Origin of the sequence: Mesorhizobium sp. M4B.F.Ca.ET.143.01.1.1 (genome assembly GCF_004792275.1) — a bacterium.
Taxonomy (GTDB): domain Bacteria; phylum Pseudomonadota; class Alphaproteobacteria; order Rhizobiales; family Rhizobiaceae; genus Mesorhizobium; species Mesorhizobium abyssinicae.
Map to the genome: position 1 here is coordinate 53,786 of NZ_SRSR01000004.1, position 54,521 is coordinate 108,306.

At 64.3% G+C, this 54,521-nt stretch carries 59 protein-coding genes and 1 pseudogene (2 of these 60 running past the window's edge); 17 read left to right on the forward strand and 43 right to left on the reverse strand.

The window, feature by feature from the left end:
- Both EN786_RS10880 and EN786_RS10885 read left to right on the forward strand, forming a co-directional pair.
- On the forward strand, positions 1–435 hold the 3' portion of the coding sequence (locus tag EN786_RS10880) for an MBL fold metallo-hydrolase (RefSeq protein WP_127284323.1). It extends 387 nt beyond the left edge of the window; the window shows 435 of its 822 coding nt (coding positions 388–822); its start codon lies beyond the left edge, outside the window; its stop codon occupies positions 433–435.
- Between the two features lie 63 nt (positions 436–498).
- A complete protein-coding gene (locus EN786_RS10885; RefSeq protein ID WP_127310506.1) occupies positions 499–786 on the forward strand; it encodes a DUF1330 domain-containing protein in 288 nt (95 codons plus the stop codon).
- Between the two features lie 118 nt (positions 787–904).
- Here the strand turns inward: EN786_RS10885 and EN786_RS10890 are convergent, their stop codons facing one another.
- Positions 905–1,723 (reverse strand): DUF3658 domain-containing protein, encoded by an 819-nt coding sequence (locus EN786_RS10890; RefSeq protein ID WP_127284320.1) that lies wholly within the window; start codon positions 1,721–1,723, stop codon positions 905–907.
- Positions 1,724–1,851: 128 nt separating this feature from the next.
- Here EN786_RS10890 and EN786_RS10895 point away from each other — a divergent pair, with 128 nt between their 5' ends.
- Complete coding sequence (locus EN786_RS10895) at positions 1,852–2,763, forward strand: agmatinase (RefSeq protein ID WP_135908345.1); 912 nt, start codon at positions 1,852–1,854, stop codon at positions 2,761–2,763.
- Between the two features lie 105 nt (positions 2,764–2,868).
- Positions 2,869–3,261: a GFA family protein gene (locus tag EN786_RS10900; RefSeq protein WP_127284318.1), complete on the forward strand. Its 393-nt coding sequence runs from the start codon at positions 2,869–2,871 to the stop codon at positions 3,259–3,261.
- 32 nt (positions 3,262–3,293) lie between these two features.
- On the opposite strand, the gene EN786_RS10905 is transcribed toward EN786_RS10900, so the two are convergent.
- Positions 3,294–4,811 carry a winged helix-turn-helix domain-containing tetratricopeptide repeat protein gene (locus EN786_RS10905; RefSeq protein WP_245494531.1) on the reverse strand — a complete coding sequence of 506 codons (1,518 nt, stop codon included), beginning with the start codon at positions 4,809–4,811 and terminating at the stop codon, positions 3,294–3,296.
- A 181-nt stretch (positions 4,812–4,992) separates the two neighbouring features.
- On the opposite strand from EN786_RS10905, the gene EN786_RS10910 reads away from it, so the two are divergent.
- Positions 4,993–5,166 (forward strand): DUF1127 domain-containing protein, encoded by a 174-nt coding sequence (locus EN786_RS10910; protein WP_189340541.1) that lies wholly within the window; start codon positions 4,993–4,995, stop codon positions 5,164–5,166.
- Between the two features lie 58 nt (positions 5,167–5,224).
- Here the strand turns inward: EN786_RS10910 and EN786_RS10915 are convergent.
- The 6 genes and pseudogenes from EN786_RS10915 to EN786_RS10940 form a co-directional block, all read right to left on the reverse strand.
- A pseudogene (locus tag EN786_RS10915) lies at positions 5,225–5,329 on the reverse strand (glutathione S-transferase family protein); the annotation flags it as partial.
- Positions 5,326–6,102 carry a pyrroline-5-carboxylate reductase gene (locus EN786_RS10920; protein ID WP_127284315.1) on the reverse strand — a complete coding sequence of 259 codons (777 nt, stop codon included), beginning with the start codon at positions 6,100–6,102 and terminating at the stop codon, positions 5,326–5,328. The gene EN786_RS10920 and the pseudogene EN786_RS10915, both read right to left, overlap by 4 nt.
- 33 nt (positions 6,103–6,135) lie before the next feature.
- Entirely contained in the window at positions 6,136–7,008 is an 873-nt protein-coding gene (locus EN786_RS10925) for an aldose 1-epimerase family protein (RefSeq protein WP_127284314.1), read from the reverse strand.
- A 293-nt stretch (positions 7,009–7,301) separates the two neighbouring features.
- Positions 7,302–8,018, reverse strand: coding sequence for a Bax inhibitor-1/YccA family protein (locus EN786_RS10930; RefSeq protein WP_127310505.1), 717 nt, complete (start codon positions 8,016–8,018; stop codon positions 7,302–7,304).
- Between the two features lie 21 nt (positions 8,019–8,039).
- Positions 8,040–8,810 (reverse strand): anti-sigma factor, encoded by a 771-nt coding sequence (locus EN786_RS10935; RefSeq protein WP_127284312.1) that lies wholly within the window; start codon positions 8,808–8,810, stop codon positions 8,040–8,042.
- The gene (locus EN786_RS10940) at positions 8,807–9,325 is read right to left on the reverse strand and encodes a sigma-70 family RNA polymerase sigma factor (protein ID WP_189340757.1); all 519 of its coding nucleotides are present in this window, start codon (positions 9,323–9,325) and stop codon (positions 8,807–8,809) included. The genes EN786_RS10935 and EN786_RS10940 overlap by 4 nt, the downstream gene beginning before the upstream one ends.
- Positions 9,326–9,518: 193 nt before the next feature.
- On the opposite strand from EN786_RS10940, the gene EN786_RS10945 reads away from it, so the two are divergent.
- On the forward strand, positions 9,519–10,703 hold the full coding sequence (locus EN786_RS10945) for an amino acid aminotransferase (RefSeq protein WP_135908347.1): 1,185 nt from the start codon (positions 9,519–9,521) through the stop codon (positions 10,701–10,703).
- An 84-nt stretch (positions 10,704–10,787) separates the two neighbouring features.
- Entirely contained in the window at positions 10,788–11,612 is an 825-nt protein-coding gene (gene mazG, locus EN786_RS10950) for a nucleoside triphosphate pyrophosphohydrolase (protein WP_127286360.1), read from the forward strand.
- 6 nt (positions 11,613–11,618) lie between these two features.
- Here the strand turns inward: mazG and hflX are convergent, their stop codons facing one another.
- The 8 genes from hflX to dusB all read right to left on the reverse strand — a co-directional run bounded on the left by hflX (position 11,619) and on the right by dusB (position 21,748).
- Positions 11,619–13,007, reverse strand: coding sequence for a GTPase HflX (hflX, locus tag EN786_RS10955; RefSeq protein WP_127286359.1), 1,389 nt, complete (start codon positions 13,005–13,007; stop codon positions 11,619–11,621).
- Positions 13,008–13,253 carry an RNA chaperone Hfq gene (gene hfq / locus EN786_RS10960; protein ID WP_006202172.1) on the reverse strand — a complete coding sequence of 82 codons (246 nt, stop codon included), beginning with the start codon at positions 13,251–13,253 and terminating at the stop codon, positions 13,008–13,010.
- Positions 13,254–13,396: 143 nt separating this feature from the next.
- A complete protein-coding gene (locus EN786_RS10965; RefSeq protein WP_127286358.1) occupies positions 13,397–14,260 on the reverse strand; it encodes a D-amino-acid transaminase in 864 nt (287 codons plus the stop codon).
- A gap of 100 nt (positions 14,261–14,360) precedes the next feature.
- Positions 14,361–15,722, reverse strand: a complete 1,362-nt coding sequence (locus EN786_RS10970; RefSeq protein ID WP_127286357.1) for a sigma-54 dependent transcriptional regulator — start codon at positions 15,720–15,722, stop codon at positions 14,361–14,363.
- Positions 15,712–18,003 (reverse strand): PAS domain-containing sensor histidine kinase, encoded by a 2,292-nt coding sequence (locus EN786_RS10975; protein ID WP_127310267.1) that lies wholly within the window; start codon positions 18,001–18,003, stop codon positions 15,712–15,714. Before EN786_RS10975 ends, EN786_RS10970 begins: the two co-directional genes overlap by 11 nt.
- A gap of 117 nt (positions 18,004–18,120) precedes the next feature.
- Positions 18,121–19,581 carry a nitrogen regulation protein NR(I) gene (gene ntrC / locus EN786_RS10980; protein WP_127310266.1) on the reverse strand — a complete coding sequence of 487 codons (1,461 nt, stop codon included), beginning with the start codon at positions 19,579–19,581 and terminating at the stop codon, positions 18,121–18,123.
- Positions 19,578–20,720 (reverse strand): nitrogen regulation protein NR(II), encoded by a 1,143-nt coding sequence (locus EN786_RS10985; protein ID WP_127310265.1) that lies wholly within the window; start codon positions 20,718–20,720, stop codon positions 19,578–19,580. Before EN786_RS10985 ends, ntrC begins: the two co-directional genes overlap by 4 nt.
- Positions 20,717–21,748: a tRNA dihydrouridine synthase DusB gene (dusB, locus tag EN786_RS10990; protein ID WP_127310264.1), complete on the reverse strand. Its 1,032-nt coding sequence runs from the start codon at positions 21,746–21,748 to the stop codon at positions 20,717–20,719. The genes EN786_RS10985 and dusB overlap by 4 nt, the downstream gene beginning before the upstream one ends.
- A 243-nt stretch (positions 21,749–21,991) precedes the next feature.
- Between dusB and EN786_RS10995 the strand changes: the two genes are divergently transcribed.
- A complete protein-coding gene (locus EN786_RS10995; protein WP_127310263.1) occupies positions 21,992–23,215 on the forward strand; it encodes a bifunctional 2-C-methyl-D-erythritol 4-phosphate cytidylyltransferase/2-C-methyl-D-erythritol 2,4-cyclodiphosphate synthase in 1,224 nt (407 codons plus the stop codon).
- Entirely contained in the window at positions 23,212–23,694 is a 483-nt protein-coding gene (locus EN786_RS11000; protein WP_127310262.1) for a CinA family protein, read from the forward strand. The genes EN786_RS10995 and EN786_RS11000 overlap by 4 nt, the downstream gene beginning before the upstream one ends.
- Before the next feature lie 13 nt (positions 23,695–23,707).
- Here EN786_RS11000 and EN786_RS11005 read toward each other — a convergent pair whose 3' ends face one another.
- From EN786_RS11005 to eno, 11 genes are all read right to left on the reverse strand, one after another.
- Entirely contained in the window at positions 23,708–24,163 is a 456-nt protein-coding gene (locus EN786_RS11005; protein WP_127310261.1) for a type II toxin-antitoxin system RatA family toxin, read from the reverse strand.
- A 7-nt stretch (positions 24,164–24,170) separates the two neighbouring features.
- Positions 24,171–25,136, reverse strand: a complete 966-nt coding sequence (lipA, locus tag EN786_RS11010) for a lipoyl synthase (protein ID WP_127284097.1) — start codon at positions 25,134–25,136, stop codon at positions 24,171–24,173.
- A 135-nt stretch (positions 25,137–25,271) separates the two neighbouring features.
- A complete protein-coding gene (locus EN786_RS11015; RefSeq protein WP_127309196.1) occupies positions 25,272–25,529 on the reverse strand; it encodes a GlsB/YeaQ/YmgE family stress response membrane protein in 258 nt (85 codons plus the stop codon).
- A gap of 102 nt (positions 25,530–25,631) precedes the next feature.
- Entirely contained in the window at positions 25,632–27,080 is a 1,449-nt protein-coding gene (gene lpdA / locus EN786_RS11020; RefSeq protein WP_127309197.1) for a dihydrolipoyl dehydrogenase, read from the reverse strand.
- Between the two features lie 17 nt (positions 27,081–27,097).
- The gene (locus EN786_RS11025; RefSeq protein ID WP_127309198.1) at positions 27,098–27,736 is read right to left on the reverse strand and encodes an SGNH/GDSL hydrolase family protein; all 639 of its coding nucleotides are present in this window, start codon (positions 27,734–27,736) and stop codon (positions 27,098–27,100) included.
- Positions 27,733–28,158 (reverse strand): hypothetical protein, encoded by a 426-nt coding sequence (locus EN786_RS11030; protein WP_127309199.1) that lies wholly within the window; start codon positions 28,156–28,158, stop codon positions 27,733–27,735. Before EN786_RS11030 ends, EN786_RS11025 begins: the two co-directional genes overlap by 4 nt.
- Positions 28,159–28,173: 15 nt before the next feature.
- A complete protein-coding gene (locus EN786_RS11035) occupies positions 28,174–29,538 on the reverse strand; it encodes a pyruvate dehydrogenase complex dihydrolipoamide acetyltransferase (RefSeq protein WP_135908349.1) in 1,365 nt (454 codons plus the stop codon).
- An 18-nt stretch (positions 29,539–29,556) separates the two neighbouring features.
- Positions 29,557–30,942 (reverse strand): pyruvate dehydrogenase complex E1 component subunit beta, encoded by a 1,386-nt coding sequence (locus EN786_RS11040; protein ID WP_127311552.1) that lies wholly within the window; start codon positions 30,940–30,942, stop codon positions 29,557–29,559.
- Positions 30,943–30,957: 15 nt separating this feature from the next.
- Positions 30,958–31,998 carry a pyruvate dehydrogenase (acetyl-transferring) E1 component subunit alpha gene (gene pdhA / locus EN786_RS11045; protein WP_127286906.1) on the reverse strand — a complete coding sequence of 347 codons (1,041 nt, stop codon included), beginning with the start codon at positions 31,996–31,998 and terminating at the stop codon, positions 30,958–30,960.
- A 195-nt stretch (positions 31,999–32,193) separates the two neighbouring features.
- A complete protein-coding gene (locus tag EN786_RS11050; protein ID WP_127311553.1) occupies positions 32,194–32,517 on the reverse strand; it encodes a septum formation initiator family protein in 324 nt (107 codons plus the stop codon).
- Positions 32,518–32,673: 156 nt separating this feature from the next.
- On the reverse strand, positions 32,674–33,948 hold the full coding sequence (gene eno, locus EN786_RS11055; RefSeq protein ID WP_127311554.1) for a phosphopyruvate hydratase: 1,275 nt from the start codon (positions 33,946–33,948) through the stop codon (positions 32,674–32,676).
- A gap of 199 nt (positions 33,949–34,147) precedes the next feature.
- On the opposite strand from eno, the gene EN786_RS39270 reads away from it, so the two are divergent.
- Positions 34,148–34,270 carry a hypothetical protein gene (locus tag EN786_RS39270; RefSeq protein WP_274608485.1) on the forward strand — a complete coding sequence of 41 codons (123 nt, stop codon included), beginning with the start codon at positions 34,148–34,150 and terminating at the stop codon, positions 34,268–34,270.
- A gap of 71 nt (positions 34,271–34,341) precedes the next feature.
- Here the strand turns inward: EN786_RS39270 and EN786_RS11060 are convergent, their stop codons facing one another.
- From EN786_RS11060 to EN786_RS11075, 4 genes are all read right to left on the reverse strand, one after another.
- Positions 34,342–34,707: a PRC-barrel domain-containing protein gene (locus tag EN786_RS11060; protein WP_127311471.1), complete on the reverse strand. Its 366-nt coding sequence runs from the start codon at positions 34,705–34,707 to the stop codon at positions 34,342–34,344.
- 119 nt (positions 34,708–34,826) lie between these two features.
- Positions 34,827–35,033, reverse strand: coding sequence for a dodecin family protein (locus EN786_RS11065; RefSeq protein WP_127286801.1), 207 nt, complete (start codon positions 35,031–35,033; stop codon positions 34,827–34,829).
- Between the two features lie 86 nt (positions 35,034–35,119).
- Complete coding sequence (kdsA, locus tag EN786_RS11070; protein ID WP_127311472.1) at positions 35,120–35,965, reverse strand: 3-deoxy-8-phosphooctulonate synthase; 846 nt, start codon at positions 35,963–35,965, stop codon at positions 35,120–35,122.
- Positions 35,962–36,840 carry a VOC family protein gene (locus EN786_RS11075; protein WP_127311473.1) on the reverse strand — a complete coding sequence of 293 codons (879 nt, stop codon included), beginning with the start codon at positions 36,838–36,840 and terminating at the stop codon, positions 35,962–35,964. The genes kdsA and EN786_RS11075 overlap by 4 nt, the downstream gene beginning before the upstream one ends.
- Positions 36,841–37,304: 464 nt before the next feature.
- On the opposite strand from EN786_RS11075, the gene EN786_RS11080 reads away from it, so the two are divergent.
- Positions 37,305–38,261, forward strand: a complete 957-nt coding sequence (locus EN786_RS11080) for a glycosyltransferase family 2 protein (RefSeq protein ID WP_189340642.1) — start codon at positions 37,305–37,307, stop codon at positions 38,259–38,261.
- Here EN786_RS11080 and EN786_RS11085 read toward each other — a convergent pair.
- Together EN786_RS11085 and EN786_RS39275 are read right to left on the reverse strand one after the other, a co-directional pair.
- Positions 38,234–38,521 carry a Dabb family protein gene (locus EN786_RS11085; protein ID WP_127311475.1) on the reverse strand — a complete coding sequence of 96 codons (288 nt, stop codon included), beginning with the start codon at positions 38,519–38,521 and terminating at the stop codon, positions 38,234–38,236. The genes EN786_RS11080 and EN786_RS11085 overlap by 28 nt on opposite strands.
- A gap of 92 nt (positions 38,522–38,613) precedes the next feature.
- Positions 38,614–38,748: a hypothetical protein gene (locus EN786_RS39275; protein WP_281033931.1), complete on the reverse strand. Its 135-nt coding sequence runs from the start codon at positions 38,746–38,748 to the stop codon at positions 38,614–38,616.
- Between the two features lie 247 nt (positions 38,749–38,995).
- Between EN786_RS39275 and EN786_RS11090 the strand changes: the two genes are divergently transcribed.
- Positions 38,996–40,252 carry a cyclopropane-fatty-acyl-phospholipid synthase family protein gene (locus EN786_RS11090; RefSeq protein WP_127311476.1) on the forward strand — a complete coding sequence of 419 codons (1,257 nt, stop codon included), beginning with the start codon at positions 38,996–38,998 and terminating at the stop codon, positions 40,250–40,252.
- A 43-nt stretch (positions 40,253–40,295) separates the two neighbouring features.
- On the opposite strand, the gene EN786_RS11095 is transcribed toward EN786_RS11090, so the two are convergent.
- Together EN786_RS11095 and EN786_RS11100 are read right to left on the reverse strand one after the other, a co-directional pair.
- The gene (locus EN786_RS11095; protein ID WP_135908351.1) at positions 40,296–42,266 is read right to left on the reverse strand and encodes a bifunctional 2',3'-cyclic-nucleotide 2'-phosphodiesterase/3'-nucleotidase; all 1,971 of its coding nucleotides are present in this window, start codon (positions 42,264–42,266) and stop codon (positions 40,296–40,298) included.
- 144 nt (positions 42,267–42,410) lie between these two features.
- Entirely contained in the window at positions 42,411–43,676 is a 1,266-nt protein-coding gene (locus EN786_RS11100) for an NAD(P)/FAD-dependent oxidoreductase (RefSeq protein WP_127312214.1), read from the reverse strand.
- A 173-nt stretch (positions 43,677–43,849) separates the two neighbouring features.
- Here EN786_RS11100 and EN786_RS11105 point away from each other — a divergent pair, with 173 nt between their 5' ends.
- Positions 43,850–44,509 carry a 5-formyltetrahydrofolate cyclo-ligase gene (locus EN786_RS11105; protein WP_135908353.1) on the forward strand — a complete coding sequence of 220 codons (660 nt, stop codon included), beginning with the start codon at positions 43,850–43,852 and terminating at the stop codon, positions 44,507–44,509.
- Positions 44,510–44,515: 6 nt separating this feature from the next.
- Here the strand turns inward: EN786_RS11105 and EN786_RS11110 are convergent, their stop codons facing one another.
- Complete coding sequence (locus EN786_RS11110; RefSeq protein WP_126054644.1) at positions 44,516–44,989, reverse strand: Lrp/AsnC family transcriptional regulator; 474 nt, start codon at positions 44,987–44,989, stop codon at positions 44,516–44,518.
- 158 nt (positions 44,990–45,147) lie between these two features.
- Here EN786_RS11110 and ald point away from each other — a divergent pair, with 158 nt between their 5' ends.
- A complete protein-coding gene (ald, locus tag EN786_RS11115) occupies positions 45,148–46,263 on the forward strand; it encodes an alanine dehydrogenase (protein ID WP_127311806.1) in 1,116 nt (371 codons plus the stop codon).
- Positions 46,264–46,630: 367 nt separating this feature from the next.
- Here the strand turns inward: ald and EN786_RS11120 are convergent, their stop codons facing one another.
- Entirely contained in the window at positions 46,631–47,098 is a 468-nt protein-coding gene (locus EN786_RS11120; protein WP_135908355.1) for a DUF1203 domain-containing protein, read from the reverse strand.
- Between the two features lie 281 nt (positions 47,099–47,379).
- Positions 47,380–47,937: an OmpA family protein gene (locus EN786_RS11125; protein WP_127311808.1), complete on the reverse strand. Its 558-nt coding sequence runs from the start codon at positions 47,935–47,937 to the stop codon at positions 47,380–47,382.
- A gap of 185 nt (positions 47,938–48,122) precedes the next feature.
- Between EN786_RS11125 and EN786_RS11130 the strand changes: the two genes are divergently transcribed.
- Positions 48,123–48,533, forward strand: a complete 411-nt coding sequence (locus EN786_RS11130) for a GFA family protein (RefSeq protein WP_127393533.1) — start codon at positions 48,123–48,125, stop codon at positions 48,531–48,533.
- Positions 48,534–48,545: 12 nt separating this feature from the next.
- Here the strand turns inward: EN786_RS11130 and EN786_RS11135 are convergent, their stop codons facing one another.
- From EN786_RS11135 to EN786_RS11150, 4 genes are read right to left on the reverse strand one after another with little or no spacing between them, the layout of a single operon-like run.
- Positions 48,546–49,109: a GNAT family N-acetyltransferase gene (locus EN786_RS11135; protein ID WP_127309988.1), complete on the reverse strand. Its 564-nt coding sequence runs from the start codon at positions 49,107–49,109 to the stop codon at positions 48,546–48,548.
- A gap of 5 nt (positions 49,110–49,114) precedes the next feature.
- A complete protein-coding gene (gene sseA, locus EN786_RS11140; protein WP_127309989.1) occupies positions 49,115–49,966 on the reverse strand; it encodes a 3-mercaptopyruvate sulfurtransferase in 852 nt (283 codons plus the stop codon).
- A gap of 34 nt (positions 49,967–50,000) precedes the next feature.
- Complete coding sequence (locus EN786_RS11145) at positions 50,001–50,744, reverse strand: alanyl-tRNA editing protein (protein WP_127309996.1); 744 nt, start codon at positions 50,742–50,744, stop codon at positions 50,001–50,003.
- A complete protein-coding gene (locus EN786_RS11150; RefSeq protein ID WP_127283776.1) occupies positions 50,744–51,778 on the reverse strand; it encodes a cysteine synthase A in 1,035 nt (344 codons plus the stop codon). Before EN786_RS11150 ends, EN786_RS11145 begins: the two co-directional genes overlap by 1 nt.
- 215 nt (positions 51,779–51,993) lie before the next feature.
- Here EN786_RS11150 and EN786_RS11155 point away from each other — a divergent pair, with 215 nt between their 5' ends.
- Together EN786_RS11155 and EN786_RS11160 are read left to right on the forward strand one after the other, a co-directional pair.
- A complete protein-coding gene (locus EN786_RS11155; RefSeq protein WP_127283775.1) occupies positions 51,994–52,842 on the forward strand; it encodes an SDR family oxidoreductase in 849 nt (282 codons plus the stop codon).
- Positions 52,843–52,910: 68 nt separating this feature from the next.
- Complete coding sequence (locus tag EN786_RS11160; RefSeq protein WP_127283774.1) at positions 52,911–53,888, forward strand: alpha/beta fold hydrolase; 978 nt, start codon at positions 52,911–52,913, stop codon at positions 53,886–53,888.
- Between the two features lie 97 nt (positions 53,889–53,985).
- Here the strand turns inward: EN786_RS11160 and EN786_RS11165 are convergent, their stop codons facing one another.
- A protein-coding gene (locus EN786_RS11165) for a DEAD/DEAH box helicase (protein ID WP_189340455.1) crosses the window boundary here: on the reverse strand, positions 53,986–54,521 show its final stretch. It continues 886 nt past the right edge of the window; 536 of the gene's 1,422 nt are visible here — the last part of the coding sequence; its start codon lies beyond the right edge, outside the window — the gene reads right to left on this strand; it ends in the stop codon at positions 53,986–53,988.

The following is a 54,521-nucleotide window of genomic DNA, read 5'->3' on the forward strand; positions in this document are numbered from 1 at the left end:
CCCGGCAGTTCCTATCCGCCCATCGTCAGGGCGCATCTCATCGACCACGCCAGGCCGATCGTGATCGAGGGAGAGGGGGGTGCCCTCACCCTTGAGCCGCTGCCACAGACCCATGGCGACATCATTTCCCTCGGCTTCCGCGCCGGCGGGCTTGCCTATTGCCCCGATATCAGCGACTTCCCCGACGCCACGGCGGAAAGGCTGCGCGATCTCGACACGCTGGTCATCGACGCGTTGCAGTACAATACCCATCCGAGCCATCTGTCGCTTGGCCAGGCACTGGGCTGGATCGAGAGACTGGCACCGAAAAACGCCGTGCTGACCCACATGCATGTGCCGCTGGATTACGCCGTCGTGATGGCCGAGACGCCCGACAATGTGGTGCCGGCCTATGATGGGATGGTGATCGAAATTCCTTATGAGTCAGCGAGATAGGACGAGCTGTTCAGAAGCGCGTTCCGCTGTGTTAACGTCGCGACTTTCAGAGGAGAAGGCACCATGGCAGCCTATCTGATTGCTGAGCACAAGATCGCGGATCCAGCGGCATACGAGGAATATCGCATAAAGGCCTTGGCTGCCGTCGATCGCTTCGGAGGCAAGTTGCTGTTGCGTGCTCGAAGCGTCGAGGCCCTTGCGGGCTCGTGGCAGCCGGACCGGCTCGTCGTGCTTGAGTTTGCCGATATGGCGTCTCTCAAGGCCATGCATGATTCACCTGACTACCAAGCCCTCATCGGAATCCGCAACGTTGCGGCCGCCAATGTGCTGCTTGCAATTGAAGCCGCTTAGATCCAGCCCCTCGGTCGCTGTGACGACGGCTGAGGGCGCTGAAATCGGCAGCAATTTCCGCCTTTTGGCCAACGCATAAGTTCCATAATCTATCTTATGCGACTTTCTGATGTGTAACTTATCCGGTCCCGCTCGCCAACCGTACGGAGCTGTTGCGCATCCGCACGCCGTCGCCCTTCATCTCAAAAACGCCCTCGTCGGCAAGTGCTCGGACGCGAGACCAGAGCACGAGATCTCCACAGTGAAGGCCATCGTCCCACAAAGCGACAAGGATTTTGGCGACGACAAGACTGCATTTCTCCCAATCGTCCGTCACATGTGACGTCACCGCTTTATCGAAATACCTGATGGGCTCTGAATGAAGGCCAAGGTCGGCTTTGACGCGAAAAGCTGCATTCTCGGCACGAAGCCTTTTCCATAAATCGCGGTAAACCTGCAACTCCCTTCCGGTCAAAGTCGTCTGACGTTCCAAGAGCCGTGCTCTGATAATGCTATCTGACGGCACTTGCCCGAACGATCCTGCCCGCCAGGTCGTAGATTCGGACCCATCGGACCTCCGAGTGAACTCGACCTCGGTTATGTCGACCACTCGAAATGGATGATCGCCAATCCGCGAAACAAATTCGAGGAAGCCAGCAAATTCCATAGCGCTTTGCCGACATACCCATACGACCGGCGCGATGTCCCTGCCCGTTGCGCGGCTCCAGAAAAGATCGGTCTCTTGTTCGAGGTCCGGCTGCCTTTCGAAGCCCAATATGTCTTCCATCCATCGGGCGCGAATATCTGCCGCGGGCGGGTCGATAGGGCCAAAGCTCAGGTCGTCCGGCAACCCGATGACGGTTGCGTTCAGGCCCATATGAGCGAGGGACCAACGCAGGCTGCCGGCGGCCGACGTATTGAAGACCACGTGAACAACAGGTTTTTGAGGCATTATCATCTACAGACGCCACTGCTCGTCGGAGTCATTAAGGCACGATCGCGTAAAGTATTTCAAAACTCCAGGGTGAAGTAACTACCTGCCCCAAGCCGCTGGCGCCCCAACTTACAACGAAGGTCCACAAAGAAATGACCGCTTCACCTTCCTTTCTCGGCTTTCCCGATCACCTCGCTGATGGCCATTTGCCACTCGCGGTCATCTTCGGAGCCGGTCACGGCAGTACCTATCCCGGCAAGGACAGCAGCGGCTATGCCTTGGCTGCCGATGCCATCCGCGCTGCGAGCCAGGATGACGCTCGTTTGGTCGAGCACTGGGATTTCGATCTCGGCGGCCCGCTGTTCGACGGCAAGCCGGTCTGCTGCGTCGACATTGGCAACATCTCGACCACCATGCATGACAATGCCGCAAACCGTACACGGATCGAGGCGAAGACGCGCGAGGTCCTGGCATTGCCGGCCGTGCCGATCCTGCTCGGTGGCGACGATTCCGTGCCTATTCCCTTCCTTGCCGGCTTTGCGGGTCACGGACCGGTCTGGATCCTGCAGATCGACGCGCATATCGACTGGCGCGACGAGGTTCATGGCGAACGCCATGGCTATTCGAACCCGATGCGCCGGGTGAGCGAGATGGCGCATGTCGCAGGCATGGTACAGGTCGGCATCCGTGGCGTCGGCAGCGCTCGCCTTGCCGAAATCGAGGCGGCCCGGCGCTTTGGCAGCCGTCTCGTGACGGCCCGCGAGGTCCACGCCCGGGGCGTCGAAGCCGCCCTCCAGCATATTCCTGAAGGAGCGCGGGTCGTCGTCACCCTCGACTGCGACGGCCTCGATCCCTCTATCATGCCCGGCGTGGCGGCGCGGTCGCCGGGCGGCCTCACCTATACGCAGGCGATCGACCTGATCGCGGGGCTCGGCCGGCGGGCCAGGATTGCTGGGTTCGATCTTGTCGAGCTCTATCCGCCCGCCGACATTGACGGTCTGTCAGCGCTCATCGCCGCACGCCTTCTCGTCAATATGGTCGGCACCATCGTCCGGCAGGTTTGAAATGCCGGCTCCCGACGATCCGGCGTCCCTGCCGCGGCGGCATTGCGACGACGGCGCCGTTCGTTGTAGCCATGCCGAGCGCTTGATTTTGGAGGAGACGGGAGCATGGACCTGTTCACCGGCGGCTGCCTGTGCGGGAGCGTTCGAATTGTGGCCTCGGGTGCCCCATACCGGGTCGGCGTCTGCCACTGTCTCGATTGCCGCAAGCATCACGGGGCGCTGTTTTACGCCGCCGCGGTGTTCCCTCAGGAGGCGGTGACGATCGACGGCGAAACACGCGACTACGCCGGACGCTACTTCTGTCCGCGCTGCGGCTCGTCTGTTTTCGCGCGCACCGCAGACGAGATCGAAGTGCATCTGGGGTCGCTGGACGCCCCGGACCAGCTGCTGCCGACCTACGAGCTGTGGACCGTCCGCCGCGAGTCCTGGCTGCCGCCGTTTCCGGTCAGGAAACGATACGACCGCGATCGTGACGCCAAGGATCGCCTCGAGGGGTAGATCGCAACCATCTGGGTGGTCGCGCCGGCGGCTCAGTCCGGAAGGCCGGCCTTGCGGAAGCCGTCGACGAAATGCTCAAGCGTGGCAGTGTCGCGAAACGGCTCGGTCCACACCCAGTGGCTGGTCGTGAAATGCGGGTTGGCGACCAGAAACATTTCGACCTCCGCTCGCGCCTCGTCGAGTCGGCCGAGCTGGGCAAGGCTTGCCGCCAGGAAACGGCGCGAGCTTGTGCGATAGGTCTCTTCCCGGCGCAGCGTCTCGATGGCGGCTTCGTAGCCGCCGGCCGCGTATTGCGCCTGGCCGAGCGTCAGATAGTACCAGCTTGCCGGAAACGGGTTCAGCCGGAACGCCTTGCGGATCTGCTCCAAGCCCTGCTCGACCTGCCCGGCCAAGGTCGTGATGTCGGACAGCGTCGCCCAGGCGTCGGCTTCGTTGGGGTCGAACTCGAACGCCTTGGCGAATTCCGTATCGGACTCGGCGAAGCGGCGCTCATAAGCCAGCAGGTTGGCGAGCACCCAGCGGCAGCCGGCATCGTTGGGATCGATCGCCACGGCCTTGCGCGCCAGTTCCAGAGCAACGCTACGGTTGGGCTCGATGGGTTCGCCCCAATGCACCCATCCCATCCAGTGGTTCATGGCAAGCCAGCGATAGGCCTCGGCGTAGTCCGGATCGAGCGCAACGGCGCGCGTGAGCATCAGATGCGCCTCCCGCGCCGCCTGCGGCGAACTATCGATCAGCTTGCGCGCCCGCACACAGAGGTCATAGGCCTCGAGATTCTTCGGCCGATTGCGCGGCAGCGGGGCGCGCAGCCGGCCGAGCAGCGCCTCGACGATCTTGGCCGTCACCTCGTCCTGAACGGCAAAGATATCTTCCAGGCTACGATCGAAGCGCTCCGCCCACAGATGCTCGCCGCTCAGCGCATCGACCAGTTGCGCGTTGATGCGCACGCGCCCGGCGGCGCGTCTCGCGCTGCCCTCCAGCAGGTAGCGCACGCCAAGATCCTCGGCGATTCCGCGCACGTCCATCGCCCTGCCCTTGTAGGCAAAGACCGAGTTGCGGGCGATGACGAACAGGCCGGCATTGCGGGACAGGTCGGTGATCAGGTCTTCAGTCAGCCCGTCAGCGAAGGATTCCTGCTCGGGATCGCTGCTGAAAGCGACGAAGGGCAGCACGGCTATCGAGGGTTTGTCGGGCAGCGGCAAAGGCTTCCGTTTCGCGCCGCCAAGCTGCTCGATGGCCCCAGTGAAGCGGTAGCCGACGCGCGGAACGGTGGAGATCCACTCGCCGCCATCGGCGGCCGGACCAAGCAGCTTGCGCAACTGCGCGATCTGGACGGTGAGATTGCCCTCCTCGACCGCCGTGCCCGGCCACGCCGCGTCCATCAACTCGGCCTTGCCAAGGATTTCGCCGGGCCGACCGACCAGTGCCGCAAGCAGCTTCAGCCCGCGGTAGCCGAGCGCAACGGGATCGTCGTCCCGAAGCAGCGTTCCCGCATCCGGATCAAGCACGAATGGACCAAAGGCAAAGCGCGATCCCTGCATAGGGCGCATCTATAGCCCGTTTGGAACTTTTGAGAACTATTTGGGAGGGCTTAATTACGCCGCCGTCCGCATGCTGCAGAATTCAACCTCTTTCAGGTCGAAGGCTCCCAACCGCATGGGGCCTCAAAACCATAGGAGGTTGCCATGAACGATACTCTTGCGACGATCCAGCATTGCGTAGTCCGCGCCGTTGCATCGCCAAACGACCCTGCGTGGCATGATCGCCACCTGGCGCGAGCGGGCGCGCTTTCGCTGGGACCTCAAGCGAATGGCGGAGACCAATCCGCATCTGATCGACGATATCGGCCTGACCAACAGGCAGGTCGAGGAAGAGATCGCCAAGCTGCCCTTCTGGCAGCGCTAGGGCGGATGCCGGTCGGATATCAGGCCGGATCGCCCTCGCCTCCTGGCGGCGGCGGTTCCGGTGCGAATGGCGCGGCGAATTCAAACTCGATCTTGGCGCCAAGGTAGCGAGCCACCGCGACCGCCAGCCGAGGATTGGGATTGCGGCTGAAGTAGAGTTTCATTTCGTGTCGCCCGTGATGCGCCGATGGATGCCGTCCAGGCTTTCGGCAAATGCTTCGAACATGTTATGGGCCGTGAGCTCGCGCAGAACCTGCTCGTTGATGCCGCCGCGCGTCGCATAGTCTTGCGCCAGATGTCTGAAATCCGCGTCGGGCGACGTCTCAGGAGCGGCGCCCAACGCCTTGAAAAGCGAGGCGATATAGTCGCGGGCTATCCCCTCCCCAACGCCGTGACGCGTGAGCCAGCTGTGGATGGTCTCGAGGTACTTGAAGTAGCTGGCATAGGTCGCGGTCGCGACGCTCAAGGCGTCGAACTCGCCGGCATCCGCGACCTCGATCACCTTCCCCAGCCTGCCGAACAATGCGCCCGCGCCTTGATCGGGCGGACAGATGATCGTCGCCCCCAGCCGGTGCGCGATCATCGGCATGGGAAGCGCCTTCGTCACGTTCCCGGCTGGCGCGGTCAATCTCTCTATGTCCTTGAGGGACAAAGTGGCGATCAGGCTGATCAGGCGATGGTCGCGCCGGAAGCGCAACGCCGACAGCACGTCGTGCGCAATCTGCGGGCGGACCGCGAGCATGACCGTTTCGCTATTGTCGAGAACGGCCTGATTGTCGCTGGCGATGCGAACATCCGGGTAGCGGGAGGCAAGGCTCGCGGCGATGTCTTCGTTCCGGGGCGAAAGCAGAATGGAAACAGGGTTCTCCGCGAGGGACTTGAGCCCGGTGACGATGGCGGCCGTGAGCGCGCCTGTGCCGATGAAGCCGAGTTCCATGGGATGCCCCCCAAAATTGGTTCCGTGATCATATCAGTCCAGATGGATCTGATAGCTCAGAACACGCGTCGCGGCTGGCGGGATCAGCATCACGCCCGGCTTTTCGGTGAATTCGCCGTCGAAATCGACGGGGCTGGCAAGACCATGCCAGGGCTCGATGCAAAGGAACGGCGCTCCGCCCGGCCTGGACCAGATGCCGAGCTCCCGAAACCCCTGCCAGGATATCTCAAGCGCCGGTCCGTGCCCGGCGGCGTAGCGCACATTGGCGCTGGCTGGCCGATCGATGATCACGGCGTCCTCCTCGAACAGGCTTTCGGAGAGCGCCAGTATCTTGCCTTTCACTGGCGTCGGCTGTGGCGTTGGCAGCAGCAGGCCGTCTTTGAGGCGGCGGATCGGGGCGCTTTCGTCATTGGCGAATCTAAGCTGATAGGCTGTCTTGGGCAGATCAGGCAGAAGCGGCCAGTTGAACGCCGGATGCCCGCCGATCGATGCCGGCAGCGTCTCGCCGCCGGTGTTGGTAATCGTGAAGCTGACGTCGAGTTGCCGAAGCCGCAGGCTGTAGCTTATGGCCAGATGAAAGGCGAAGGGATATTGCTCGCGGGTCCCCGCATCGTCGGTCAGAAGCAACGTGCAGGACCGGGGCCCCTGCTCCGTCCATGCAAAGCGCCTGTCGCGGGCAAAGCCATGCTGCGCCATCGGATAGGATCGGCCGCGGTGCCGCAGTTGGTCGCCCTTCAGCCGGCCGACGATCGGGAACAGGATCGGGGAATGGCGCTTCCAGGCCGGACCGGCCTGCCACAGAAGCTCGGTTCCTTCACTGTCGCGCAGGGAGACCAGTTCGGCACCCTGCCTGACGATGGTCGCCGAGATGCCGTCGCCGTGAAGCGTAAGGCTGTCCTGTTCCATGCGCCCTCGCTTAAGCAATTCCAGGAAAGTGTGTAACGGTTTTCCGTCCGGAATTGCGCAGAAACAAATGGTTGGAGCGGTTCGGCGATCCCATGAAGCGCCGAACCGCTCTGGTGTGACCGGCAGGCTAGCAAAAGGCCGCGCGTGAACTCAAGAGCAGCGGAGTGCACGGCAGTTCGCCAAGCGGCGACGAACGATGCACGGACCCGAGCGCCAGTTTGCCCTCAAAGAAATGGCCGGAGATTGCCCTCCGGCCCCGGCAAGGTGAGACCTGTTGCCTGCTACGGTTCGGCCTACTCGCGCTCGCCGGTGAAGTTCAGCAACAGCTGGAAGATGTTGACGAAGTTCAAATAGAGCGAGAAGGCGCCGAAGACGGCGAGCTTCTGCTGCGATTCCGCGTCGAAATTCTCCGCATACTGCTCCTTGATCGTCTGCGTGTCCCAGGCGGTGAGGCCGATGAACACGGCGATACCGATCACCGAGATGGCGAACTGCAGCGCGGTCGAACCGAGGAACAGGTTGACGAGGCTGGCGATGACCACACCGATCAGGCCCATGATCAGGAACGACGAGAACTGCGTCAGGTCGCGCCTGGTCGTGTAGCCGTAGAGGCTGGTGGCGCCGAACATGGTGGCGGCGATGAAGAACGTGCGCGCGATGCTGGTGCCGGTGAAGACCAGGAACACCGAGGCCAGCGACAGGCCCATCACCGCGCAGAAGGCCCAGAACATGGCCTGCGCGCTCGCCGCCGACATGGTCTGCATGCGGAACGAGAACAAAAGCACGAAGGCGAGCGGCGCCAGCATCACCACCCATTTCAAGGGGCTGGAGAAGATCGGCACGTAGAGCGCGGGCGTCGACGCCACGGCGAAGGCGATGGCGCCGGTGACGACCAGGCCAAGGCCCATATAGTTGTAGACGCGCAGCATGTGGCGGCGCAGGCTCTCGTCGTAGAGGGCGCCCGTTTGGGCGCCGCTGCCCACGCGATATCCCAGGTTGGGGGTGTTCATGTTCGGTCTCCTTGGTTGATCTCAGTAAAGCGTGCGGGCCAGCGTCTCGGCGGCCCGGTCGAGGTCGCGCGCATCGCTTCGCGCGACGACGGCGTAGGCCACCTCGCCGATCTGGAAATAGGCCGAGGAAATGTCGCCCGAGGGCGCGAGGGCCGGCTTCACCACGTCGAAAGTCCCTGGCCTGATCGCGAACAGCGAGACCAGTCCGAGATCCCTGGTTTCGAGCGCCATCTCGACGCTTGGGCCGAAGCGCGACGGATAGATCTGCACATCGCGCACCTTCCAGTCGCCGGGCAGCGACGGCATGACGATCGCGGTCGCGGCGCGGATCTCGCCTGGATTGTAGTCCGGCGCTTCCCGCTGGGAGGTCATCGCCTCGCGCACCAGCGTCGTCCGGTGCGCCCTCACCGCTTCCTCGACATAGGCGGGCGGCTGCGTGGAAGCGACGACCTTCGTCACCGCGACCGGTCCGAAAATGCCATTCGCCAGCCAGCCGGCCGCGATCAGGATCGCCGCCGCCGCGGCGCGCTGCAGCACCCCGAAGATGCGGTCGCGGCCAAGCCCGCGCTCCAGCCGTCGTGCCGCCTCGGTCGTTGCCGGCCGCGCCATTCCCTTGGCGGCGAGCGCCACACGCAGCTCGTCGCGCGTCCTGAGATCGGACATCACGCGCGCGGCGGCTTCCGGTCGGGTGGACAGGAACGCCTCGACCTCGATACGGCGGGCCACCTCCAGCTGGTCGTCGACATAGGCATCGAGATCAGCATCGGTCACGGGATCGAGCATTGCGTTCATCGCTCACCTCTCACGATCCTGAGATGGTTCCTGCCCGCGGGCGCCGCGTCTTCCATCTCGCGCAGCGCGGCGCGGGCCCGGCCGATGCGCGACATCAGTGTTCCCAGCGGCACGCCGCTGACCTCCGCCGCCTGGGCGTAGCTCAGCCCCTCGATGGCGACGAGATGCAGCGCCGAACGCTGCTCCTCCGGCAAAGATAAAAAGGCCGCCCGCACCTGCGCCAGACGGACGGAGTGGTCCTGTGGCGCTGGGGAGGTGCTGTCGGCAAGATATCCGGCCTGCTCGATGCGCGCGGCTTCCGACCGGCGCGAGCGGACACCGTCGATGAAAGCGTTGTGGACGATCGAGAGCAGCCAGGCGCGCAGGTTGCTGCCGGCGCGAAAGGTGCCGCGCCGCTCATAGGCGCGCACCAGCGCGTCATGCACCAGGTCCTCGGCCTCCGTGGTGTCGCGCGTCAGCGAGCGCGCGTAACGCCTCAGCGAACCCAGCTGTCCGACTATATCGAAGCGTGGCATCGACCGTTTCATGCCCTGTTTACGGAGCAGGGCAAGGTTTTAATCCCCAACGGCGCATTATTTTGTCCCAGGCAGCAGCCGTTTCATCGCCCCGCGGGCCGCGCTGCCCGCCGTCTTCAGTGTGGCGCAGAGGAAAAGCGCTGGCGAAGCGGGGCCAATTTGCGTATCACTCCGCCGCCATTGGAGCCTTGCGATGTTCGAAACCCTGCAGCCCGCCCCCGCCGACAAGATCCTTGCCCTCATCGGCCTCTACCGCGCCGATCCGCGTCCGGGCAAAGTCGACCTTGGCGTCGGCGTCTACAAGGATCGCGACGGCAAGACGCCGGTGATGCGCGCCCTGCGCGAGGCCGAGAAGCGGCTGCTGCAGAGCCAGGACACCAAGACCTATCTCGGCCTTGCCGGCGACACCGGCTTCAATGCCGCCATGGCCAAGCTCACCTTCGGCGACAAGGCCGACCTTTCGCGCGTCCGTACCGCGCAGGCGCCGGGTGGTTCCGGCGCGCTCAGGCTGGTGGCCGAGTTGCTGAAGCGGACCCGCGCCGACGCCACTGTCTGGCTGTCCGACCCGACCTGGCCGAACCACATGCCGGTGATGCGCGCGGCCGGCCTGCAAATCCGCGACTACCCCTATTTCGACGCCGCTTCCGGCGCCGTGCGTTTCAGGGACATGCTGGCGGCGCTGCGGACGGCCGAGCGCGGCGACGTGGTGCTGCTGCATGGCTGCTGCCACAACCCGACCGGCGCCAATCTCGACGCCGCGCAATGGGCGGAAGTGGCGGACCTGGTCGTCGAGCGCGGCCTGCTGCCCTTTGTCGACATCGCCTATCAGGGCTTTGGCGAGGGCCTCGACGCCGACGCCGCGGGCCTGCGCCTGCTGGCCGCCAGGGTGCCGGAAATGCTCGTTGCGTCGAGTTGCTCGAAGAACTTCGCCGTTTACCGCGACCGCGTCGGCGCGGCGATGATCCTGGCCAGGGACGGCGCTGAGGCCGATGTGGCGATGAGCCAGATGCTGTCGGCGGCGCGTGCCATGTATTCGATGCCGCCGGACCATGGCGCTGCAGCGGTGCGCATCGTGCTGGAAGACGACGGCCTGCGCGCCGACTGGCAGGCGGAGCTCGAGGAGATGCGGTTGCGCATGCTGCGCCTGCGCGTCGCCTTCGCCGAGGCGCTGCGCCGGCAGTCCAATTCCGACCGCTTCGACTTCGTCGCCAGCCATCGCGGCATGTTCTCGCGCCTCGGCCTTTCGGAAGCACAGGTCGAGCGGCTGCGCACCGAGCACGCCGTCTATATGGTCGGCGACAGCCGCATCAACGTGGCCGGCCTGCCCGAGGACGGGATGGACGCGCTCGCCAAGGCGATTGTCTCGGTGCTCGACTGACGAGGTCCGCGCAGCTGTGGACAAACAGCGTTCGTCAGGCGACAGCATTGGTCGCCCGCCCGGCGTCGCGATAGGGTTTGCCGCATGAAGCCCTCCAAAGACATCGCACGGCTGATCGAGATCATGGCGGCGTTGCGCGCGCCGAAGACCGGTTGTCCCTGGGATATCGAGCAGAATTTCTCGACCATCGCGCCCTACACGATCGAGGAAGCCTACGAGGTGGCCGACGCCATCGCGCGCGGCGATCTCGACGATCTGCGCGAGGAGCTCGGCGACCTGCTGCTGCAGGTTGTCTACCACGCGCAAATGGCTGAAGAGGCTGATGAATTCGCCTTTGGCGATGTCGTTGAGGCCATCACCACCAAGATGATCCGCCGCCATCCGCATGTCTTCGGCGACGAGGAGGCGCGCAGCGCCGGCATGGCCAAGGGCATGTGGGAAAAGATCAAGGCGGTGGAGAAGGCGGAGAAGCGAAGCGCGCGCCTGGCGCGCGGGCTTGACCCGGAAGACAACGGCAAAGGGTTCCTCGACAGCGTGCCGGTCGCCCTGCCCGCGTTGACCCGAGCGCTGAAGCTGCAGGAAAAAGCCGCTCGCGTCGGCTTCGACTGGAGCGAGGCGGCCCCCATTCTCGATAAGATCGAGGAGGAGATCGGCGAACTGCGCGAGGCTTTGGCCAAGGGCGACGCAGCACCGATCAAGGACGAGTTCGGCGACATGCTGTTTGCCATCGTCAATCTCGGCCGCCACCTCAAGCTCGATGCCGAGGCAGCACTCAGCGGCACCAATGAGAAATTCCGCACCCGCTTCCACTATGTCGAGCGAGCGCTGGAAGCCTCCGGCAACACGTTGGAAAAGGCGACGCTGGATGAGATGGAAGCGCTCTGGCAGCAGGCCAAGGGCGCGAAATAACCAGGCTTAACCGTTGTTCTTACGGTGCAATCGGCTCTCGATCTCTTGCCGTGCGCTGTGCGTGGCATTGAGCGAAATGGTGACGCTGCCATCCTCATTGTCGACCCGCGAAACGACGTCGCCGTTGCGGTAGATCCAGTCGACAAGGCCAAACTGGGCCGGCGTCAGCGTCAGCGTTGTCGTTTCCAGCTCACCCGACATCCTGGTTTCGATAAGCGCCTTCAGTGCATCGATGCCCTCGCCGGTGACCGCCGATATGGCGACTGGTGGCGCCTTGGTGGCGGCGCCATCGGCCAGCAGCCGCTCCTGGTTGCCCTCGTCGAGCAGGTCGATCTTGTTCCAGACCTCGATCACGCGCTTGGCGTCACTGGCATCGACGCCAAGATCGGCAAGGATGCGCTCGACATCCTCGGCCTGCGCCGCCGTATCGGGGTCTGAGATGTCGCGCAGGTGGATGACGAGGTCGGCTTCGACCACCTCTTCCAGCGTCGCCCGGAAGGCGGCAACCAAATGCGTCGGCAGGTCCGAGATGAAGCCGACCGTATCGGACAGGATGACCGGCGTGCCATGCGGCAGGCGCACGCGGCGCAGCGTCGGGTCGAGCGTGGCGAACAGCATGTCCTCGGCCAGCACCCCAGCTCCGGTCAGCTTGTTGAACAGCGTCGACTTTCCGGCATTGGTGTAGCCGACGATCGCCACCACCGGGAATGGCACCTTCTTGCGCTTGGCGCGGTGCAGGTCGCGGGTGCGGCGCACCGTCTCCAGCTCATGCTTGAGCTTGATGATCTTTTCCTGCAACTGCCGCCGGTCGGATTCGATCTGCGTTTCGCCGGGACCGCCAAGGAAGCCGGCGCCGCCGCGCTGACGCTCGAGGTGGGTCCAGCTCCGCACAAGGCGGCCCTTCTGGTAGTTGAGATGCGCAAGCTCGACCTGCAGCGTGCCTTCCTTGGTGCGGGCGCGCTCGCCGAAAATCTCCAGGATCAGCCCGGTGCGGTCGAGCACCTTGGCGTTGAATTCCTTCTCGAGATTGCGTTGCTGCACCGGCGTCAGCGGATGGTCTACGATGACCAGTTCCGCGTGGCGCTCCTTCACGATATCGGCGAATTCCGCCACCTTGCCACTGCCGAGCAAGGTCGCCGGGCGCGGATCGGTGACGGTGACCACGGCCGTGTGAACCGGATCGAGGTCGATGGCGCCGGCGAGGCCGACCGCTTCGTCGTGGCGGGCCTCGGCGGAGCGCGTCAGGCGCGGCCGGTTGGTTTCGTCCTCGCCGCGCGGCTGGCGAGCGAGCACGGGCACAATGACGACTGCCCGGGTCGGAGCTTTGTCTTCCGGCCTCAGCTGGTGCGCTGGTTTTCCGCGGACGCTGCGGTCCGCGTCTTTCTCACGTGCCAATCAGGCGCCCTGGCTTTCCTCGCCATCGAACATCTGAACCGGCTGGCTCGGCATGATCGTGGAAATGGCGTGCTTGTAGACAAGCTGGGAATGCCCGTCACGCCGCAACAACACACAAAAATTGTCGAACGAGGTGACCACGCCGGTCAGCTTGACGCCGTTGATGAGGAAGATGGTGAGTGGATTTTTGCTCTTGCGAACTGAATTCAGGAACAGGTCCTGAAGGTTTTGCGATCGTTCCGCCATTGTTTTTGTCTTTCGCCGATCCCCTTCGGTTTGCAGCCAATGCGCCAATTTATCCGGCACATGTCAAGCGCGCAAACACCCTCTTGCCGTCAAATAACGACAAGCAGAACGAGATATTGATTTTCATTCCATCTGTGCGGTTATCAGGCCGGACTTTTTTCCGCAACGTCAAAAAATGCCTGACGCAACGAAAGTGTTACGGAACCGGGGTGGCCATTGGCCACCGGAGCGCCGTCGATTGCCACGATCGGCATGGCGATCGTGGTCGCGGAGCTGATGAAGGCCTCGCGCGCCGCCTTGGCCTCGGTGACCGAAAATTTGCGCTCTTCGATCTTCACGCCGAGCTTGGCGGCAACATCGAACAGCGTCGTACGGGTAATGCCGCGCAGGATCCCGTGCTCGGCCGGCCGCGTCACCAGAACGCCATCGCCGGTGACGATCCAGGCGTTGGAGGAGCCGCCCTCGGTGACCATGCCGTCGCCGTCGACGAACCAGGCTTCCTGGGCGTCGGCCTCCTTGGCCTTCTGCTTGGCCAGCACATTGGGCAGCAGCCCGGTGCTCTTGATGTCGACCCGATCCCAGCGGTTCTCCGGCACGGTGATGACCTTGATGCCGGTCTCGGCTCGCTTGATCGCGGCGGCAGGATCGGCCTTCCTGGCGGTCACCACCAGCGACGGCCTTGTGCCGGGCGCCGGAAAGACGAAGTCACGGCTGGCGACGCCGCGCGTCACCTGGACATAGACCAGGCCGTTGACGACGTGGTTGCGGCGCACCACCTCGCGCAGAATGAGAGGCAGCACGGCCTGCGTCACCGGCCAATCGATCGACAGTTCGCTCAGCGAGCGGTTCAGGCGGCCGAGATGGCGCGGCATGTCGACGATGAAGCCGCGCGCCACCTCGCAGACCTCATAGACGCCGTCGGCGAACTGATAGCCGCGATCCTCGATATGCACGGAAGCGTCGGCATGGGCGACATAGCGCCCGTTCACATAGGCAATGCGCGGCATGGATCACCCCTGGGGACTTTCGGTTTGTTTAAGCGATTCCGCCGCGGCCGTAACCGGCAATCGGCCGGCCGGGAGCCGCTGGACCAACAACAGGCCGTTGTCAGACGCCCAGCGACTTCAGCTTGCGGTGCAGAGCGGAGCGCTCCATGCCAATGAATTCGGCGGTTTTCGAGATGTTGCCGCCGAAGCGGTTGATCTGGGCGATCAGATAGTCCTTCTCGAACTGTTCGCGCGCCTCGCGCAGCGGCAGCGCCATGATGTGCTGGTCCGACTGGTTGGGCGTGCGCGGCATGACGTCGCCGATCTCCGACGGCAGCAGATCGGCGGTGATCGGCGCGTCGACATCCTCGCCCCGGGCCAGGATCATCAGCCGTTCGACATTGTTGCGCAACTGCCGGACATTGCCGGGCCAGTTGTGGGCCTGCAGCACCGCCAGCGCATCGTCGCCGATGCGGCGCGGCTTGATGCCGGCCTGGCGGGCGATCTGCTTCATGAAATTGTCGACCAGATAGGGGATGTCCTCGCGCCGCTCGGCCAAGCCCGGTACCGCGACCGGAACCACCGCCAGGCGGTGGTAGAGGTCTTCGCGGAAACGGCCGTCGGCGATCATTGCCTCCAGGTTCTGCGAGGTGGACGAGATGATGCGGACGTCGACCTTGACCCTCTTGGTGCCCCCTACCCGCTCGAACTGCTGCTCGACCAGCACGCGCAGGATCTTGTTCTGCGTCTCGCGCGGCATGTCGGCGACTTCGTCGATGTAGAGGATGCCGCGATGCGCCTCCTCCAGCGCGCCGACCTTGCGCTCGGTGCCGTTCGATTCTGTGCCGAACAGCTCGATCTCCATACGCTCCGGCGTGATGGTGGCCGCGCTCAAGGTGACGAACGGAGCGGCTTTGCGCGTCGACAGCGCGTGGATGGCGCGCGCGGCCAGTTCCTTGCCGGAACCGGACGGGCCGATGATCATGATGCGGCTGTTGGTCGGCGCGACGCGCTCGATGGTCTGGCGCAACTGGCTCATCGCCGACGACATGCCGATCAGATCGAAGGTCTCGCCGCTGCGTTGCTTGAGGTCCGACACCTCGCGTCTCAGTTTCGAGGTTTCGAGCGCGCGCTCGGCGATAAGGATCAGACGGTCGGCCTTGAACGGCTTCTCGATGAAGTCATAGGCGCCGCGGCGGATGGCCGAAACCGCCGTTTCAATATTGCCGTGGCCGGAAATCATCACCACCGGCAGGTTCGGATGCATCGTCTTGATCTCGTCCAGCAGGGCCAGACCGTCGAGACGCGAGCCCTGCAGCCAGATGTCGAGGAAGATCAGCCTCGGCGCGCGATCGGCAATCGCCGCCAGCGCGCTGTCGGCGTCGAACGCCGTGCGGGTTTCGTGACCTTCGTCGCTCAGGATGCCTGCGACGAGTTCGCGGATGTCTTCCTCGTCATCGACGATGAGAATATCAGACGCCATTACCGACCTTTTCAGTTTCTCTTTGGTGTTCCGTTCGGCCTTCGTCGCGTGGCGGCGCGGCGGCGACCGTCGCCGGCGGCAGGATGATCGAGATCATCGCGCCTCGGCCGCCGTGGAAATCCGCCGGCGCATCATGCAGTTCAAGCCGGCCGCCATGGTCCTCCACGATCTTCTTGACGATAGCGAGGCCAAGACCGGTGCCTTTTTCCCGCGTCGTCATGTAGGGCTCGAGCAGCCTTTGGCGATTTTCGCGCGGCAGCCCTCTGCCATTGTCGATGACATCGATTCTGATGGCGCCATTCTGGCGCCCGGCTTGAATCCGGATTGTGCCGTCCGAACGATCTTTTGCATCAAGTCCGTCAATGGCCTCGGCGGCGTTCTTGATGACGTTGCCGAACGCCTGCGCCATCAGCCGGCTGTCGAAAGTGCCCTTCAGCGGTTCGCCGCCGAAATCGCGCTCGAAGGCGATGTCGGAGCGACTGACCTCGACGAGGAACGATGCCTCGCGCAGCGATTCGCGCAGGTCGATGGCCTTCATTTCCGGCTTCGGCATGCGCGCGAAGGCGGAGAATTCGTCGACCATGCGGCCGATATCCTCGACCTGCCGGATGATCGTGTCGGTGCACTGGTCGAAGACCTCGCGATCCTCGGTGATGACTTTGCCGTAGCGGCGCTTTATGCGCTCAGCCGAAAGCTGGATCGGCGTCAGCGGGTTCTTGATCTCGTGGGCGATACGCCTCGCCACATCGGCCCAGGCCGACGAGCGCTGCGCCTGGACCAGGTCGGTGATGTCGTCGACCGTCACGACGTAGGATTTCTCCTCCGAACCGTCGTCGCCGGCCTCGATGGTGATCTGGACGTTGAAAGTCCGCTCGGCGCCGGTGCGGTAGAAGGTCACCTGCTCGCGATAGACCGGCTTGCCCGACTTGCGACCGATTTCGAAGACGCGGCCGACATGCGGCAGCACGGCGGACAGGTTCTGCCCGAGTGCGGCGCTGGCCGAGATCGCCAGCATGGTCTCGGCCGAGCGGTTGACGATGGTGACGATGCCGTAGGGATCGACGCCGATGACGCCGGCGGTGACGCCCGCCAGCACCGCTTCCGAGAAGCGGCGGCGCTCGTCGATCAGGTCCTTGGCGGAGAGAAGCTCGTTGCGCTGCGATTTGAGCTCGAGGATCATGTTGTTGAAGGTGTCGCCGAGCGAGGCGACGTCGCCGTCGGAGAGCCTGACCGGCACGGCGACATCGAGATTGCCGGTAGCGACCTCGTCGGCGGCGCCGATCAGCTGGCGGATCGGCCGCACCAGCCGGTCGGCAACGGCGATGCCGGTCCAGATCGCCGACAGGATGACGATCAGCGTCAGCGACAGATAGGGCAGCGCGAAAGCGACCTGCGAGGTGCGGCGGTTGTCCTGCAGGTTGCGGTATTCGTCGGTGTTCGACCTGACGATCTGGCGCGCCTTGATCACATCGGGATCGACCAGGCGGATTGTGTAGAGGTAAAGCCCGTCGATCTCGCGCAGCTTGACGATAGCGCCCATGATGTTGCGGGTGCGCGGCTCGATCAGCACCGGCTTGCCGTCGGCGGCGGTCTCCACAGCGCCGGGTGGGGGCTCCGGCATGGCGAAGTCGGCGTCGGTCTTGGCGCTCATCACGAAGGAGCCGTCGGGCTTGATCAGCGCCGCATGCGCGAGCGAACGGCCAACCGCTTCCTTGTTCATCAGATCGAGGAAGCCTGTGCGGTCGAGGCCATAGAGCGTGCGCGAGGCATCGAGGTCATAGGCCATCGACAGCGTCGTGCCCTGCAGGTTGCGCGCGTTCTCCTGGACATAGGCATCGGCGATCGACAGTGACGAATTGACGATCGTCTTGGTGCGGATCTCGAACCAGCGGTCGAGGCCGATGTCGAGCGTGATCGAGGCGATGATGGCCACCATGATGGCGGGAATGGCGGCGACCAGCGCGAACATCGCCACGATGCGCACATGCAGCCGCGACGCCGCCTTGCCGTGCTTGCGCGCCATCACAATACGGTGAACCTCGCGGCCGATAAGCGCGATCAGGAACAGGACGAAGACGGCATTGAGCGCAATCAGCGCCAGCGTGGCCCTTGCGTCGGGCGTGATCGGCGTGGCGCCGACGAGAATCGCAAAGGAGATCGCCGCCGTGATCAACGCGCCGGCAATCGCCGTCACGCCAGGCAGCGCCAGCAGCCGGCGCCTGTCCTCTGCGCCGGGCTTGCTGAAAAGCGGTTCGTTCAGTGTCGGGGCCTGGGAAGCCATATCGCCGTCTAAGAGTCAGTGATTGCGTCGGATGTATGCAACGCATTGTGGCGATTATGCAACAAGTGTGGCCGAGACGGAAATCTTTCCCCGGCTCATTGCCCTTTCAGGGCGATTTTAGACCTGCCTGGAGGACTTGTAGACGTTGACGCCGAGCTCGCGGATCTTCTTGCGCAGCGTGTTGCGGTTGAGCCCGAGCAGCTCCGCCGCCTTGATCTGGTTGCCGCGCGTCGCCGTCATCGAGGCCAGCACCAGTGGATACTCGACCTCGGCGAGGATGCGCTGGTAGAGGCCGGCCGGCGGCAGGTCGCCGGCGAAGGAAGCAAAATAGCGCTGCAGGAAATGCTCCACCGCCTGGCCGATGGAGAGATCGTCGGGAATGAGCGCGCCGCCGCCGGGGACGACCGGCCGCTCTCCTGTCTTGAGTTCGGCCTCAATGATCTCGGCCGAAATCTCATCCTGCGAATAGAGCGCGGCCAGTCTGCGCACCAGGTTTTCCAGCTCGCGCACATTGCCGGGCCACGGGTAACGCTTCATCAGCTCGATGCCGCCGGAGGAAATGCGCTTTGTCTGCAGCCCCTCGCTGGCGCCCTGCTTGAAGAAATGCCGCACCAGGTCCGGAATATCCTCGGAGCGTTCGCGCAGCGCCGGCAACCGCAGCGGCACGACATTGAGGCGATAGAACAGGTCCTCGCGGAACAGCCCCTGGTTGATCAGTGCGCGCAGATCCTTGTTGGTGGCGGCGACGATGCGCACGTCGGTCTTGATCGGCGTGCGGCCGCCAACGGTCGTATATTCGCCCTGCTGCAGCACGCGCAGCAGGCGCGTCTGCGCCTCCATCGGCATGTCGCCGATCTCGTCCAGGAACAGCGTGCCGCCCTCGGCCTGCTCGAAGCGGCCGGTGGAGCGGTTCTGCGCGCCGGTGAAGGCGCCCTTCTCATGGCCGAACAGTTCCGATTCGATCAGGTCGCGCGGGATCGCCGCCATGTTGATGGCCACGAACGGGCCGCCGCGACGGCGGCCATATTCGTGCAGCGCGCGGGCCACCAGCTCCTTGCCGGTGCCGGACTCGCCACTGATCATCACCGTCAGGTCGGTCTGCATCATCCGCGCCAGCATGCGGTAGATGTCCTGCATGGCGGCCGAGCGGCCGACCAGCGGCATCGTCTCCGGCTGGTCGTCGGCGCGCGCGTCGAGCTTCGGCCGTCGCGGCTCGGCCAGCGCTCGGTTGACGATGTTGAGCAGCTCGGTCAGGTCGAACGGCTTCGGCAGATATTCATAAGCGCCGGTCTCGGAGGCGCGGATGGCGGTCATGAACGTGTTTTGCGCGCTCATCACGATGACCGGCAGCTCGGGCCGCGCCTTCTTGATGCGCGGCAGCATGTCGAAGGCGTTCTCGTCGGGCATCACGACATCGGTGATGACCAGGTCGCCCTCGCCCGCCGCCACCCAGCGCCACAGCGTCGAGGCGTTCGAGGTGACGCGCACCTCATGGCCGACGCGCGACAGCGCCTGGTTGAGCACGGTGCGGATGGCCGCATCGTCGTCGGCGACCAGAATATTGCCGCGTGCGGTCATGTGCGGTCCCCTTCAGCTTCTTCTTCGACGCCGTGCGCGGTTTCCTTCCAGGCCGGCATCAGGATGCGGAAGGTGGTTCCGCGCGGCGTCGAATCGCATTCGATGATGCCGCCATGCTCGCCGACGATCTTGGCCACCAGCGCCAGACCAAGGCCCGAGCCGTTCGGTTTGGTGGTGATGAAAGGGTCGAACAGGATCGGCAGTATGTCCTCCGAAACGCCGGGGCCATTGTCGCGCACGCAAAATTCCAGCGGCAGGGAGACGCGGTCCTGCGTTCCCGGCACCGAGACACGGATGCCCGGCCGGAAAGCGGTCGACAGCGAGATCTCGCCCTGCGGGTCCGAGCCGATCGCCTCGGCGGCGTTCTTGACCAGGTTAAGGAATACCTGGATCAGCTGGTCGCGGTTGGCGAAGACCGGAGGCAACGATGGATCGTATTCCTCCAAGATCTTGATCCGCTTGGCAAAACCGTTCTTGGAAATTGCCTTCACGTGGTCGAGCACGACATGGATGTTGACAGGGTAGCGGTCGATCGGCCGCTCGTCCGAAAACACCTCCATGCGATCGACGAGGGAGACGATGCGATCGGTCTCGTCGGTGATCAGCCGGGTCAGCGCACGGTCCTCGTCGGAGGCCGAGAGCTCGAGGAGCTGAGCGGCGCCACGGATACCGGATAGCGGGTTCTTGATCTCATGCGCCAGCATGGCGGCAAGGCCGGTGACCGAGCGGGCAGCCCCGCGATGCGTCATCTGCCGGTCGATCTTGTCGGCCATCGACCGTTCCTGGAACATCACCACCACGGAACCGGGGAACTCCGGCACCGGCGCGACATAGAGGTCGACCATCTTTTCGATGCCGAGGCGCGGCGACGAGACATCGACCCGGTATTCGTTGACCGGCGCCAGCCGCTCGCGGACCTGGTCGACAAGCGTCAGCAGCGGGCTGCCGAAGGGCACCAGCTTCGGCAGCGTGTTGCGGGCAAGCATGGTGGCGCTGGAGCGGAAGAAATCCTCCGCGTCGGCATTGGCGAAGGTGATGAAGCCTTGGGGATCGACCATGATCACCGGCCGGCGGATGGTGTTGAGCACGATGTTTGCGGCGTCCGCCATGTCGGGGCTCTTCGGGGCGGTCGCCTTCATGCCGCGCTCCGCAGATCCGTTGCTGCCTCTGGGATATCGGCAAATGCCTGGCGCAGTCCGCCAACCACCTCGTCCGGCACGAAAGACGTGAGGATGCGCTTGCGAAGCTCCGGCGAAACACCGGCCGCGTGACGGTCGAGATACCAGCCGAGATGCTTGCGCGCCTGGCGCAGTCCGCTTTCGACCCCGTAGAGCGACAGCATGTCCGCGTGGTGGGCGTTGATGTAGTCGGCCAAAGCCTGCGGGCTTGCGGGAAGGCCGGACATAGTTTGGCCAGCGGCCGAGGCAGCGATGCTGCCCGCGATCCACGGCGCGCCATAATGCGCACGTCCGATCATCACCGCGTCGGCGCCCGATTGCTCGAGGATGGCCGCGGCCTCCGCCGAAGAGCCGACATCGCCATTGGCGACGACCGGGATCGAGACGGCTTCCTTGACGCGCGCAATGGCGCGCCAGTCGGCCTTGCCCTGGTAGAACTGGCAGCGCGTACGGCCATGCACCGTCACCATCCTCACGCCGGCCTGTTCGGCGCGGCGCGCCAGCATCGGCGCGTTGAGGGCGCTCTCGTCCCAGCCGAGACGCATCTTCACCGTCACCGGCACCTCAACGGCGCCGACCACCGCCTCGATCAGCGACAGTGCGTGGTCGAGATCGCGCATCAATGCCGAGCCGGCATAACCGCCCGTCACCTTCTTGGCCGGGCAGCCCATGTTGATGTCGATGATGTCGGCGCCCTCGCCCGCGGCGATCCGCGCGCCTTCGGCCATGTGCGCAGCCTCGCGGCCGGCAAGCTGGACCATGTGTACCGGCAGACCGGAATGGCGGATGCGCAGGTCGCAGCCAGCCCTGCCCTTCGCCAGCTCACCGCTCGCCACCATCTCCGACACGACCAGTCCGGCGCCATGCCGATGCGCGCGCTGGCGGAACGGCTCGTCGGTTATCCCCGACATCGGCGCCAGGAAGACGCGATTGCGGATACTCACGCCGCCAATATCGAGCGGTAAGGCCAATTTGGTCAATTCGGGCATGCACAAAAACCAAGCATATCGGATTTCTGCACATTCTCTAGCCAGAAGCAAGACGATGTGCAACGCGCAATGACGTCACATTAAGGCGCATTTGGGAAAAAGCCGGGCTTCGGCTTGTCCTCCGGCCAAAGCGCCGCGCGTCCTGCGGGACGCGCAAAGGACGCCCTGGAATTCATATTTGAAGCACGATCTTTTCCGAAAACCGATTACACTTTTCGGGATCGTGCGCTAAGCCAAATCGCAATGACGGACGCAAGTAAAAATCAGAGTTTAGACGACAAGGTCGCGGTGGTAATCGTCGCGGCCGGCCGCGGCGCGCGCGCCGGGCAGGCCAATGGACCGAAGCAGTATCAGCGGATCGGTGGCCGCGCCGTCATCGCCCGCACGCTGGAGACGTTCCTGGCGCATCCGAGGACCGGTCCGGTCGTCGTCGCCATCCACGCCGACGACGGCGAGCTCTTCCGCAACGCCGCCGGCGCCAGCGCCGATCGCGTCCTTGCGGTCACGGGCGGCGATTCGCGCCAGGCCTCGGTGCGGCTCGGCCTGCTGGCGCTCAGGGACAGCGCGCCGGGCCGGGTGCTCGTTCATGACGCCGTGCGTCCCTTCGTCGACGCGACCCTGATCGACCGCACGATCGACGCCATCGGCGAGCGGCAGGGCGCGCTGCCCGCTTTGCCCGTCGCCGACACGCTGAAGCGCGAATCGGCAGCCGGCATGATCGAGGAGACCGTATCGAGGAACGGGCTGCATGCCGCGCAGACGCCGCAGGGCTTTCCGTTCTGGCCGCTTCTTGCCGCGCATGAGAAGGCCCACCACCTCGGCAAGGCCGATTTCACCGACGATGCGGCGATCGCCGAATGGGCGCACATACCGGTGAAACTTGTCCCGGGATCGCCGGACAACATCAAACTCACCTGGGCAAGGGATATTGCAATGGCCGACCAGCGGCTTTCCGGTGAACGGCCGCGCTTTCCGGATATCCGCACCGGCAACGGCTACGACGTGCACGCCTTCGAACCGGGCGATCATGTCACGCTGTGCGGCGTCGCCATTCCGCACGACAGAAAGCTGTCTGGCCATTCGGATGCCGATGTCGGCCTCCACGCCCTTACCGACGCGCTGCTCGCCACCTGCGGCGCAGGCGATATCGGCACGCATTTCCCGCCGTCGGATCCGCAGTGGAAAGGGGCCGCCTCGAAGATCTTCGTCGAACATGCGGCCAGGCTGGTGCGCGGGCGCGGCGGACGCATCGCCAATGCCGACATCACGCTGATCTGCGAGGCGCCGCGCGTCGGCCCGCACCGCGAGGCGATGACGGCTGCCCTCGCCGCAATGCTCGGCATTTCCGGCGAGCGGATCTCGATCAAGGCAACCACCAATGAGAAGCTTGGCTTCGTGGGCCGCCAGGAAGGCATAGCCGCGATCGCTACCGCCAGCGTCGTCTTTCCAGGTGAGGTCCCCGAATGAGCAACGCCGAACTCGCGAACGCCCTGCTCCTGGCCTGCCAGCAGCGCGGCATCATGCTGGCGACGGCGGAAAGCTGCACCGGCGGCCTGATCATCGCCGCACTCACCGACATTGCCGGTTCCTCCGCCGTGGTCGACCGCGGCTTCATCACCTATTCCAACGAGTCCAAGATGGACATGCTCGGCGTTTCCGCCGCAACGCTCGACGCGCATGGCGCCGTCTCACGCGAGACGGTGCTTGAAATGGCGGCCGGCGCGCTGGCGCATTCGCGGGCGAGCCTGTCGCTTGCCGTTACCGGCATTGCCGGCCCGAGCGGCGGTTCGGCCGACAAGCCGGTCGGCCTCGTCTGGTTCGGGCTTGCGCTGGCCGGCCAGCCGATCGTCGCCGAGCACCAACTGTTCGCCCACAAGGGGCGCGAGTTCATCCGCCACGAGACGGTGCGGCACGCGCTCGAACTCGGGCTGCGGGCGCTGGGCTAGACCCTCGTTCCGGTCAGGCCGTTCTTGCGCCGTAGATCTGGTCGGCGCGTTTTTCGAAGGCTTCGGCAAACATGCGGAAGGCGCGGTCGAACATCGTGCCCATCAGCGCGCCAAGAATGCGGCTCTTGAACTCGTAGTCGATGAAGAAGTGCACCTCGCAGCCGCTATCGGCCGGATCGAAGCGCCAGATATTGCTGAGATATTTGAACGGGCCGTCGATGTATTTGACGTCGATGGCCTTCTCGTCGGGCTTCAGCAGCACCTGGGTGGTAAAGGTCTCGCGGATAGCCTTGTAACCGATGCTCATGTCGGCAAGGAGGACGGTGCGGCCGTCGCGCTCCTTACGCGAGCGCACGCTGAGCGCTTCGCACAGCGGCAGGAATTGCGGATAGGCCTCGACGTCGGCGACCAGCGCGAACATCTCCTGCGGCGTATGGGCGACGCGGCGGGTGGCTTCGAATTTCGGCATTCGGGGATTAGCTGGTCTTTTTGAGCTGCGCTTCACGCGCCGCGCGCAGCCTGGCGAAATCCTCGCCGGCATGATGCGAGGAGCGCGTCAGCGGACTCGACGCCATCAACAGGAAGCCCTTGGTCTTGCCGATCGTCTCGAAGGACTTGAATTCCTCCGGAGTGACGAAGCGGATGACCGGATGGTGCTTCTTCGACGGCTGCAGATACTGGCCGATGGTCATGAAGTCGACATTGGCCGAGCGCAGATCGTCCATCAACTGCAGAATCTCGTTCCGCTCCTCGCCGAGACCGACCATGATGCCGGACTTGGTGAAGATCGACGGGTCGAGTTCCTTGACGCGCTGCAACAGCCGGATCGAGTGGAAATAGCGGGCGCCCGGCCGCACCGTCAGGTAGTTCGACGGCACAGTCTCCAGATTGTGGTTGAAGACGTCGGGCTTCGCCGCCACGACGATCTCCAGCGCGCCGTCTTTGCGCAGGAAGTCCGGCGTCAGGATCTCGATCGTGGTCGAGGGCGCGGCGGCGCGGATGGCGCGGATGACCTCGGCGAAATGCTGCGCGCCGCCGTCGGCAAGATCGTCGCGGTCGACCGAGGTGATGACGACGTGGCTGAGGCCCATCTGCTTGACGGCATGCGCGACGCGCGCCGGCTCATCGGCATCCAGCGCGGTCGGGATGCCGGTGGCGACGTTGCAGAAGGCGCAGGCGCGGGTGCAGATCTCGCCCATGATCATGAAGGTGGCGTGCTTCTTGTCCCAGCACTCGCCGATGTTCGGGCAGCCGGCTTCCTCGCACACAGTCACCAGCTTGTGCGACTTCACGATCTCGCGTGTCTCGGCGTAGCCCTTCGAGACCGGTGCCTTGACGCGGATCCAGTCGGGCTTGCGCAGCACCTCCTGGTCCGGCTTGTGCGCCTTTTCGGGATGCCGCACGCGCGGCGCATTGGCGATCGTGTCGAGGACAGTGACCATCTCAAACCCGGTTGCTGCGCGATCGCCTGCCCGGCGCTCGCATTCCAACGTCACTTAGGACTTTTCGGCGCAAAGAAAAAGGCCATGCTGGCGCATGCCGCCACGGCCTTTTTCGCATAGCGGTATCGATGCCGGCTAACGGCGCACCAGCCGGCCAACAAAGATCAGCAGGCAGGCGCCGATGAAGCCGGTGACCAGATAGGCGAACCAGCCGACGCCGAAAGACTGGAAATTGAGGGCTTGCAGGACTGCGTTCAGCACGACCGCGCCGACGATGCCCATAATGATGTTCATGAAGATGCCGGTGTTGCTCTTCATCACCATCTCGGCGAACCAGCCCGCCAGACCGCCGATGATGATGGCTGCCAGCCAGCCCACGCCATTCACGTCCATATGCCAACTCCTCCTGTGACGGGTGAAAATGCATCCGGAAACGAACTGCCTTGCCGCCGAGTTCCCCAGGCTTTCGCAGGTGAGTCTCGGGCGGCCAATTTATCATGCGTTCAACGCGCGGCCATAGGCGTCGAGCACGCTTTCCTTCATCATCTCCGACAGGGTCGGGTGCGGGAAGATGGTGTGCATCAGCTCTTCCTCGGTGGTTTCGAGGTTCATCGCCACGACGAAACCCTGGATCAGCTCGGTCACTTCGGCGCCGACCATGTGCGCGCCGAGCAACTGGCCGGTCTTCTTGTCGAAGATCGTCTTGATGAAGCCCTGGTCCTCGCCGAGCGCGATCGCCTTGCCGTTGGCGCCGAACTGGAAGCGGCCGACGCGGACGTCCTTGCCTTCGGCCTTGGCCTTGGCTTCGGTCAGGCCGACCGAGGCGACCTGCGGGTTGCAATAGGTGCAGCCGGGGATCTTCTGCTTGTCGGTGGCATGAACGCCCGGGACATTGGCGATCTTCTCGATGCAGACGACGCCTTCATGCTCGGCCTTGTGGGCGAGCATGGGCGGTCCGGCGACGTCACCGATGGCGTAGATGCCGGGCACGTTGGTCTTGCCGTAACCGTCGACGACGACGCAGCCGCGGTCGGTCTTCACACCCAGCGCCTCAAGGCCAAGATTTTCGATGTTGCCCTGCACGCCGACGGCCGAGATCATGCGGTCGGCGGTGATCTTCTCGACCTTGCCGTCCTTCATCTCGACATGCGCCGTCACCGAGTTGGCGCCCTTCTCGACCTTGGTCACCTTGGCCTCGAGGATGATCTTCATGCCTTGCTTCTCGAACTGTTTCTGCGCGAATTTCGAGACCTCGGCATCCTCGACGGGCATCACCGCCGGCAGCAGCTCGACCACCGTCACCTCGGCGCCCATGGTGCGGTAGAAGGAGGCGAACTCGATGCCGATGGCGCCGGAACCCATCACCAGCAACGACTTCGGCATTTCCTTCGGCACCATGGCTTCGAAATAGGTCCAGATCAGCTTGCCGTCCGGCTCGATGCCGGGCAGCGCGCGCGGCCGCGCGCCGGTGGCAAGGATGATGTGCTTGGCGGTGTAGGTGCCCTCGCCCTTGACGCCTTTCGGCGCCGGCGGCTGCGGCTCCATCGGCTTCTTGGCCGTCTTGGAGACGACGATCTCGCCCGGCTTCGAAAGCTTGGCCTCGCCCCAGATGACGTCAACCTTGTTCTTTTTCATCAGGAAGGCGACGCCGCCATTCAGCCTAAGCGAGACCTTGCGCGAGCGGTCGACGACCGCGGCGGTGTCGGCGCTGACCTTGCCGCCTTCGAGCTTCAGCCCGTAGTCCTTGAGGTGGTCCGAATAGTGCATGATCTCGGCCGAGCGCAGCAGCGCCTTGGTCGGGATGCAGCCCCAGTTGAGGCAGATGCCGCCGAGATGCTCGCGCTCGACGATCGCCGTCTTGAACCCGAGCTGCGCGGAACGCACCGCCGTGACATAGCCGCCGGGGCCGGAGCCGATGATGATGACGTCGTAGGATTCAGCCACGGATTTCTCCCTGATTTCTAGAGTTCCAGCATCACGCGCACCAATGGTGCCAGCGCCTTGCCGATGTTTCGGGTGTTTTCGGCGTCGAGATGGACGCCGTCGAGCGGGGTGGTGACGGCGACGCTGCCGGCGTCGAAGAAGCCGCAGCCGGCCTCGTCGGCAAGTGCGGAATATTGCGGCGCCAGCCGCTTCGAGGCCTCGTCGCCGCCGGCAAACATTTCCTTGAATTCGGCATTGTCGGTGCGGCTGACCGCCGGCGGCGCGACGATGAGGATCTGGGGTGCGGCCCAACCAAACGGGTAGTCGTGGCCGCGCACGATATCGATGAGGCGCTGCATGCCCTGCTTGGCGGCGACCGGATTGCCGTGGATCCACGGCTTCATGTCGTTGGCGCCAAGCATGATGACGATCAGGTCGATCGGCGCATGGCTCGTCAGCAGCGTGGGCAGCACGCGAGCGCCGTTGCGGTCGGCGCCGGCGAGATGATCGTCAAAAGCGGTGGTGCGGCCGTTCAGCCCTTCGGCGATGACCTCGATCCCTTCGCCCAGCGCCGCCTTGAGCACGCTCGGCCAGCGGTCTTCCAGCGCATGGCGGCCGAGGCTGGCGGCGTCATAGCCCCAAGTCAGCGAGTCGCCATAACAGAGAATTGTCTTCATGCGCTTGCCCCACCCCTGCCGAACGCTGCCGCCGAGCGCTTGAGCCGCCAGCGCACGAACAGCCATTGCACGATGATCGTCGCAACGCCGGGAAGGATCAGGCCAGCGACGATCGACAGGTCACTCGCCGTCGCCCGATTCTCGGCCGGCACGGAAAAAGTCCACCCTGCCAGCGCCAGCAGTGCGAGACCGTACACGGCGAGCAGCCACCACAAACTGCGGTCGACGGCTCGCACCGGCTCGGCGAAGAACTGCACGGCGAAGAAGACGATCGTCACGGCGATGACGACAAACACCGTCGCCGCGAACACAACTATGTACTCCTCGGTGGCACCGGTCATGACGGCGAGCTGCTGAGCCACCAGCCCGCCAGCCAGGCCGGAGAGGATGAAGGCGAAAAGGCTGGTGAAGAATTTCCGCACCGCCCTTTTCCTGTCCTAGACCAGCATGCCCATCGGGTTTTCGATCATGCGCTTGAAGGCGCCGAGCAGTTCGGCGCCGAGCGCGCCGTCGACGGCACGGTGGTCGGTCGACAGCGTCACCGACATGACGTTGGCGATCTTGATCTCGCCGTTCTTGACCACCGCCCGCTGCTCGCCGGCGCCGACCGCCAGGATCGTCGCATGCGGCGGGTTGATGACGGCGGCGAAATCCTTGATGCCGAACATGCCGAGATTGGACACAGCCGTGGTGCCGCCCTGGTATTCCTCCGGCTTCAGCTTGCGGCTGCGGGCGCGGCTGGCCAGGTCCTTCATCTCGTTGGAGATCGTCGACAGCGTCTTTTCGTCGGCGTGGCGGATGATCGGCGTGATCAGGCCGCCAGGGATCGACACCGCGACGCCGACATCGGCGTGCTTGTGCTTGACCATGGCGCTGTCGGTCCACGAGGCATTCGCATCCGGCACCGCCATCAGCGCCATCGCCATCGCTTTGATCACCATGTCGTTGACCGAGAGCTTGTAGGCGGGAACCTCGCCCTTCTCGGTCTTCTTCACCGGTGCGGCGGCATTGAGCTGCGTGCGCAGCGCCAACAGCGCGTCGAGCTCGCAGTCGAGCGTCAGGTAGAAATGCGGGATGGTGCTCTTGGCCTCGACCAGACGGCGCGCGATGGTCTTGCGCATATTGTCGTGCGGCACGAGTTCGTAGGAGCCTTCGGCAAACAGCTTCAGCACCTGGTCGTCCGACATCGCCTTCGGCGCTGCAGCCGGAGCTGCCGCCGGAGCACCGGCAGGCGCCTTGGCAGCGGGCGCGGCCTTGGCGCCGCCGCCGGCAATCGCCGCCTCGACATCAGCCTTGACGACACGGCCATGCGGCCCCGTTCCCGTGACATTAGCCACATCGACGCCGGCATCCTTGGCGATGCGGCGGGCAAGCGGCGAGGCGAAGGTGCGGTCGCCGCCAGCGTGGCCATTGGCGGCCGGAGCAGGCTCTGCCTTCGCCGGCGCGGGCGCCGCGGTGGCTGCCGGCTTCGGCGCTTCCGCCTTTGGCGCTTCGGCTTTCGGAGCCTCGGCCTTGGGCGCAGCATCGCCACCACCCTTTGCGGCAGCGCCGGCATCCTCGCCTTCGCCGGCCAGGATGGCTATCAGCGCGTTGACCTTGACGCCTTCGGTACCAGCCGGAACTACCAGCTTGGCGACCGTGCCTTCATCGACGGCCTCGACCTCCATCGTCGCCTTGTCGGTCTCGATCTCGGCGATCACGTCGCCCGGCGAAACCTTGTCGCCCTCTTTCACGAGCCACTTGGAAAGATTGCCTTCTTCCATCGTGGGCGAGAGTGCCGGCATGGTGATGTTGATTGGCATGTTTCCCTCCCGCCCGGCTCAGCGATACGTGACGGCTTTGACCGCCTCGACGACTTCGCCGACATTGGGCAATGCCAGCTTTTCGAGGTTGGCCGCGTAAGGCATCGGCACGTCCTTGCCGGCGATGGTGATGACCGGCGCATCGAGGAAGTCGAAAGCGCGCTGCGACACCTGGTTGGCGATATGGTCGCCGACCGAGCTCTGCGGGAAACCTTCCTCGACCACGACCAGGCGATTGGTCTTCTTGACCGAGGCGATGATGGTGTCGAAGTCGAGCGGACGGATGGACCTCAGATCGATGATTTCGGCGTCGATGCCCATGCCGCGCAACTCTGCTTCGGCCTTGACCGCGTAGGTCATGCCGATGCCGAAGGAGACGATGGTGACGTCCTTGCCCGGCTTATGAATGCGCGCCTTGCCGATCGGCAGCACGAAATCGTCGAGCTTCGGCACATCGAAGGACTGGCCGTAGAGAATTTCGTTCTCGAGGAAGATGACCGGGTTCGGATCGCGGATCGCGGCCTTGAGCAGGCCCTTGGCGTCGGCCGCCGTGTACGGCATCACTACCTTCAGCCCGGGAACATGGCTGTACCAGGCGGCGTAGCACTGCGAGTGCTGAGCGGCGACGCGGGCGGCGGCGCCGTTCGGTCCGCGAAAGACGATCGGCGCGCCCATCTGGCCGCCCGACATATAGAGCGTCTTGGCAGCCGAGTTGATGATCTGGTCGATCGCCTGCATGGCGAAGTTGAAGGTCATGAACTCGACGATCGGCTTCAGGCCAGCCATCGCGGCACCGACGCCGACGCCGGCAAAACCGTGCTCGGTGATCGGCGTGTCGACGACGCGGCGCGGTCCGAATTCCTGCAGCAGGCCTTGCGTGATCTTGTAGGCGCCCTGGTACTCGGCGACCTCCTCGCCCATGACGAAGACGTCGCCGTCGCGGCGCATTTCCTCGGCCATGGCGTCACGCAGCGCCTCGCGCACCGTGGTCGACACCATCTCGGTGCCGGCCGGAATGTCCGGATCGGCGGCGACTTCGGCTCTCGGCGCTGCGGCGACCGGTGCCGCAGCCTCGCTCTTGGCCGCAACAGGCGCAGGTGCTGCAGCCTCAGGCCTGGCGGGCTCCTCGCCGATGCCTTCGCCGGCCTTGTCGACGTCCTCGCCGTCAACTGCGATCACGGCGATCACAGCGTTGACCTTGACGCCTTCGGTACCGGCGGGAACCACGATCTTGGCGAGCGTGCCCTCGTCGACGGCTTCGACTTCCATCGTCGCCTTGTCGGTCTCGATCTCGGCGATGACGTCACCGGCGACGATCTTGTCGCCCTCGTTCTTCAGCCATTTGGAAAGATTGCCCTCTTCCATCGTCGGCGAGAGAGCGGGCATGAGAATTTCGATCGGCATGTCCTTGCCCTCCCTTTACAGTACGATGTCGGTCCAGAGCTCGGACGGATCCGGCTCGGCGTCGTTCTGGGCAAATTCTGCGGCGTCGGCGACGATGTCGCGGACCTCCTTGTCGATGGCCTTGAGCTCGTCCTCGCTGGCCCATTTCTTGTCGAGCAGCCGCGCCCTGACCTGCTCGATCGGGTCATGCTCGGAGCGCATCTTCTGCACTTCTTCCTTGGAGCGGTACTTCGCCGGATCGGACATCGAATGGCCGCGATAGCGGTAGGTCTGCATCTCCAGGATCAGCGGGCCGTTACCGGCGCGGCACCATTCGGTGGCGAGATCGGCGGCGGACTTGACGGCGCGCACGTCCATGCCGTCGACCTGGATGCCGGGGATCTTGAAGGATGCGCCGCGATGCGAGAAATCGGTCTCGGCCGAGGAGCGCGACACCGAGGTGCCCATGGCGTAGCGGTTGTTCTCGATGATGAAGATCACCGGCAGCTTCCACAGCGAGGCCATGTTGAAGCTTTCGTAGACCTGGCCCTGGTTGGCGGCGCCGTCGCCGAAATAGGTCAGCGAGACGTTCTTGTTCTCGCGATAGCGGTTGGCGAAGGCGAGACCGGTGCCGAGCGACACCTGCGCGCCGACGATGCCGTGGCCGCCATAGAAATGCTTCTCCTTGGAGAACATGTGCATGGAGCCGCCCTTGCCCTTGGACAGGCCGCCCCGGCGCCCGGTGAGCTCCGCCATGACGCCGCGCGGCGACAGGTCCATCGCCAGCATGTGGCCGTGGTCGCGATAGGCGGTGATCATCTGGTCGCCTTCGATCAGCGCCATCTTCATGCCGGTGACGACAGCTTCCTGGCCGATATAGAGGTGGCAGAAGCCGCCGATGAAGCCCATGCCGTAGAGCTGGCCGGCCTTTTCCTCGAAGCGGCGGATGAGCAGCATGTGCCGGTAGGCGGCGAGCTCATCGTCCTTGGTGAAGTCGGCAGGCTTCGGGGCGGAGAGCCCTTGTGATTTACCGTCGTTTTTGGATTTGGCAGGCGCTTTTCTGGCGGCGGTGGCCATGCATCACTCCCTGTTGGCGTCTCTTCGCGGACATTTAGAGCAGGATGAAATCCGCTCCGAGGGAGATCGTCTCTCCCACCGATTTATACGAGGCTAACACGCATAAAAGCATTGCGCCATGCCGAAAAATGCATGGCTGGCATGCGTCTAAGCGATTAAAATCATTGAAAATAAAGGCGATTAACTGGAATCGAGCTATTTCGCTGGAGCCGGCGGCATGATGGTGATTTCGTCAGCATGCGAGAGATTGAGCGCCTTGCGCGCCTGTTCGTCAAGCATGTCCTTTTCCAGCGTGCCCTCGTGCATCAGCTGGACACGCCGCTCGAGATCGACCCGGCGCGCCTTGACGGCATCGAGCTGCCCCTGCAGTTCGACCGCCCGGGCTTCGAGCTGGTATTTGGAATAGATGCCGAATTCGCCGTGATAGGCATGGAAGCCGAAATAGGCCAGGAACAGCACGCAGAGCGAGGGGACGATCAGCCGGCCGGTGTTTCGCTGCTTGTGCTGACGTGTCCACATGATCCAGATCCTCGCGGCCGCGAACCTGAACGGCCCAGGCTCTTTTTCGCTCCATTGTGCTTAATGGACGGTTACGGACGGGCGTACCCGGAGCCTCAAAACGAAAAAGGGCGGGGAACGCCCCGCCCTTCCTCGATATCCCGATTGGATGCCGGATCAGCCCTTGACCACCGACTTGCCGGCGTAGCGGGCCTGCTTGCCGAGCTCTTCCTCGATGCGGATCAGCTGGTTGTACTTGGCCATGCGGTCGGAGCGCGACAGCGAGCCGGTCTTTATCTGTCCGCAATTGGTGGCGACGGCGAGATCGGCAATGGTCGAATCCTCGGTCTCGCCCGAACGGTGCGACATGACCGCGGTGTAGCCGGCCTTGTGCGCGGTCTCGACCGCATCGAGCGTTTCGGTCAGCGAGCCGATCTGGTTGACCTTGACCAGGATCGAATTGGCGACGCCCATGCGGATGCCGTCGCGAAGCCTGGCCGTGTTGGTGACGAACAGATCGTCGCCGACCAGCTGGGTCTTCTTGCCGATCAGGTCGGTCAGGATCTTCCAGCCCTCCCAGTCGTCTTCGGCAAGGCCGTCCTCGATGGTGATGATCGGATAGTCGGATGCGAGCTTGGCGAGGTACTTGGCCTGCGCCTTCGGATCGCGGGTCTTCTTCTCGCCCTCATAGACGTAGTTGCCGTCCTTGAAGAACTCGGTCGCGGCGCAGTCGAGGCCGAGAGCGACGTCCTCGCCCGGCTTGAAGCCGGCCTTCTCGATCGAGTCCATGATGAAATCGAGCGCCGAGGGCGCGCTCTTCAGGTTGGGGGCGAAGCCGCCCTCGTCGCCGACATTGGTATTGTGGCCGGCGTCCTTGAGCTTCTTGCGCAGCGTGTGGAAGATTTCCGAGCCCCAGCGCACGCCGTCGCGCAGCGTCGCCGCGCCGATCGGCAGGATCATGAATTCCTGGAAGTCGATCGGATTGTCGGCATGCGCGCCGCCATTGATGATGTTCATCATCGGCACCGGCAGCACATGCGCCTTGGCACCACCGACGTAGCGGTAGAGCGGCAGGCCGGCCGCTTCAGCCGCCGCCTTGGCAACCGCCAGCGACACGCCGAGGATGGCGTTGGCGCCGAGCCGGCTCTTGTTCGGCGTGCCGTCGAGCTCGATCATCGTCTGGTCGATATGGATCTGGTTCTCGGCCTCCATGCCGCCGATCGCCTCGAACAGCTCGCCATTGACGGCCTCGACCGCCCGCTGCACGCCCTTGCCGAGATAGCGCGGGCCGCCGTCGCGCAGCTCGACCGCCTCATGCGCGCCGGTCGAGGCGCCTGACGGCACGGCGGCGCGGCCCATCGAGCCGTCTTCCAGCACCACGTCGACCTCGACGGTCGGATTTCCACGGCTGTCCAGGATTTCACGCCCGACTATGTCGACGATGGCGGTCATTGCAATGTCCCCGATTGATCGATTGAAGCGTCGCGCCCCTCTTAGCCAAAGTGCCGCAAAAGGCAATCGGGGCGCCCGCAAATATTGCCCGCCCGCCGATTCACGAAGCGCAAATTTCTGTCATCATAAGTCATGCGCGGCGCGCAACTTTCTGGTCTATGATTCTGTTTGCGCGGGGCGAAACAGGAGGAGTTTCGCCATGTCCCAGTTGAGCGGTATCGTGAGTTTGTTCCTGATCGCGGCTGCGTTCCTGACGTCGTGCGACAACCAGCAGCCCCAGCAAGGCGCCGCGCAACTGTCGACACTTCAAGCAGCGCAGTAGGATCTTGCAGAAGAAAGGCCCCCGCATGTGCGGGGGCCTTTTTTGATTCCGCTCCGGGCTGGCCGAACGCTTCAGTGCCAGTAGGGCTCGACCCGGTAGTAGCTGTACGACTCGTCGCGTGCCGCCTGGCCGTCGGCGCCCGCCAATTCGTTGATCGAATAGGCCGGCGCGGCCTGCAACTGCTCTTTGGAGAACGGCACGACATAGCCGCCCCTGTCCTCGTCATAGTCGAGGCTCGCCCACGGGATGGCGTGGTACTTCTCGCCAACGCCGAGGAATCCGCCAAAACCGATCACCGCGAACATGATGCCGTTCGAGGTCTTGTCGAGCATGATGTCTTCGACGCTGCCGATGCTCTTGCCTTCGGTGTTGTAGACCGATGTGCCGATGACGCGCGAGGCGGAAATGGCTTCGGTGTGCCCGGTCAGGGTGCTCATGGTGGAACTCCTCTCGATTGAATGCCTGCATGGACAATGAGAGGGGCGGACGAAGGTTCCCGACTTTGGTTTTAGGCAATTCCGGACGGAAAACCGCTACGCACTTTTCCTGAAATTGCTTAGTTGTCGGTGAGGATGAAGGTGACCTTCATGTTGACGCGGTAAGCGGCGATCTTGCCGCTCTCGACGACGATCTTCTGGTCCTGGATCCAGGCGCCCTCGACGTTCTTCAGGGTCTTTGCGGCGCGCGCGATGCCCTTTTCGATGGCATCCTGAAAGCTCTTCTTGGACGATGACGTGATCTCTGTGACGCGGGCGACGGACATTGCTTCCTCCTGCCAGGGCGCTCAGTTGCGGCAGGAGCCTACAGCCGGCGGTTGCCTGCGACAAGCCGATGGAACGGCGAGTCGGGTCAGCGTCCCTTGGCGATGCGATCGAAGGCCATCAGCCGTTCCAGCAAGGCTGGCATGTCCTTCAAGGGCACCATGTTCGGGCCATCGGAAGAGGTCGAGTTGTCCGGATCCTGATGCGTCTCGATGAACACGCCGGCGACGCCGACCGCGACCGCGGCGCGCGCCAGCGTCTCGACAAAGCGACGTTCGCCACCCGAGGAACCACCCTGCCCGCCCGGCTGCTGGACCGAATGCGTGGCATCGAAAATCACCGGGGCGCCGATCTCGGCCATGATCGGCAGCGCCCGCATGTCGGACACCAGCGTGTTGTAGCCGAAGGAGGCGCCACGCTCGGTGGTCAGCACATTGGCGTTGCCGGAACCGGTGATCTTGGCGACCACGTTCTTCATGTCCCAGGGGGCGAGGAACTGGCCTTTCTTCACGTTGATCACCTTGCCCGTCCTGGCCGCCGAGACCAGCATGTCGGTCTGGCGTGAAAGGAAGGCGGGGATCTGCAGGACATCGACATGCGGCGCGACGATCGCGCACTGCTCCTCGGTGTGGACGTCCGTCAGCACCGGAAGGGAAAACGTCTTCCGCAGATCGTCGAAGACCGGCAGCGCCGCTTCCAGCCCGGCGCCTCGCGTGGCCGACAGCGAGGTGCGGTTGGCCTTGTCGTAGCTGGTCTTGTAGACGAGCCCGATGCCGAGCCTGTCGGTGAGTTCCTTCAGCGCGCCGGCCATGTCGAAGGCGTGCTGGCGCGATTCCAGCTGGCAGGGGCCGGCGATCAGCGACAGCGGCGCGGCGTTCGAGAAGACGACGTTGCCGACGGTCACGGACGGATTGGGCGCCAGGGGTTTGTTCATTTTGTCTCCCGGAAGATGAAGGCGGCGCCCTGCCCGGGCGCCGGCCTGACGACAATATCATTGCCGCTCATGTGATGTGCGATGGCGTTGGCCGCAAGCAGGCGCGCCGCGATGGCGCCGCTGCGGACCGAGAAAACGATGGCGGCAAAGCGCAGATGCGGCGACGCTCCGGTCGGAAGGTTGCAGCGCGAGGCGAAGGCCGCCGGCTCCAGGACGGTCAGGTTTGCGTTCGGCAATACGATCGCATCACCTTGCGCAGCTTGCTTGGCGGCAGCCGTCGAGAGCAGCCCGATCTGGCCAGAAGGCCTGTCGCTGACAGCGACGACTTCGACGATGCCTGTCACGCCGTTGGCATGGGCTTGCAATGCGGTACGGTCAATCTTCGGTGCATTGATGCGCTCACAAGCGAAAAGGAAAGCCTCATCGGCATCCTTGCTGGCGCAGAAGGCCAGCTTGAAGGACGCCAGGTCGCTCTTGCCGCTCGTATCGGTGAAAGCGCGCGAAAAACTCAGCATCTCCCCCGCCGACATACCGGCCCCGACGTAACGAACGTGGTCGGCATCGGCATCGCCGGTTCCGAGCACGACAGCGGAAAAGCCCTCGTCGCCGAGGTTCTGCCGGTAGAGACGATCGCGCGCGACGAACACGTTGCCTTCGCCTATCGCCCGGTCCGCGTCCTGGTCGTTGCCAACCGCCAGCGGCTCCAGATAGGTGCCATCGGCGAAAAAGACACAGCAGTTTTCGGTGCCGAAAGGGTGGATGCCGGTCGGCGCGACGACGAAGCCGAGTGAAACCAGCCGCGCCCGCGCGGCATCGAGGCGCGCTGTCGGCAGCACCAGATGGTCGAGCGGATGAGCCTGCGTCGCTTTGGTCATGCCGGCGCGGTGTGCATCATTCCGGAAGTCGGTTCAAGAGGGCTCGGCCAACCGCGCGGCGGGCTTTGCCGGTCTCGAGCTCGGAGGCGTGTCCTTGTCGTCGAACGAAGCCACCCTAACTTACAACCATGGGAAGAACTGTGTTCATCGCAATGACGATTGCGGCGATTGCAATTGTCGCCGCGCTTGTGCTGGTCGCGCCAAAACGAGGCGGCGTCGACCCGGCCGAAACTTCGGCCGTTCAAACAGAGTAAGGCCGCCTGGCGCGCCTGCGTTTCTTGCGAATACAGCGATATTGCTGATATACGAACTTCGCTTCAGTTTGATGTCTGGCAACGTTTCGTCACCTACCGTATGGGCTAACGGCTGATCGCGCTTCGCAACATGGTCGACTTTCGCTGGGTGGCAAAGGCCGGCTTCTGCCGCACTCGACCCGCCACGCACGAGTTCCGACGGTGACAGTCTTGCCGAATTCTTTTCCAGCCGCGCAGGGAGCAGTCGTCACCCCCCGGCTCGCCGTCGTCATTCCGGCCAGGAACCGCCGCGGCAGCCTGCCCCGCACGCTGGCATCGGTCCTGTCCGATCCGCGGCCCGATATCGAACTGGTGGTCGTCGACGACGGCTCCGAGGACGATACCGAAGCCTATCTTGCTTCGCTCGCCGATCCGCGCCTGGCGTGGCGCCGCCTCCCGGTGCCCTCCGGCGCTAACCGGGCGCGCAACGAAGGCGCGGCGCTGACCAGCGCGCCGCTTATTGCGTTTCTCGATTCCGACGATGCCTTCTGTCCCGGGCGCATCGAACGGCTGATCGCCTTCTTCGATGCCAATTCGGATGTCGCATGCACGATCGACGGCTTCATGGATGTCGCCGACAGGCGCCAGCGCCTGCATCGATTGCCCGACCCGACGCCTGACGCGGAGAGACTGCGCCGGCTCCTGCTTTGCCACTGCGTGCCGCTGACCAATTCGACCGTTACCGTGCGCCGTTCGGCCTTCGCGTCGATCGGCGGCTACGATGACGGTTTGTACCGCCATCAGGACCGTGAGTTCCTGGTCAGGCTGGGACGGCAGCACCGCATCGCCTTCGGCAAGGCCGTCGACGTCCTCAAATACCGCGAAGCCAATTCGATGTCGCGCAGCCATGCCGGCTACATCGCCGGGCTGAGCGATTTCGTCGCCCGCTGCGAGGACTATCAGACGCAGGATTACGCCACGATCCTCAGCTACCTGACGCTGCGCGGCATCCTGAAGGCTCTGGCGCAAGGCAGCTTCGGCGTGGCGCTGGCGGAAATCATGGCGTGGCGCAGGGCGAGCAACCTGCCCGGCGGCTTTGGCGTGGTGACTGGCTATTTCGCCGGGCGCCGGCAAAGGCGCCAGCTCGAACAGTCGCTCGCTCAGGCGGCCACGACGTCGGCCGAATAACGCAGTTCACGCAACGGTTTGACCCGGCTGGTCGTCTCGGCATAGAGCGGATGCGCCTTGTAGGCGGCGAGCGCGGCGTCATCCTCGAATTCGGCGTAGACGACGACGTCGATCGCGTTGGAGAACAGATCGACCTTGGTGTTGAGCGTAACTTCGAAATGCGTCGAATACGGGATCCTGCCCAATTCCAGCAGGCCCGATCGAACGGCCTCCACATCCTCCTTGCGTCGCACGCTGAAGAAAACGATGTGCCGGATCAACCCAGCCTCCCTGATCGTCAATTCAGGCGTGTTTTGTGGGAGCAAGGGCGCAGCGTCAACCGGCAACGATGTCGCGCCTGCCATGCGCGGCGTCAGACCGCGCCGGTGACGTAGCGCACGATGCGCGATACCTCCCTGACCGTCGTGTCGAGGTAGCGGCCCTGATTGTAGAGGCCGTCCCAGATCAGGGCGAAGGTGAGGGTGATGATGACGATGACATAACGCATGACTAAAGTTATCGCATGCGGGTGGCGGCAACCATAGAGATTCCAAGGGCCGAGGACATTCTCCTCTGGATTTGTTGGCTCCAGAACCGTCTTCGCCTGCCTCTTGAAGTTGACCCTGATGCCGTGGAAGATTGTGTCGGGAATTCAACGGAAAATGTAGCCGCTGCATTTGTGCCGGATGAATGAACCTCAAGAGGGGTGCGGGGTCGGCCATGTGTGCTGGCCTCCTGAAAGTCGGGGGCAGGAAATGGCTTTCAAGCAAGACTTGGGTGTTGCGCCCGGCGACGCGGTGCTGCTTGACGAATTGAACTTCGCCGAGATCGTCAAGGGCTTGCCGGCCAAGGCGCGCCTGGTGCTTTCGGCCGCCATGGGCCTGCCGCGCGGCTCGCTCAAGGTGCGGATGCCCGACGGCCGCGCCGTCCTCGTCGGCGGCAAGGCACCCGGCCCCGACGCCGAACTGGTGCTGAAGAATTGGCGCCTGCCGGGGCGCGCCTTTTCCGGCGGCACCATCGGCCTCGCGGAATCCTACATGGACGGCGATTGGGACAGCCCGGACGTCACCAGCTTCCTCGAACTGTTCGTGGTCAATTCCGCCCTCGGCGAGAAGGTCGCCGGCGGCGCCAACTGGCTCATCAACACCGTCCAGCGCATCCGCCATTGGTTCAACGAAAACACGCATACCGGATCGCGACGCAACATCTCGGCGCATTACGATCTCGGCAACGCCTTCTATGAGAAATGGCTGGATCCGAGCATGACCTATTCGTCGGCGCTGTATGCGACGGGCGCCAACGATCTCGAAAGCGCGCAGGCCGCCAAATATCGTGCACTGGCAAAAGATACCGGCATCGGCAGGAAGGACCATGTGCTGGAGATCGGCTGCGGCTGGGGCGGCTTTGCCGAATTCGCCGCGCGCGAGATCGGTTGCCGCGTCACCGGATTGACCATCAGCCGCGAACAGCATGATTTCGCGAAAGCGCGTATCCAGAAAGCCGGGCTTGCCGACAAGGTCGACATCAAGCTGCAGGATTATCGAGACGAGACAGGCACTTACGACCGGATCGCATCGATCGAGATGTTCGAGGCGGTCGGCGAGAAATACTGGCCGGTGTTCTTCGGCAAGATGAAGACCTGCCTGAAGCCCGGCGGCACGGCCGGCCTGCAGATCATCACCATCAACGAGGCCGCCTACGAGGCGTATCGCGCGCGCCCCGATTTCATCCAGCGCTATGTCTTCCCTGGCGGCATGCTGCCGACACCCTCGATCCTCAAGGCTCTCGGCAAGGATCATGGCCTCGCGCATCTGCGCGAGCGCGTCTTCCCGCAGGACTATGCCCGCACCCTCGCCGAGTGGCGCCAGCGCTTCTGGGGCTCGTGGGAAAAGATCGTCCCGCTCGGCTTCGACGAGCGCTTCAAGAAGCTCTGGGAGTTCTATCTGCACTATTGCGAAGCCGGCTTCCGCGCCAGCTACATTGATGTCCGCCAGGTGGTCTACAAGGCCTGAGTGTCTGGCCGGCAGAGCCGGCCCGACACAGACATGACCCGCGTCAGAGGAGGATGCGGTATCTGGCGAAGCCCGCATCGCCCTCACCCGCCGGCTCGATCTTCAGCGACTTCACCTCCGCGATGAAATCCTTTGCCCTCGGGCCGGTGTCGAACACCACGCTGGCTCCGGGCAGCGGCGCGAACGACCAGTTGCCGTCCGCCGACGGATTGATCGTGCCCTCGCTGATGACGTAGCGCACGATCACGTCGCGGTTGGTGTCCGGTGCCTCGTAGATGATCTTGGAAGCGTTTATGTCCGGGAAATTGCCGCCGCCGCCGGCGCGGTAGTTGTTGGTCGCGACGATGAATTTCTGCGCGGGATCAATTGGTTTGCCGTCGAACATCAGATCGACGATGCGGCTGGAGGCATTCGCCGGCCCGCCCTTGGCATCGTATTTCGGCGGTTGCGAAAGGTCGATCTTGTAGGTGACGCCGTCGATCACGTCGAAATTGTAGGACGGGAAGTCGGTGTTGATGAGCGGCTGGTCGGCCTTGCCGGGCTCGATCCGGTTGAAGATGCCGACCGACATCTCCAGCCATTCCTTGACCTGCGCGCCGGTGATTTCGACGGCTCGCACAGTGTTGGGATAGAGATAGAGGTCGGCGACGTTTTTGATGGCGATGTCGCCCACCGGGACGTCGGTGTAGTAGTCGGCGCCGCTGCGCCCGCCCGCCTTGAAGGGTGCGGCCGCCGACAAAAGCGGCACGTCCTTCCACTGCGTGCTCTTCAGTATGTCCTTCAGGTACCAGCTCTGCGCCTGGTTGACGATCTGCACCGACGGATCATCGGCCACCAGCGCGAAATAGGAATAGAGCGGCGCGGAGGTCTTGCCGACGGGACGGCGCACATAGGCGAGCGTCGCCTCATGGTCCTGCTCGAGCGCGGCGATGATGCGCCTGTCGTCGCCGACGGTCGCCTTGTTCTTGTTGTCGACCCGCTCGTAGATCGGCCGCGCCTCGGACGTCGCGGAAACGACCCGCCACTTCGAGCCGTCGCGCTCCAGAAGCAGATCGATAAGGCCCATATGCGAGCCCCAGAAGCCGCCCATCACCGCCGGCTTGCCTTGCAGCATGCCCTTGCCGGTATCTACGCCATCGAGCGCCTGGAAATCCTTCTTGCCGGGGAAGACGAGATGCTGATGACCGGTGAAGACGGCATCGATGCCCTCGACGCCGGCGACGAAGAAGGAGGCGTTCTCCATCATGTCGCCCTGCTTGATGTCGATGCCGGAATGCGAGAGCGCGATGACGATGTCGGCGCCCGCCTCCTTGATCTCAGGCACCCAGGCCTTTGCCGCCTCGACGATGTCGCGCGTCTTCACGTTGCCTTCGAGGTTCTTCAGGTCCCAGACCATGATCTGCGGCGGCACGAAGCCGATGATGCCGATCCTGATCGGCTGCTCGGCGCCCGACCCGTCCTTGATCTTCCTGTCGAGGATGACATACGGCTTGAGGTAGAGTTTGTCGTCGCGCGGGTTGGCGGCAAGCGCGGTGCCGCGGATGAGATTCGCGCAGACGAAGGGGAAATTGGCGCCGGCCAGCACCTTGTCAAGGAACGACAGGCCGTAATTGAACTCGTGGTTGCCGAGCGTCGAGCACTCGTAGCCGAGCAGGTTCATGCCCTTCATGATCGGATGCAGGTCGCCGTCCTTCAGGCCCTTCTCGTAGGCGATGTAGTCGCCCATCGGGTTGCCCTGCAAAAGGTCGCCATTGTCGATCAGCATCGCATTGGTTGCCTCCCTGCGCACCGCGTCGATCAGCGAGGCGGTGCGTGACAGGCCCATCGTGTCGTTCGCCTTGTCGGCGTAGTAGTCATAAGGCAGCACGTTCACGTGGATATCGGTCGTCTCCATGATCCTGAGATGCGCCTGATTGGCCGCGGCGCGGGCGGAGAAAGGATGCAGCATGATCAGCGCCCCGGTGGCGGCGGCACCGGCCAGGAATTCGCGGCGGGAGACGGGCAGTCGTGACATTGTTTTCTCCTCTTCGACAACGCGACACCCCTGCCAGCGAGCGCGGAGCTTGCCGGTGAAAGACGCATGAGTCCATGTCCGCCGAAATGCCTGTCGATCACGACAAGGTGACAGTGTCGATGAAGCGAGACGAGGCGCGCGATGTCAGCCCTTGTCGTCGTCGCCCTGGGTGATCAGCCGCGCGCTGCGCTGGCCGGTGAAGTAGATCCATAGCCAGCTAAGCGAGACCGCGAGCCGGTTGCGGAAACCGATCAGGAAATAGATGTGGGCAACGCCCCAGAGCCACCAGGCAAGCCAACCGGTGAGCTTGATCCAGCCGAAGTCGATCGCGGCCGCGCGCTTGCCGATCGTCGCCAGGTCGCCGGCATGTTGATAGCGGAAGGGACGCGAAGTCGTATCGCCGGCGAGCCGCGCCTTGATCGTCGCGGCGACGTGGCGGCCCTCCTGCTTCGCGGAAGGCGCCACGCCCGGCACCGGTTTTCCGTCCGGGCGCAAGACATGCGCGGTATCGCCGATGACGAAGGTTTCGGGGCTGCCCGGCACGGTGAGATCGGGCTCGACCAGCACCCTGCCCGCACGGTCGGCGTTCGCTCCCAGCCATTCCGCCGCCGGCGAGGCGGCAACGCCCGCGGCCCACAGAATTGTCTTTGCCGGCAGGCGCTTGTCGCCAAAGACAACGCCATCCGCATCCAGCTCAGTGACCGCCTGGCCGAGCTCGACCGTGACGCCGAGCCGCTCCAGCGCCTTTTGGGCATAGTCGGAAAGCTGCGGCGCGAAGTTGGCGAGGATGCGATCGCCGGCCTCGATCAGCACCACGCGCGTCTGCCTGGTGTCGATGTTGCGGAATTCGTCGCGCAGCGTGTCATGCGCCAGTTCCGCGATGGTGCCGGCAAGTTCGACGCCGGTCGGTCCGCCGCCGACGATGACCAGCGTCAGCAGCGCCTGGCGTCTCGCCGCATCGGTTTCGCGCTCCGCCTGCTCGAAGGCGAGCAGGATGCGGCGCCGGATGGTGGTGGCATCCTCAAGCGTCTTCAGCCCGGGTGCGAACGGCTCCCATTCGTCATGGCCGAAATAGGCGTGGCGGGCGCCGGTGGCGAGCACCAGCGTGTCGAAGGCAACGGCGCTGCCATCCTCGAGCAGCACGCGCTTGCCAGTGCGGTCGACGCCAGTGACGTTGCCCAGAAGCGTCGTCACGTTCTTGCGCTTGCGCAGCAGATGACGGATCGGCCAGGCGACCTCGGAGGTCGCCAGCGAGGTCGTCGCCACCTGGTAGAGCAGCGGCTGGAACAGGTGATGGTTGCGCTTGTCGATCATGGTGATGCGCACCGGCGCGCCGGCCAGCGCATGGGTCAGTTCGAGGCCGCCGAACCCGGCGCCGACGACCACGACATGATGGCTGGCTTCGTTCATTCACTCACCTCGCCAAGCAAATCCACCGGACCCAATCTAGGTATTATTGTGCATTGCAACAATAGCGGGAAGGCCGTCCCATTGCCGGGGACTCGCCGCCGGATGTCGTGAATGCACATGTCGACCGGTCGGCACGAGGTATAGCCTCACGGCTGGAACGACAGGAGCGCAGCATGGCTGACGATCGTGACGAGCAGGGCCCGGCCCAATACGCCTCCCCGCCCTGTTTCATGCATGAACTCGATCCGCAGTTCCTGGCGCCGCTGACCGACTGGACCGATGTCAGACGCTGGCGCAAGGCCGAGCGCGAAAGGCTGATCGCGGCGCGGCTTGCGGTCTCCGCCGATGCCCGCGCGGCGATGTCGACGCGCATCGCCGAAGGCCTCGACGCTCTGGTCGGCGATATTGGCGGCCGCATGGTCAGCCTCTACTGGCCCTTCCGCGGCGAGCCGGATCTGCGGCCCTGGATGGCGTCGATCAACGAACGCGGCGGGCGGACCGCACTGCCGGTCGTCATCGAGAAAGGGCAGCCACTGGTGTTCCGCGCCTACAGACCGGGCGACCGGTTGGAGAAGGGCGTCTGGAACATCCCGATCCCGGCGGAAGGCGATCCGGTCCTGCCCGACATCGTCATTTCGCCGATCGTCGGCATCGATCCCGGCAAATATCGTCTGGGCTACGGCGGCGGCTTCTTCGACCGCACGCTGGCGGCGATGCCGTTCAGGCCGCTGGTGATCGGCGTCGGCTACGAACTGCAGCGCATCCCGACCATCTACCCGCAACCGCACGACATCCCGATGAGCGAGGTGGTGACGGAGGCCACAGGCGCTTAGCGGCGCCTAGGCCATCTCCGGCCGCAAGCCGACCGCTGTCCGGTCGACGATCTCGCGCAGCGCGAAGGACGAATTGATCTTCGTCACATGCGGCATCGCCGACAGCCATTCCTTGTGGATGCGCTCATAGTCGACAAGGTCCTTCGCGGCGATGCGCAGGATGTAGTCGTATTCGCCCGACATCAGGTGGCAGGACAGCACGTTGGGACAGCGCTTGATCGCCGCCTCGAAATCCGACAGCGTCTTCTCGAACTGTCCCGACAGCGATATATGCACGATCGCCGTCATCTGGTGGCCGAGCGCGGCGTTGGACAGCCGCGCGTGATAACCGCGGATAGTGCCCGACTTCTCCAGATTGTCGAGCCGCCGCGAGCAGGCCGATTGCGACAGGCCGACCTTCTCGGCAAGCGCGGCGTTGGGTATCCGCCCGTCTTTCTGCAAAGCCTCCAGAATGGCGATATCAATCCTGTCGAGCGGCATTCTTCGTGTTTCCTGCGAAAATGTGGACGTTTTGCGCAACGATTATCGAAGTGCGCCTGTTCTCGCAAGCGCATTCGCAAACACTTGCGGGCCGATTCATGGTTCACTCGACCAATACAGGGAACGCGCCCGCAAAGGGCCGGATCAGGAGACAGAAAATGCGCGTCGGTTGCCCCAAGGAAATCAAGAACCACGAATATCGCGTCGGCCTGACGCCTGGCTCCGTCCGCGAATATGTCGCGCATGGCCATGAAGTGCTGGTCGAGACCGGCGCCGGCGCCGGCATCGGCGCCGACGACAACGCCTACCGCGCCGCCGGCGCCACCATCGCCAAGACGGCCGCCGACGTGTTCGCCAAGTCCGACATGATCGTCAAGGTCAAGGAGCCGCAGCCCAACGAATGGGTCCAGCTGCGCGACGGCCAGATCCTCTACACCTATCTCCACCTCGCTCCGGATCCGGACCAGACCAAGGGGCTGCTGGCTTCGGGCGTCACGGCGATCGCCTATGAAACCGTCACCGACGACCGCGGCGGCCTGCCGCTGCTCGCGCCGATGTCGGAAGTTGCCGGCCGCCTGTCGATCCAGGCCGGCGCGACTGCGCTGCAGAAGGCCAATGGCGGCCGCGGCGTGCTGCTCGGCGGTGTCCCTGGCGTGCTGCCCGGCAAGGTCACCGTGCTCGGCGGCGGCGTCGTCGGCCTGCATGCGGCCAAGATGGCGGCCGGCCTTGGCGCCGATGTCACCATCATCGACCGCTCGATCCCACGGCTGCGCCAGCTCGACGACATTTTCGGCGGCCGCGTTCACACCCGCTACTCGACCGTCGAGGCGCTGGAGGACGAGTGCTTCTCCGCCGACATCGTCGTCGGCGCCGTGCTGATCCCGGGCGCCGCGGCGCCGAAGCTGGTGACGCGCGAAATGCTGTCCGGCATGAAGAAGGGTTCCGTGCTCGTCGACGTCGCCATCGACCAGGGCGGCTGCTTCGAGACCTCGCACGCCACCACCCATGCCGAGCCGACCTACGAGGTCGACGGCGTCATCCACTATTGCGTCGCCAACATGCCGGGCGCGGTGCCGGTCACCTCGGCGCATGCCCTCAACAATGCGACGCTGCATTACGGCCTGCAGCTTGCCGACAAGGGCCTCAAGGCGCTTGTCGACGACCACCATCTGCGCAACGGCCTCAACGTCCACAAGGGCAAGATCACCAACCGCGCGGTCGCCGAAGCGCTCGGCTACGAGCTCGTCGAGCCGAAGGCGGTCCTCGCCGCCTGACAGGCACGCGAAGAGAGTTCCTCCTGTCGCCCGCCGGTTCATTCCGGCGGGTTTTTCTTTGCGCGGAACAATTTAGCCAACAAAAAAGCGGAGCCAAAGCCCCGCTTCCTCGATGTTGAGACGTGCCGCCGGTCCATCCGCGGTCGGCAATCGATCAACACTTGCCTTTTAGCAAGTAATTGCGACGGCTATACGACAGTCTCGCCCGACATTCACGCAGATCCGTGGTGCCTTTGTGAAGCACTTCACATTCGGCATTCGAGAACCATGCCTAGTCGCATCGGCCTGTAGGCGGCTTTCTCTTCTGTCGCAGGCTTTTTCCCCAACTGCCCGCCAGCCTATCGGCGGGCATATTTTTTGGAACGCGTCAGGCGCGTTCGATGCGGCACTGGTAGCAATTGTTGCGCGCCGAGCGGACATGGATGTAGGCGATGTCGTCGCGCTCGAGCAGCGTTTCGGCGCGAGCTGCGATGTCCGGCGTCGCGATGACCCCGCCGCTGCCATAGACGATGCGGTCGTTGCGGCCATAGCCACGCACGATGTAGTCGCTGCTCTCGAGCATTTCGGGAAGCGCCGCGTCCTCCGGCGCGCGTTCGCATTCCTGCGCATGCAGGAAGATCGGCCCGGTCTCGGCATAGGGCTGCAGCTCGGGAAACGGCCGGTAGGCCAAAACGAGATAGGCATCGCCCGCGGCGACGTTCTTCAGGCAGTGGCGGCAGGGCACGCCGTCGCCGTCGGAAACCTGGCGCTCCGGCCTATGGCCGTACGCGTCCGCCCCGCCGCGCTGCAGGGCTCTCACATTGTCGGTCGGCAGCGCTTTGAACTGGATGGTCATGGCATGTCTCCGCTATCGCTGACCAGAAATTACGCGGTCCCCGGCACGCTTCCCACCCGATTCCTGCCAAGCAGGGTCAGCCGATGAGCGCGTCGAGCCCGCGCACCAGCGCCTTGCCGACCCAGCCGGTCGCGCCGGCCACTATCACACGTATCGCCATCGTCGGATCCTCTTGCGCGATCTTCGTTGGCCCTGGACATCAAGCGATATGGAAAGAGCCCGGCTCATTCAGGCCGGGCTCTTTTTGAACGGCGATCCAGGCGAAGGCCTGACGCGGGGCGCTATCGGATGAAGTCGTCGAAGCGGCGCAAGGTCACCCTGCGGTTGCGCCAGTTCTCCTGCTGTGTCGGCACCAGCAGGAACTCCTCGCCATAGCCGACGGTTTCGAGCGCATGGCCGGGCACGCCGAACTCGCGCACCAGCGTCCGCTTCAGCGAGGCGGCGCGCTGCTCCGAGAGGATCTGGTTCGACTGGAAGGAGCCGACCGCATCGGTATGGCCCTCGATCAGGATGCGGGCGCCGCGATCGCGCCGCAGGATGCGGTGCAGCGCATCGGCGATGTTGTCGATCTTGCCGTATTGCGACTCCGAGATCGCAGCCGAGCCGAAGGCGAAGTTGATCGACTGGATGTCGATCGAGCGCGCCATGCGTCTGAGATCCGGCCGGCGCTTGAATTCGCGGACGGTGACGCGCTGATTGGGGCGCAGCTTCACCCTGGGCGTTGCCTCGAGCTGGCGCTCGATCGTCGAGGCGGAAGGCGTGGTGGCCTGCGCAAATGCAAGGCTCGGCATGGCAAGTGCCGCAATCATGGCAACGGCAAATGTACGTCGGGTCAGCATGTCTTTCTCCTTCGGCCGGTCCTTCTGACGGGCGCGTTGATCTTGCCGACACCTTGGCAAAGTCAGCCTGAAGCGAGGATGAACGAACAGATGCCAAGTTTTCCGACTGGCCAGACATGTCGCTCCGCGCCATGATGCTCCCGGACGAACGCGGCGCGGTTGAGGGGCCTGGCGAGGATCCGAGCATGATCACCGGAGGATGCCTGTGCGGCGCAGTCCGCTACGAAAGCAGCGCGGAGCCGATCACCACGCGCCTTTGCTGGTGCCGCTTCTGCCAGTATGTCGCGGCCGGCAACGCGGCGGTGAGCGTCTGCTTCCTGACGGCGCGGATCAAGATCGCCGGCGAGACGCGCGACTATGAGAGCGTGGCCGATAGCGGCAACAGGATGCACCGGCGCTTTTGCCCGGCCTGCGGCGTGCATCTCTTCAGCGAGGCGGAGTCGCGCCCGCATCTGATTTTCGTGCGCGCCGGCACGCTCGACGATCCGAATATGATCAGGCCCGCGGCGACGATATGGACGGCCAAGGCGCCGGCCTGGGCCTGCATCGACACTTCGCTTCCGACCTTCGAGGGCCAGCCGCCGCCGGTGGCCTAGGCGGCATCGACACTACGGCCGCATGACGCTCGCCGAACGCTCGGCGAAGGAAAGCGGGTGCACGATCTCCTTCTTCTGCGCCACCGGCGTGAAGCCGAGCTTCTGGTAGAGCGGCAGCGCCGCCGGGTGGTCGAGCGTGCAGGTCTGCACAGTCACCCGCTTCGGGCCATGCGACCAGGCAGCCGATATCGCAGCGCCCAGGAACCAGCGGCCGATGCCTTGCCCTTGCGCATGCTCCATCATGCCGAAATAGGCGAGTTCCACCTCTTCCGGCAGATGCGGCTTGAGATCGAAGAAGCCGGCCGGCGCACCGTCGAGATAGAGCACCCTGATGTCGCGATCCTCGCGGTGGAGGCCGGCCGAAAGCTCCTCGTCGCTCAGCCTCAGCACGTTCACCCAATGCCATTTGCGCCCCACCCGATCCATCAGGTAGCGGTAGAAATGCAGCGGAATATCCTTGGTCTTCAGGAGCGCGATCTGCCGGTTGTACGGGACAGGCGGCGACGCGGCCGGCGGCGCATGCATTTCGAGAAACGTTACCGTGACGTCGATGTCCTGCAGCGCTCCGTTTTCCATCACGGTCATTCCTTGCCCGTCACCACGGGCGTATCGGCAAGCCCGCCCCATTCGGTCCATGAGCCGTCGTAAAGCCTGTTGTCGGTGTGGCCAAGCGTCTCCAGCGCCAGCGTGATCGCCGCCGCCGTTATGCCCGAGCCGCATGACGTGACGACCGGCTTCGACAGATCTATGCCGGCATCCTCGATCACCTTGCGCAAACGATCCCTGGGCAGAAGCTCGCCGTTCTCGGCCAATGCCGTGACCGGCACGCTGCGCGCGCCCGGCATATGGCCGGAGCGGATGCCGGCACGGGGCTCCGGATCGGTTCCGGCAAAACGGCCGGCGGATCGTGCATCGGCGATCTGGCTTTCTCGGCCGTCGACGATGCGGCGCATTTCGGCGAGGCCGACGACGCGCGCGGCATCGAAGTCGGCGTGGAAGATGCAGGGCGCGATCTTCGTCGGCTCCGCCGTCACCGGGCGGCCCTGCGCCTTCCAGCGATCGAAGCCGCCGCTCAGTATGTAGACCTGGAAGACGCCCATGACCCGAAACATCCACCAGCCGCGCGGCGCCGAGAAATAGCCCGGGCCGTCATAGATCACGATCGTGTCGTCGGCCGAAACGCCCATGGCGCCGACATACTGCGCGAAATTTTGCGGCGACGGCAGCGTATGCGGAAGCCCGGAATCGGGGTCCGAAATGGCGTCCTGATCGAGGAAGCGGGCGCCGGGAATATGCGCCGCCTCATATTCGGCGCGTGCATCGCGGTTTTGCGCCGGCAGATACCAGGAAGCGTCGATGATCGTCAGGCCGGGCTCGCCAAGGCGCTGCTGCAGCCAATCCGCATCGACGATGAAAGGACTATCTTCGGCCATTTTTTCTCCTCCCATCTCGCAACAGTGTCGTCGATCAGATCGCCGGCATCGGTCCGAAGCGGATGCGGAAACGCCGGTTCTCGCGGCCCTTCTTCTCGATCTTGCCGATATGGATCTCGCCGACCTCGCCGGTGCTCTTCACATGGGTGCCGCCGCAAGGCTGGCTGTCGATCGAGGCATTTTCGCCGATGCAAACGAGGCGGATCCTGCCTGTGCCGACAGGCGGGCGCACATTCTTTGACTTAACAAGACCGGGATTGGCCGCCAGTTCCGCGTCGGTGATCAGCCGGGTGAAGATCGGATGGTCGGCACGCACCAGTTCCATCAGCCTCGCCGTCACATCTTCCTTGGTGAAATTGGCATCGGGAATGTCGAAGTCGACGCGGCTGTCGCCCTCGGAAACGGCAGCGCCGGTGATCGGGAACGGACACACGACGGTGAGCAGGTGGCAGGCCGCGTGCATGCGCATCAGAAGATGCCGCCGCTCCCAGTCGATGGCGAGCTTGAGCCGCTCGCCGATCGTGGGTGCCGCTTGTCCGGGCGCCGGCACATGGATGATCTCGTCCTTGGTCTCGCCGGTGATGGTGGCGGCGATCGCGACCGGGCTGCCGTCGGCACGCTCAAGCCTGCCGGTGTCGCCAGGCTGGCCGCCCGAGGTTGCGTAGAAGATCGTCCGGTCGAGGATTATGCCGCCGCGCTCGTTGATCGCGACAACCGCCGCCTCGCTCGCCTTCAGGTAGGCGTCGTCACGAAACAGAGCTTCCGTCCGGTGCGCCATCACGCGACCTTTTCGAAGGGCACCGAAATGTCGGCCTTCTCTTCCATCCAGCCCGGCACCGGCAGGTTCTTCTCGCGCAGGAATTCGGGATTGAACAGTTTCGACTGGTAGCGCGTGCCGTAGTCGGCAAGGATCGTCACGATGGTGTGGCCCGGTCCCAGCTCGCGTGCCAGCCGGATGGCGCCGGCGATGTTGATGCCGGTCGAGCCGCCGACGCACAACCCCTCCTCCTGGATCAGATCGAAGACGATCGGCAGCGCCTCCTCGTCCGGGATCTGGAAGGAGAAGTCCGGCTTGAAGCCTTCGAGGTTGGCGGTGATGCGCCCCTGGCCGATGCCTTCGGTGATCGAGCTGCCCTCGGCCTTCAATTCGCCGCTGGTGTAGAAACTGTAGAGCGCGGCGCCCAGCGGATCGGCGAGCCCAATCTTGACTTGGCCGCTCTTGGCCTTCAGGCCGAGCCCGACGCCGGCCAGCGTCCCGCCGGAGCCGACCGCCGAGACGAACCCATCGACCTTGCCGCCTGTCTGGGTCCAGATCTCCTCAGCCGTCGTCCTGATATGGCCGTCGCGGTTGGCGACGTTGTCGAACTGGTTGGCCCAGATCGCGCCATTCGGCTCAGTGCGCGCCAATTGCTCGGCCAGGCGCCCCGACAGCTTCACATAGTTGTTGGGGTTCTTGTAGGGCACTGCCGGAACCTCGATCAGCTCGGCGCCGAGCAATTTGATCGTGTCCTTCTTCTCCTGGCTCTGCGTGTCCGGAATGACGATCACCGTGCGATAGCCGAGCGCCTTGGCGACCAGCGTCAGGCCGATGCCGGTGTTGCCGGCCGTGCCCTCGACGATGACGCCGCCCGGCCTCAGCAATCCGCGCTGCTCGGCATCGCGGATGATGAACAGGCCGGCGCGGTCCTTGACCGACTGTCCCGGGTTCATGAACTCGGCTTTGCCCAGGATCTCGCAGCCGGTTGCTTCCGAGGCCTTGTTGAGGCGGATCAGGGGCGTGTTGCCGATCGCGTCGATCACAGAACGGGGCATCAAGGATTCCTTGTATGAGCGAGGCGAGACCCTAGAAACCCAAAGGCCCGGTTTCAAGGCAAGAATTCGCCTGGACCAGTCGCATTTCGGGCATTGCAATCTCCTGAATTCAGATGCCGTGTTCCGGCACGCATTTCAACCTTGCGCCGAAAAGCGCTCTTTTCATTCGATTCCTTCGCCGCTAGAGCACTACCGACACACTGGCAGGACTTAGCATGACACTCTATCGGGCCAACCCGAAGCATGGCGTCGCCTGGATCACGGGCGGCAGCAGCGGCATCGGCCGCGCACTGGCCAAGGATCTCGCCTCGAAGGGCTACGCCGTGGCGGTGAGCGCGCTCGCGGACGATCCGATCGACACGCTGATCGTCGAGACGGCGCAGATGCCCGGGCATGTGAAGTCGTTTCCTTGCGACGTCACCGACGAGACGGGGATGGCAAGGACGGCCGCCGCGATCGAGAAGGACATGGGGCCGATCGTGCTCGCGGTCTTCAACGCCGGCAACTACATCGCCACGCCGGGCGAGCATCTCGTGGTGCGCGATTTCCGCCGCTCCTTCGACGTCAACTATTTCGGCATCGTCAACGGCCTGGTGCCTGTCGTCGAGCATATGCGCGTGCGCGGGCGCGGCCATGTCGTTCTCGTCGGTTCGGTCACCGCCTATTCCGGCTGGCCGACCACCGCCGCCTATGGCGGCACCAAGGCGGCGATCAACATCCTGGCGGAATCGCTGAAATACGACTTCGACAAGATGAACATCAGGGTTCAGGTGATGAACCCGGGCTTCGTCGACACCCCGCTGACGGAAAAGAACACGCTGCCGATGCCGGGGCTGATGCCTGTCCACCGCGCATCCCGCCGCATGGTGCGCGGCATCGAGAAGGGCGGCTTCGAGGTCACCTTCCCCTACCGCATAAGCTGGCCGCTGAAATTGCTCGGCCTTCTGCCGCGGCCGATCTGCCGCTGGGTGATCGGCATCACGACCGGCTGGAGGGCGCGGCCGCTGAATTTCGACCGCAAGCTGCCGGGCGCGGCCGACCAGGCGTCGGACCAGGCGAGCTGATCTGGCGAACGGCGATTGCCTGTTACACGGCACGGCCATAGGTTGAGAATTGTTGCTTGGAGCTTCTGATGGGGCGGCGGATCGTGCTTGCGGTACTGGGGCTCGCTGTCATCTTCTCCATGGCCTTTGTTCTCGGCCCGCGCGTGCCCGTCGACACGAAGATCCGTTTCGACCCTTCCGTCATTGGCGACGATCCGCAGGCCTATCTGGCGCGCGAAGAGGCCGCCGTGCCCAACATCCGCGACGGGCTGGAAAAGGAGATTATCTGGGCAAATCCGATGGTTCACGCCAAGACGCCGCTGGCCATCGTCTACATCCATGGCTTCTCGGCCTCGAAGGGCGAGGTCCGGCCGCTGCCCGACGACGTAGCCGATGAGATTGATGCCAACCTGTTCTACACGCGCCTCACCGGCCACGGCCAGGACGGCGCCGCGATGGCCGAGGGCAGCGTCAATGCCTGGATCAACGACTACGAGGAGGCGCTCGCCATCGGCCGCGCGATCGGCGACAGGGTGATCGTCATTGCCACCTCGACGGGTGGCTCGCTGGCGGCATGGGCCGCGACAGAGCCGCGCGCCTCGGACGGGGTTGCGGCGATCGCGTTTATATCGCCCAACTTCGGCGTTAAGGCGTCCGGCGCGGAGCTGCTGACCAAACCCTGGGGCAAACAGATCGCCGAACTCGTCGGCGGCAAGGAGCGCAGCTTCCCGACCCGCAACGCGCTGCATGAAAAGTTCTGGACCCACCAATACCCGATGGCAGCGACACTGCCGATGCAGGCATTGACCGAACTCGCCTATGCCGCGCCTGTGGAAAAGGCGACCATCCCTGCCCTCTTCATCTTTTCGGATTCGGACAGAGTGGTGCGGCCAGACCGCACCCGCGAGATCGCCGGGCGCTGGGGCGCGCCGCACGAGCTGGTGCCGGTCGACGACACCGGCGACGCCGACAACCACGTCATTGCCGGAGACGCGCTGTCGCCGTCGACAACGGCCGTCCTCGCGGAGCGGATCGTCGTCTGGGTCAAGGCGCTGACCGGGCAGTAGCCGTCACAAGAAAAAGGGCGACCGAAGCAATCGCTACGATCGCCCTCGCATTCACTGGTCGGCAGTCAGCTTAGGCAGGCTTGCCGAACCGCAGGCTTCAAGCCGCCCGCGTCGCCGGCCGCTTGCCGCCGAAGCGGCGCTTGTTGTTGCCCTTGAACGGCTTGCGGCCTTCCGGACGCTCGCCTTGCGGCTTTGCCGCAAACGGCCGCTCGCCGTTCGGCTTGCCGCCGAACCGCTTCTTGCCGGAGCCGTTGTTGCCGCCGCCCGGACGCCGGCCGTCGCGGCGACCATTGTGGTCGGCACGATCATTGGCCGGCTCGAAATGGCGCTCGTTCCGTTCCTTGGGATCGCGCTGCGGATCGGGGCTGCCGAGATGGTCGGCAGTGATCGGCAGCTTGGCGCGGATGATGCGCTCCACCTGGCGCAGCTTGGCGTTCTCGGATGGATCGCAAAGCGTGATGGCGATGCCGTCCCTGCCGTTGCGACCGGTGCGACCGATGCGGTGGACATAGCTCTCCGCCTCGTCGGGCAGGTCGAAGTTCACGACATGGCTGATGCCGGGAACGTCGATGCCGCGCGCGGCGATGTCGGTCGCGACCAGGATGCGCACCGAACCGTCACGGAAATCGTTGA

Bases quoted from the DNA above. Each gene is read 5' to 3' on its own strand.
- EN786_RS10885 (WP_127310506.1), top strand. From the start codon at position 499: ATGGCAGCCTATCTGATTGCTGAGCACAAGATCGCGGATCCAGCGGCA.
- EN786_RS10890 (WP_127284320.1), bottom strand. From the start codon at position 1,723: ATGATAATGCCTCAAAAACCTGTTGTTCACGTGGTCTTCAATACGTCG.
- EN786_RS10895 (WP_135908345.1), top strand. From the start codon at position 1,852: ATGACCGCTTCACCTTCCTTTCTCGGCTTTCCCGATCACCTCGCTGAT.
- EN786_RS10900 (WP_127284318.1), top strand. From the start codon at position 2,869: ATGGACCTGTTCACCGGCGGCTGCCTGTGCGGGAGCGTTCGAATTGTG.
- EN786_RS10905 (WP_245494531.1), bottom strand. From the start codon at position 4,811: ATGCGCCCTATGCAGGGATCGCGCTTTGCCTTTGGTCCATTCGTGCTT.
- EN786_RS10920 (WP_127284315.1), bottom strand. From the start codon at position 6,102: ATGGAACTCGGCTTCATCGGCACAGGCGCGCTCACGGCCGCCATCGTC.
- EN786_RS10925 (WP_127284314.1), bottom strand. From the start codon at position 7,008: ATGGAACAGGACAGCCTTACGCTTCACGGCGACGGCATCTCGGCGACC.
- EN786_RS10930 (WP_127310505.1), bottom strand. From the start codon at position 8,018: ATGAACACCCCCAACCTGGGATATCGCGTGGGCAGCGGCGCCCAAACG.
- EN786_RS10935 (WP_127284312.1), bottom strand. From the start codon at position 8,810: ATGAACGCAATGCTCGATCCCGTGACCGATGCTGATCTCGATGCCTAT.
- EN786_RS10940 (WP_189340757.1), bottom strand. From the start codon at position 9,325: ATGCCACGCTTCGATATAGTCGGACAGCTGGGTTCGCTGAGGCGTTAC.
- EN786_RS10945 (WP_135908347.1), top strand. From the start codon at position 9,519: ATGTTCGAAACCCTGCAGCCCGCCCCCGCCGACAAGATCCTTGCCCTC.
- mazG (WP_127286360.1), top strand. From the start codon at position 10,788: ATGAAGCCCTCCAAAGACATCGCACGGCTGATCGAGATCATGGCGGCG.
- hfq (WP_006202172.1), bottom strand. From the start codon at position 13,253: ATGGCGGAACGATCGCAAAACCTTCAGGACCTGTTCCTGAATTCAGTT.
- EN786_RS10965 (WP_127286358.1), bottom strand. From the start codon at position 14,260: ATGCCGCGCATTGCCTATGTGAACGGGCGCTATGTCGCCCATGCCGAC.
- EN786_RS10970 (WP_127286357.1), bottom strand. From the start codon at position 15,722: ATGGCGTCTGATATTCTCATCGTCGATGACGAGGAAGACATCCGCGAA.
- EN786_RS10975 (WP_127310267.1), bottom strand. From the start codon at position 18,003: ATGGCTTCCCAGGCCCCGACACTGAACGAACCGCTTTTCAGCAAGCCC.
- ntrC (WP_127310266.1), bottom strand. From the start codon at position 19,581: ATGACCGCACGCGGCAATATTCTGGTCGCCGACGACGATGCGGCCATC.
- EN786_RS10985 (WP_127310265.1), bottom strand. From the start codon at position 20,720: ATGAAGGCGACCGCCCCGAAGAGCCCCGACATGGCGGACGCCGCAAAC.
- dusB (WP_127310264.1), bottom strand. From the start codon at position 21,748: ATGCCCGAATTGACCAAATTGGCCTTACCGCTCGATATTGGCGGCGTG.
- EN786_RS10995 (WP_127310263.1), top strand. From the start codon at position 21,992: ATGACGGACGCAAGTAAAAATCAGAGTTTAGACGACAAGGTCGCGGTG.
- EN786_RS11000 (WP_127310262.1), top strand. From the start codon at position 23,212: ATGAGCAACGCCGAACTCGCGAACGCCCTGCTCCTGGCCTGCCAGCAG.
- EN786_RS11005 (WP_127310261.1), bottom strand. From the start codon at position 24,163: ATGCCGAAATTCGAAGCCACCCGCCGCGTCGCCCATACGCCGCAGGAG.
- lipA (WP_127284097.1), bottom strand. From the start codon at position 25,136: ATGGTCACTGTCCTCGACACGATCGCCAATGCGCCGCGCGTGCGGCAT.
- EN786_RS11015 (WP_127309196.1), bottom strand. From the start codon at position 25,529: ATGGACGTGAATGGCGTGGGCTGGCTGGCAGCCATCATCATCGGCGGT.
- EN786_RS11025 (WP_127309198.1), bottom strand. From the start codon at position 27,736: ATGAAGACAATTCTCTGTTATGGCGACTCGCTGACTTGGGGCTATGAC.
- EN786_RS11035 (WP_135908349.1), bottom strand. From the start codon at position 29,538: ATGCCAATCAACATCACCATGCCGGCACTCTCGCCCACGATGGAAGAA.
- EN786_RS11040 (WP_127311552.1), bottom strand. From the start codon at position 30,942: ATGCCGATCGAAATTCTCATGCCCGCTCTCTCGCCGACGATGGAAGAG.
- pdhA (WP_127286906.1), bottom strand. From the start codon at position 31,998: ATGGCCACCGCCGCCAGAAAAGCGCCTGCCAAATCCAAAAACGACGGT.
- EN786_RS11050 (WP_127311553.1), bottom strand. From the start codon at position 32,517: ATGTGGACACGTCAGCACAAGCAGCGAAACACCGGCCGGCTGATCGTC.
- eno (WP_127311554.1), bottom strand. From the start codon at position 33,948: ATGACCGCCATCGTCGACATAGTCGGGCGTGAAATCCTGGACAGCCGT.
- EN786_RS39270 (WP_274608485.1), top strand. From the start codon at position 34,148: ATGTCCCAGTTGAGCGGTATCGTGAGTTTGTTCCTGATCGCGGCTGCG.
- EN786_RS11060 (WP_127311471.1), bottom strand. From the start codon at position 34,707: ATGAGCACCCTGACCGGGCACACCGAAGCCATTTCCGCCTCGCGCGTC.
- EN786_RS11065 (WP_127286801.1), bottom strand. From the start codon at position 35,033: ATGTCCGTCGCCCGCGTCACAGAGATCACGTCATCGTCCAAGAAGAGC.
- kdsA (WP_127311472.1), bottom strand. From the start codon at position 35,965: ATGAACAAACCCCTGGCGCCCAATCCGTCCGTGACCGTCGGCAACGTC.
- EN786_RS11075 (WP_127311473.1), bottom strand. From the start codon at position 36,840: ATGACCAAAGCGACGCAGGCTCATCCGCTCGACCATCTGGTGCTGCCG.
- EN786_RS39275 (WP_281033931.1), bottom strand. From the start codon at position 38,748: ATGCGTTATGTCATCGTCATCATCACCCTCACCTTCGCCCTGATCTGG.
- EN786_RS11090 (WP_127311476.1), top strand. From the start codon at position 38,996: ATGGCTTTCAAGCAAGACTTGGGTGTTGCGCCCGGCGACGCGGTGCTG.
- EN786_RS11095 (WP_135908351.1), bottom strand. From the start codon at position 42,266: ATGTCACGACTGCCCGTCTCCCGCCGCGAATTCCTGGCCGGTGCCGCC.
- EN786_RS11100 (WP_127312214.1), bottom strand. From the start codon at position 43,676: ATGAACGAAGCCAGCCATCATGTCGTGGTCGTCGGCGCCGGGTTCGGC.
- EN786_RS11105 (WP_135908353.1), top strand. From the start codon at position 43,850: ATGGCTGACGATCGTGACGAGCAGGGCCCGGCCCAATACGCCTCCCCG.
- EN786_RS11110 (WP_126054644.1), bottom strand. From the start codon at position 44,989: ATGCCGCTCGACAGGATTGATATCGCCATTCTGGAGGCTTTGCAGAAA.
- ald (WP_127311806.1), top strand. From the start codon at position 45,148: ATGCGCGTCGGTTGCCCCAAGGAAATCAAGAACCACGAATATCGCGTC.
- EN786_RS11120 (WP_135908355.1), bottom strand. From the start codon at position 47,098: ATGACCATCCAGTTCAAAGCGCTGCCGACCGACAATGTGAGAGCCCTG.
- EN786_RS11125 (WP_127311808.1), bottom strand. From the start codon at position 47,937: ATGCTGACCCGACGTACATTTGCCGTTGCCATGATTGCGGCACTTGCC.
- EN786_RS11130 (WP_127393533.1), top strand. From the start codon at position 48,123: ATGATCACCGGAGGATGCCTGTGCGGCGCAGTCCGCTACGAAAGCAGC.
- EN786_RS11135 (WP_127309988.1), bottom strand. From the start codon at position 49,109: ATGGAAAACGGAGCGCTGCAGGACATCGACGTCACGGTAACGTTTCTC.
- sseA (WP_127309989.1), bottom strand. From the start codon at position 49,966: ATGGCCGAAGATAGTCCTTTCATCGTCGATGCGGATTGGCTGCAGCAG.
- EN786_RS11145 (WP_127309996.1), bottom strand. From the start codon at position 50,744: ATGGCGCACCGGACGGAAGCTCTGTTTCGTGACGACGCCTACCTGAAG.
- EN786_RS11150 (WP_127283776.1), bottom strand. From the start codon at position 51,778: ATGCCCCGTTCTGTGATCGACGCGATCGGCAACACGCCCCTGATCCGC.
- EN786_RS11155 (WP_127283775.1), top strand. From the start codon at position 51,994: ATGACACTCTATCGGGCCAACCCGAAGCATGGCGTCGCCTGGATCACG.
- EN786_RS11160 (WP_127283774.1), top strand. From the start codon at position 52,911: ATGGGGCGGCGGATCGTGCTTGCGGTACTGGGGCTCGCTGTCATCTTC.